Annotated in this window: 51 protein-coding genes and 4 pseudogenes (1 of these 55 only partly in view); 21 read left to right on the forward strand and 34 right to left on the reverse strand. The window is 62.9% G+C overall.

Annotated elements, in window-relative coordinates:
• Positions 1–195: 195 nt before the first annotated feature.
• Together E4Q23_RS15215 and E4Q23_RS15220 are read right to left on the reverse strand one after the other, a co-directional pair.
• A pseudogene (locus tag E4Q23_RS15215) lies at positions 196–1333 on the reverse strand (PilT/PilU family type 4a pilus ATPase).
• A gap of 27 nt (positions 1334–1360) precedes the next feature.
• On the reverse strand, positions 1361–2407 hold the full coding sequence (locus tag E4Q23_RS15220) for a type IV pilus twitching motility protein PilT (RefSeq protein ID WP_169067424.1): 1047 nt from the start codon (positions 2405–2407) through the stop codon (positions 1361–1363).
• Between the two features lie 69 nt (positions 2408–2476).
• Here E4Q23_RS15220 and E4Q23_RS15225 point away from each other — a divergent pair, with 69 nt between their 5' ends.
• The 4 genes from E4Q23_RS15225 to E4Q23_RS15240 are packed head-to-tail and all read left to right on the forward strand — an operon-like array spanning position 2477 to position 4811.
• Positions 2477–3166 carry a YggS family pyridoxal phosphate-dependent enzyme gene (locus E4Q23_RS15225; RefSeq protein WP_169067425.1) on the forward strand — a complete coding sequence of 230 codons (690 nt, stop codon included), beginning with the start codon at positions 2477–2479 and terminating at the stop codon, positions 3164–3166.
• Entirely contained in the window at positions 3163–3978 is an 816-nt protein-coding gene (gene proC, locus E4Q23_RS15230; protein ID WP_169067426.1) for a pyrroline-5-carboxylate reductase, read from the forward strand. Before E4Q23_RS15225 ends, proC begins: the two co-directional genes overlap by 4 nt.
• Entirely contained in the window at positions 3978–4517 is a 540-nt protein-coding gene (locus E4Q23_RS15235) for a YggT family protein (protein ID WP_169067427.1), read from the forward strand. The genes proC and E4Q23_RS15235 overlap by 1 nt, the downstream gene beginning before the upstream one ends.
• Positions 4518–4520: 3 nt before the next feature.
• The gene (locus E4Q23_RS15240; RefSeq protein ID WP_169067428.1) at positions 4521–4811 is read left to right on the forward strand and encodes a DUF167 family protein; all 291 of its coding nucleotides are present in this window, start codon (positions 4521–4523) and stop codon (positions 4809–4811) included.
• Positions 4812–4978: 167 nt separating this feature from the next.
• Here the strand turns inward: E4Q23_RS15240 and E4Q23_RS15245 are convergent, their stop codons facing one another.
• From E4Q23_RS15245 to E4Q23_RS15265, 5 genes are all read right to left on the reverse strand, one after another.
• On the reverse strand, positions 4979–6232 hold the full coding sequence (locus tag E4Q23_RS15245; RefSeq protein ID WP_169067429.1) for a dihydroorotase: 1254 nt from the start codon (positions 6230–6232) through the stop codon (positions 4979–4981).
• A 3-nt stretch (positions 6233–6235) separates the two neighbouring features.
• The gene (locus E4Q23_RS15250) at positions 6236–7195 is read right to left on the reverse strand and encodes an aspartate carbamoyltransferase catalytic subunit (protein WP_169067430.1); all 960 of its coding nucleotides are present in this window, start codon (positions 7193–7195) and stop codon (positions 6236–6238) included.
• A complete protein-coding gene (pyrR, locus tag E4Q23_RS15255) occupies positions 7188–7694 on the reverse strand; it encodes a bifunctional pyr operon transcriptional regulator/uracil phosphoribosyltransferase PyrR (RefSeq protein ID WP_211203779.1) in 507 nt (168 codons plus the stop codon). The genes E4Q23_RS15250 and pyrR overlap by 8 nt, the downstream gene beginning before the upstream one ends.
• 80 nt (positions 7695–7774) lie before the next feature.
• A complete protein-coding gene (gene ruvX / locus E4Q23_RS15260) occupies positions 7775–8218 on the reverse strand; it encodes a Holliday junction resolvase RuvX (RefSeq protein WP_169067431.1) in 444 nt (147 codons plus the stop codon).
• Positions 8211–8771, reverse strand: coding sequence for a YqgE/AlgH family protein (locus E4Q23_RS15265; protein ID WP_169067432.1), 561 nt, complete (start codon positions 8769–8771; stop codon positions 8211–8213). The genes ruvX and E4Q23_RS15265 overlap by 8 nt, the downstream gene beginning before the upstream one ends.
• A 44-nt stretch (positions 8772–8815) precedes the next feature.
• On the opposite strand from E4Q23_RS15265, the gene E4Q23_RS15270 reads away from it, so the two are divergent.
• On the forward strand, positions 8816–10267 hold the full coding sequence (locus E4Q23_RS15270) for a cryptochrome/photolyase family protein (protein ID WP_169067433.1): 1452 nt from the start codon (positions 8816–8818) through the stop codon (positions 10265–10267).
• Here the strand turns inward: E4Q23_RS15270 and E4Q23_RS15275 are convergent.
• The 6 genes from E4Q23_RS15275 to E4Q23_RS15300 all read right to left on the reverse strand — a co-directional run bounded on the left by E4Q23_RS15275 (position 10245) and on the right by E4Q23_RS15300 (position 19505).
• Positions 10245–15644, reverse strand: coding sequence for an Hpt domain-containing protein (locus E4Q23_RS15275; RefSeq protein WP_169067434.1), 5400 nt, complete (start codon positions 15642–15644; stop codon positions 10245–10247). The genes E4Q23_RS15270 and E4Q23_RS15275 overlap by 23 nt on opposite strands.
• 40 nt (positions 15645–15684) lie before the next feature.
• Positions 15685–17856, reverse strand: coding sequence for a methyl-accepting chemotaxis protein (locus tag E4Q23_RS15280; RefSeq protein WP_169067435.1), 2172 nt, complete (start codon positions 17854–17856; stop codon positions 15685–15687).
• A gap of 73 nt (positions 17857–17929) precedes the next feature.
• The gene (locus tag E4Q23_RS15285; RefSeq protein WP_169067436.1) at positions 17930–18439 is read right to left on the reverse strand and encodes a chemotaxis protein CheW; all 510 of its coding nucleotides are present in this window, start codon (positions 18437–18439) and stop codon (positions 17930–17932) included.
• A gap of 14 nt (positions 18440–18453) precedes the next feature.
• Positions 18454–18816 carry a response regulator transcription factor gene (locus E4Q23_RS15290; RefSeq protein WP_169067437.1) on the reverse strand — a complete coding sequence of 121 codons (363 nt, stop codon included), beginning with the start codon at positions 18814–18816 and terminating at the stop codon, positions 18454–18456.
• 14 nt (positions 18817–18830) lie between these two features.
• The gene (locus tag E4Q23_RS15295; RefSeq protein ID WP_211203784.1) at positions 18831–19190 is read right to left on the reverse strand and encodes a response regulator; all 360 of its coding nucleotides are present in this window, start codon (positions 19188–19190) and stop codon (positions 18831–18833) included.
• Between the two features lie 126 nt (positions 19191–19316).
• Positions 19317–19505: a rubredoxin gene (locus E4Q23_RS15300; protein ID WP_169067439.1), complete on the reverse strand. Its 189-nt coding sequence runs from the start codon at positions 19503–19505 to the stop codon at positions 19317–19319.
• Between the two features lie 120 nt (positions 19506–19625).
• Here E4Q23_RS15300 and thiD point away from each other — a divergent pair, with 120 nt between their 5' ends.
• The 3 genes from thiD to hemL are packed head-to-tail and all read left to right on the forward strand — an operon-like array spanning position 19626 to position 22426.
• Positions 19626–20480 (forward strand): bifunctional hydroxymethylpyrimidine kinase/phosphomethylpyrimidine kinase, encoded by an 855-nt coding sequence (thiD, locus tag E4Q23_RS15305; protein ID WP_169067440.1) that lies wholly within the window; start codon positions 19626–19628, stop codon positions 20478–20480.
• Between the two features lie 16 nt (positions 20481–20496).
• A complete protein-coding gene (gene thiE, locus E4Q23_RS15310) occupies positions 20497–21174 on the forward strand; it encodes a thiamine phosphate synthase (RefSeq protein WP_169067479.1) in 678 nt (225 codons plus the stop codon).
• Positions 21146–22426, forward strand: a complete 1281-nt coding sequence (gene hemL, locus E4Q23_RS15315) for a glutamate-1-semialdehyde 2,1-aminomutase (protein ID WP_169067441.1) — start codon at positions 21146–21148, stop codon at positions 22424–22426. The genes thiE and hemL overlap by 29 nt, the downstream gene beginning before the upstream one ends.
• Positions 22427–22477: 51 nt before the next feature.
• Here hemL and E4Q23_RS15320 read toward each other — a convergent pair whose 3' ends face one another.
• Complete coding sequence (locus E4Q23_RS15320; RefSeq protein ID WP_169067442.1) at positions 22478–23863, reverse strand: CorA family divalent cation transporter; 1386 nt, start codon at positions 23861–23863, stop codon at positions 22478–22480.
• 378 nt (positions 23864–24241) lie between these two features.
• On the opposite strand from E4Q23_RS15320, the pseudogene E4Q23_RS15325 reads away from it, so the two are divergent.
• Positions 24242–26147 (forward strand): annotated as a pseudogene (locus E4Q23_RS15325) (potassium transporter Kup).
• 248 nt (positions 26148–26395) lie between these two features.
• Positions 26396–27721, forward strand: coding sequence for a hypothetical protein (locus tag E4Q23_RS15330; protein WP_169067443.1), 1326 nt, complete (start codon positions 26396–26398; stop codon positions 27719–27721).
• A 70-nt stretch (positions 27722–27791) separates the two neighbouring features.
• Here E4Q23_RS15330 and E4Q23_RS15335 read toward each other — a convergent pair whose 3' ends face one another.
• A complete protein-coding gene (locus E4Q23_RS15335; protein WP_169067444.1) occupies positions 27792–28523 on the reverse strand; it encodes a YebC/PmpR family DNA-binding transcriptional regulator in 732 nt (243 codons plus the stop codon).
• Positions 28524–28663: 140 nt separating this feature from the next.
• On the opposite strand from E4Q23_RS15335, the gene E4Q23_RS15340 reads away from it, so the two are divergent.
• Positions 28664–30190 carry a helicase HerA-like domain-containing protein gene (locus E4Q23_RS15340; protein WP_169067445.1) on the forward strand — a complete coding sequence of 509 codons (1527 nt, stop codon included), beginning with the start codon at positions 28664–28666 and terminating at the stop codon, positions 30188–30190.
• A gap of 12 nt (positions 30191–30202) precedes the next feature.
• On the opposite strand, the gene E4Q23_RS15345 is transcribed toward E4Q23_RS15340, so the two are convergent.
• A complete protein-coding gene (locus tag E4Q23_RS15345) occupies positions 30203–31000 on the reverse strand; it encodes a PhzF family phenazine biosynthesis protein (protein ID WP_169067446.1) in 798 nt (265 codons plus the stop codon).
• A gap of 211 nt (positions 31001–31211) precedes the next feature.
• On the opposite strand from E4Q23_RS15345, the gene nusG reads away from it, so the two are divergent.
• Positions 31212–31730: a transcription termination/antitermination protein NusG gene (gene nusG, locus E4Q23_RS15350; RefSeq protein ID WP_169067447.1), complete on the forward strand. Its 519-nt coding sequence runs from the start codon at positions 31212–31214 to the stop codon at positions 31728–31730.
• Between the two features lie 499 nt (positions 31731–32229).
• On the forward strand, positions 32230–32523 hold the full coding sequence (locus E4Q23_RS15355) for a hypothetical protein (RefSeq protein ID WP_169067448.1): 294 nt from the start codon (positions 32230–32232) through the stop codon (positions 32521–32523).
• Between the two features lie 9 nt (positions 32524–32532).
• Here the strand turns inward: E4Q23_RS15355 and E4Q23_RS15360 are convergent, their stop codons facing one another.
• The 7 genes from E4Q23_RS15360 to E4Q23_RS15390 form a co-directional block, all read right to left on the reverse strand.
• Positions 32533–33066, reverse strand: a complete 534-nt coding sequence (locus E4Q23_RS15360; protein ID WP_248595486.1) for a DUF2062 domain-containing protein — start codon at positions 33064–33066, stop codon at positions 32533–32535.
• Positions 33050–33973: a universal stress protein gene (locus E4Q23_RS15365; protein ID WP_169067449.1), complete on the reverse strand. Its 924-nt coding sequence runs from the start codon at positions 33971–33973 to the stop codon at positions 33050–33052. Before E4Q23_RS15365 ends, E4Q23_RS15360 begins: the two co-directional genes overlap by 17 nt.
• 93 nt (positions 33974–34066) lie before the next feature.
• Positions 34067–36148: a cation-translocating P-type ATPase gene (locus E4Q23_RS15370; protein ID WP_169067450.1), complete on the reverse strand. Its 2082-nt coding sequence runs from the start codon at positions 36146–36148 to the stop codon at positions 34067–34069.
• Positions 36149–36298: 150 nt separating this feature from the next.
• On the reverse strand, positions 36299–37183 hold the full coding sequence (gene htpX, locus E4Q23_RS15375; RefSeq protein WP_169067451.1) for a protease HtpX: 885 nt from the start codon (positions 37181–37183) through the stop codon (positions 36299–36301).
• Positions 37184–37216: 33 nt separating this feature from the next.
• The gene (locus tag E4Q23_RS15380; RefSeq protein WP_169067452.1) at positions 37217–37792 is read right to left on the reverse strand and encodes a YqaA family protein; all 576 of its coding nucleotides are present in this window, start codon (positions 37790–37792) and stop codon (positions 37217–37219) included.
• A gap of 354 nt (positions 37793–38146) precedes the next feature.
• Entirely contained in the window at positions 38147–40039 is a 1893-nt protein-coding gene (locus E4Q23_RS15385) for a DUF4914 family protein (protein WP_169067453.1), read from the reverse strand.
• Positions 40040–40160: 121 nt separating this feature from the next.
• Positions 40161–40517 (reverse strand): HPF/RaiA family ribosome-associated protein, encoded by a 357-nt coding sequence (locus tag E4Q23_RS15390; protein ID WP_169067454.1) that lies wholly within the window; start codon positions 40515–40517, stop codon positions 40161–40163.
• Positions 40518–40634: 117 nt separating this feature from the next.
• On the opposite strand from E4Q23_RS15390, the gene nhaR reads away from it, so the two are divergent.
• Positions 40635–41546: a transcriptional activator NhaR gene (gene nhaR / locus E4Q23_RS15395; RefSeq protein ID WP_169067455.1), complete on the forward strand. Its 912-nt coding sequence runs from the start codon at positions 40635–40637 to the stop codon at positions 41544–41546.
• A gap of 51 nt (positions 41547–41597) precedes the next feature.
• On the opposite strand, the gene E4Q23_RS15400 is transcribed toward nhaR, so the two are convergent.
• The 7 genes and pseudogenes from E4Q23_RS15400 to E4Q23_RS23310 form a co-directional block, all read right to left on the reverse strand.
• Positions 41598–41951, reverse strand: coding sequence for a Na+/H+ antiporter subunit G (locus E4Q23_RS15400; protein ID WP_169067456.1), 354 nt, complete (start codon positions 41949–41951; stop codon positions 41598–41600).
• Positions 41948–42217, reverse strand: a complete 270-nt coding sequence (locus E4Q23_RS15405) for a K+/H+ antiporter subunit F (protein ID WP_169067457.1) — start codon at positions 42215–42217, stop codon at positions 41948–41950. The genes E4Q23_RS15400 and E4Q23_RS15405 overlap by 4 nt, the downstream gene beginning before the upstream one ends.
• Positions 42211–42702, reverse strand: a complete 492-nt coding sequence (locus E4Q23_RS15410) for a Na+/H+ antiporter subunit E (RefSeq protein WP_169067458.1) — start codon at positions 42700–42702, stop codon at positions 42211–42213. The genes E4Q23_RS15405 and E4Q23_RS15410 overlap by 7 nt, the downstream gene beginning before the upstream one ends.
• Entirely contained in the window at positions 42699–44216 is a 1518-nt protein-coding gene (locus tag E4Q23_RS15415) for a monovalent cation/H+ antiporter subunit D (protein WP_169067459.1), read from the reverse strand. Before E4Q23_RS15415 ends, E4Q23_RS15410 begins: the two co-directional genes overlap by 4 nt.
• Positions 44213–44539, reverse strand: coding sequence for a Na+/H+ antiporter subunit C (locus tag E4Q23_RS15420; RefSeq protein WP_169067460.1), 327 nt, complete (start codon positions 44537–44539; stop codon positions 44213–44215). The genes E4Q23_RS15415 and E4Q23_RS15420 overlap by 4 nt, the downstream gene beginning before the upstream one ends.
• Positions 44539–47332, reverse strand: a pseudogene (locus E4Q23_RS15425) (monovalent cation/H+ antiporter subunit A). The gene E4Q23_RS15420 and the pseudogene E4Q23_RS15425 overlap by 1 nt, the downstream one beginning before the upstream one ends.
• A gap of 222 nt (positions 47333–47554) precedes the next feature.
• Complete coding sequence (locus E4Q23_RS23310) at positions 47555–47749, reverse strand: hypothetical protein (protein ID WP_211203786.1); 195 nt, start codon at positions 47747–47749, stop codon at positions 47555–47557.
• A gap of 58 nt (positions 47750–47807) precedes the next feature.
• Between E4Q23_RS23310 and phoU the strand changes: the two genes are divergently transcribed.
• The 3 genes from phoU to phoR all read left to right on the forward strand — a co-directional run bounded on the left by phoU (position 47808) and on the right by phoR (position 50682).
• Positions 47808–48404, forward strand: coding sequence for a phosphate signaling complex protein PhoU (gene phoU, locus E4Q23_RS15430; protein ID WP_336511708.1), 597 nt, complete (start codon positions 47808–47810; stop codon positions 48402–48404).
• A 5-nt stretch (positions 48405–48409) separates the two neighbouring features.
• Positions 48410–49144: a phosphate regulon transcriptional regulator PhoB gene (phoB, locus tag E4Q23_RS15435; RefSeq protein WP_211203780.1), complete on the forward strand. Its 735-nt coding sequence runs from the start codon at positions 48410–48412 to the stop codon at positions 49142–49144.
• Positions 49145–49371: 227 nt separating this feature from the next.
• A complete protein-coding gene (phoR, locus tag E4Q23_RS15440) occupies positions 49372–50682 on the forward strand; it encodes a phosphate regulon sensor histidine kinase PhoR (RefSeq protein ID WP_169067461.1) in 1311 nt (436 codons plus the stop codon).
• 63 nt (positions 50683–50745) lie between these two features.
• Here the strand turns inward: phoR and E4Q23_RS15445 are convergent, their stop codons facing one another.
• Positions 50746–51942: a hypothetical protein gene (locus E4Q23_RS15445; protein WP_169067462.1), complete on the reverse strand. Its 1197-nt coding sequence runs from the start codon at positions 51940–51942 to the stop codon at positions 50746–50748.
• A gap of 120 nt (positions 51943–52062) precedes the next feature.
• Between E4Q23_RS15445 and E4Q23_RS15450 the strand changes: the two genes are divergently transcribed.
• From E4Q23_RS15450 to E4Q23_RS15460, 3 genes and pseudogenes are all read left to right on the forward strand, one after another.
• On the forward strand, positions 52063–52545 hold the full coding sequence (locus tag E4Q23_RS15450) for an ecotin (RefSeq protein ID WP_169067463.1): 483 nt from the start codon (positions 52063–52065) through the stop codon (positions 52543–52545).
• 83 nt (positions 52546–52628) lie between these two features.
• Complete coding sequence (locus E4Q23_RS15455) at positions 52629–53066, forward strand: antitoxin Xre-like helix-turn-helix domain-containing protein (RefSeq protein ID WP_169067464.1); 438 nt, start codon at positions 52629–52631, stop codon at positions 53064–53066.
• A pseudogene (locus E4Q23_RS15460) lies at positions 53066–53771 on the forward strand (RES family NAD+ phosphorylase). The gene E4Q23_RS15455 and the pseudogene E4Q23_RS15460 overlap by 1 nt, the downstream one beginning before the upstream one ends.
• Here E4Q23_RS15460 and galU read toward each other — a convergent pair.
• From galU to E4Q23_RS15475, 3 genes are all read right to left on the reverse strand, one after another.
• Positions 53768–54673 carry a UTP--glucose-1-phosphate uridylyltransferase GalU gene (gene galU, locus E4Q23_RS15465; protein ID WP_423753349.1) on the reverse strand — a complete coding sequence of 302 codons (906 nt, stop codon included), beginning with the start codon at positions 54671–54673 and terminating at the stop codon, positions 53768–53770. The pseudogene E4Q23_RS15460 and the gene galU overlap by 4 nt on opposite strands.
• 30 nt (positions 54674–54703) lie before the next feature.
• Positions 54704–55021 carry a hypothetical protein gene (locus E4Q23_RS15470; RefSeq protein ID WP_169067466.1) on the reverse strand — a complete coding sequence of 106 codons (318 nt, stop codon included), beginning with the start codon at positions 55019–55021 and terminating at the stop codon, positions 54704–54706.
• Between the two features lie 88 nt (positions 55022–55109).
• A complete protein-coding gene (locus E4Q23_RS15475) occupies positions 55110–55931 on the reverse strand; it encodes a class I SAM-dependent methyltransferase (RefSeq protein ID WP_169067467.1) in 822 nt (273 codons plus the stop codon).
• Positions 55932–56127: 196 nt separating this feature from the next.
• On the opposite strand from E4Q23_RS15475, the gene ylqF reads away from it, so the two are divergent.
• On the forward strand, positions 56128–56496 hold the beginning of the coding sequence (gene ylqF, locus E4Q23_RS15480) for a ribosome biogenesis GTPase YlqF (RefSeq protein WP_169067468.1). 588 nt of this gene lie beyond the right edge of the window; the window shows 369 of its 957 coding nt (coding positions 1–369); it begins with the start codon at positions 56128–56130; its stop codon lies off the right edge, out of view.

A 56496-nucleotide genomic window follows, 5' to 3' on the forward strand; every position in this document is an offset into this window, starting at 1 on the left:
CGGGAGAAGGGGCAGGGGAAGAGGGAAACGGTCATGACTTTCATGATTTGGGGTGTCTCCACGTGTCATGACCGTTAATGTGAAAGTCGCGCAAGCGACTCACGAAGCTCCCTTCTCCCTCGCGGGAGAAGGGTCGGGGAAGAGGGAAAACGGTCATGACTTTCATGATCTGAGGTGTATGCATTGTCATGACCGTTAGACGATATCCAGATGGCCGATGCCGGCGGTGAGGTCGCGGTCTTGCGATTCCTTGCCGTGCAACTTGATCTGCAGGCGTAGATCGTTGAGCGAGTCCGCGTTGCGCAAGGCGTCCTGATAGTTGATCTGACCGCCTTCGTAGAGATCGAACAGCGCCTGGTCGAAGGTCTGCATGCCCAGTTCGCGCGAGCGCTTCATGACCTCCTTGATCTCGTGCACCTGTCCCTTGAAGATCAGGTCGGAGATCAACGGCGAGTTCAGCAGCACCTCGATTGCTGGTACTCGTCCCTTGCCGTCCTTCTTCGGCAGCAGGCGCTGCGAGACCAGCGCACGCAGATTCAGGGAAAGGTCCATCAACAACTGGTGACGGCGCTCTTCGGGGAAAAAGTTGATGATCCGGTCGAGCGCCTGATTACTGCTGTTGGCATGTAGCGTGGCCAGGCAGAGGTGCCCGGTCTCAGCGAAAGCAACGGCGTAGTTCATGGTCTCCCGGTCTCTGATTTCGCCCATCATGATCACGTTCGGTGCCTGCCGCAGGGTGTTCTTCAGCGCCACTTCCCAGGAGTCGGTGTCAACGCCGATTTCGCGTTGCGTGACGATGCACTTCTTGTGCTCGTGCACAAACTCGATCGGGTCTTCTATGGTGATGATATGGCCATAGCTATTGCAGTTACGGTGATCAAGTAGTGCGGCCAGTGACGTGGTTTTTCCCGTGCCGGTGCCGCCGATGAAGATGACCAGGCCGCGGCTGGTCAGTGAGATGTCCTTGAGGACCGCTGGCAAGGCCAGTTCGTCCAGGGTTGGCACCACCAGGTTGATCGTCCGGCAGACCACCGCGACGCGCCCCTGTTGCACCAGCGCATTGACGCGAAAGCGACCGATGCCCGATGGTGAAATGGCGAAGTTGCATTCCTTTTTTTTCTTCAAACTCGGTCGCTTGACGGTCGTTCATGATCGAGCGTGCAAGCTCGGCAGAGTGCTGCGGCAGTAGCGGCTGGTTGGATACCGGCATGACCTTGCCGTCGATCTTGATCGCCGGCGGGAAATGGGCGGTGATGAACAGGTCGGAACCGTTCTTCTGCGTCATTAGCCGCAGCAGTTCGTGCATGAACTTCAGCGCTTGGTCGTGCTCCATGCTTTCTCTCCTGCTCGCGAAGCGGGTCTAGACGTTGGCGAAGGTGTCTTTGTTGGCGGCCTTGCTCTTGGCTTCCACTGCCGAAACGATATTGCGCCGGACGAGTTCGACCAGGTTCTGGTCAAGCGTTTGCATACCATGTTGCTGACCGGTCTGTAGTGCCGAGTACATCTGCGCCACCTTGTTCTCGCGGATCAGGTTGCGGATTGCCGGCGTGCCGAGCATGATCTCGTGCGCGGCGACTCGCCCCTGGCCATCCTTGCTCTTCAGTAGCGTTTGCGAAATCACCGCGCGTAGCGACTCGGAAAGCATCGAGCGAACCATTTCCTTCTCGGCAGCCGGGAAGACGTCGACGATACGGTCGATGGTCTTGGCCGCGCTCGATGTGTGCAGTGTGGCGAATACCAGGTGTCCGGTTTCGGCGCCGGAGAGTGCCAGGCGGATGGTTTCCAGATCGCGCATTTCGCCAACCAGGATGACGTCCGGGTCCTCGCGCAGCGCCGAGCGCAGCGCATTCTGGAATGACAGCGTATGCGGTCCGACTTCGCGCTGGTTGATCAGGCACTTCTTCGACTGGTGAACGAACTCGATGGGATCCTCGACGGTCAGGATGTGGCCGTACATGTTCTCATTGACATGATTGACCATCGCCGCCAGGGTGGTTGATTTGCCTGAGCCGGTAGGGCCGGTGACCAGCACGATGCCACGGGGAAACTCGGAGATGCTCTGGAAGATCTTTGGACAGTTGAGTTCTTCGAGGGTCAGCACTTTCGACGGAATCGTCCGGAAGACGGCACTGGCGCCGCGGTTCTGTACGAAGGCGTTGACGCGAAAACGTGCCAGATTCGGGATTTCGAAGGAAAAGTCGCATTCCAGCGTCTCTTCGTACTGTTTGCGCTGGCCGTCGCTCATGATGTCGTACACCCTGGCGTGGACGTCCTTGTGCTCCATCGCCGGCAGGTTGATGCGGCGCACATCGCCATTGACCCGGATCATTGGCGGCAGGCCCGATGACAGGTGCAGGTCGGAAGCCTTGTTCTTGACACTGAAGGCCAGTAGTTCGGTGATGTCCATCCGGTTCGGTCCTCGGGCGGTGGGCGGGGCGCGGTGCTATACTCGCGGTAACCTGCGTAGCTCCCGATTATGACCTTACTCTCCGCCAAGCTGCAAGCCGTTCTCGCGCGAATCGCCAGCGCCGCGCGGCAGTACGGACGTGACCCTGGCGATGTTCGCCTGCTCGCGGTCAGCAAGACCTGGCCTGCTGCGTGCGTTTGTGAGGCGGCACTTGCCGGGCAGGCTGCTTTTGGTGAGAGCTTTGTCCGGGAAGGTCTCGAGAAAGTGGGGGCACTAGCTTCCCTGGGGCTGGACTGGCATTTTATCGGTGCCGTGCAGAGTAACAAGACCCGTTTGCTTGCCGAGAATTTCAACTGGGTGCATTCTATCGACCGCTTGCGAATTGCCGAACGTCTTTCCGAACAAAGGCCTGCGTCACTGCCGCCGCTGTCGGTCTGTCTGCAGGTGAATGTCAGTGGCGAGGCCAGCAAGGGCGGGGTTTCGCCTGCCGCAGCCTTGGCCTTGGCGCAGGCGGTTGGCGTGCTGCCAAACTTGCGCTTGCGTGGGCTGATGACCGTTCCTGCGCGCAGTGACGTCTTTCTGGAACAGCGCCGTCCGTTTCGCATGCTGCGTGAACTGTCCGAACAACTGCAAGCCGGCGGGCTGGCGCTGGATACGCTTTCGATGGGTATGTCGCACGATCTGGAAGCGGCGATCGCCGAGGGAGCAACCTTGGTGCGTGTGGGTACCGCGATTTTTGGTGAGAGACACAAAGCATGAGAATTACTTTCCTGGGTGGCGGCAATATGGCCAACGCCTTGATCGGTGGCTTGGTGAAAACCGGGTTCTCGGCCGCCGATATCGCCGTTATCGAGGTCGGTGCGCAGGGGCGCGCCAAGCTGCGCCTGATGTACGGAATACGTTGTTACGAGGCACCAACAGCCGCTGCGCTCGACTGCGATGCGCTGCTGCTATCGGTCAAGCCGCAGCAAATGCACGCTGCCTGTGCGACGCTCCCCAAGCGCCTCAAGCAGCAATTGATTATCAGCATTGCTGCCGGCTTGCGCCTGGCAGACATTGCTCGCTGGCTCGGCGGCTATAGCAAGATCGTGCGCGCGATGCCCAATACCCCGGCACTGATCGGTGCCGGCATCACCGGCCTGTGCGCGCTGCCGGCGGTCTCGATGGCCGAGCGGTTGGGTGCCGAGCGCATCCTGCAAGCCGTCGGCAGTACGCTGTGGGTGGCCGATGAGGAGCAAATGGACGCCGTTACCGCGGTTTCTGGCAGCGGGCCGGCGTACGTCTTCCTGTTCATCGAGACCTTGCAGCAGGCCGCGACGGAACTCGGTCTGACGCCAGTCCAGGCGCGCCAGTTGGCCATCGAAACGGTACTCGGTGCGGCCAAGCTGGCGGTGCAGTCAGATGAAGCCGCCGCCGTGCTACGTGAGCGTGTCACCTCGAAAGGCGGAACGACCGAAGCCGCCCTGCAAGTGATGGAAGACCGCGGCGTCAGGGAAGGCTTCATCGCTGGCGTGCAGGCGGCCAACGCGCGCAGTCGTGAACTGGGCGTGCTGCTGGGAAAGGATAGTTGATGGCGGGGCAGGCGGTTTTGTTTCTGTTGCAGGTGGTCACCGGTGTGCTGAGCGTTGCGCTGCTGTTGCGCTTTTACATGCAGGCTTTTCGGGTGTCGTTCAACAATCAGGTCGGCACTTTCGTTGTCGACCTGACCAACTGGCTGGTCAAGCCTCTGCGCAAAGCGCTGCCCGGCCTGTGGGGACTCGATCTGGCGAGCCTTTTGCCGGCGTATCTGCTGCAGCTTGTTCTTGTCGTCGCCGTCGTTTCACTACAGGGCGGGAGCGAAGCCCGGTCAGCGCTGGACCTGCTGCCGATTCTGCTCTGGCAGGGCGTGCTGGCTACCCTGCGCATGAGTATCTATCTGCTGATTGGTGCCCTGCTGGTACAGGCCGTATTGTCGTGGGTCAGTCCGTATTCGCCTCTGAGCCAGCCTGTCGGGCAGCTGACCAGGCCTTTTCTCGAGCCTATTCAGCGTTTCGTTCCGCGCATCGGGGTGGTCGACCTGTCGCCCTTGATCGCCATCGTCCTGGCGCAGCTAGTGCTGATGTTTCTCTAGTCGGTGGCCGACTGGCTACGCGAGAGCGGCGCTACGCTGACCCTCAATGTCCATGTTCAGCCGGCAGCAAAGCGTAGCGAAATCATTGGCCTGCACGGGGACGCGCTGAAAGTCCGCTTGGCGGCGCCTGCGATCGACGGTCGCGCGAATGCCGCGCTGCTCGAATTTTTAGCGCAGCGGCTGGGGCTGGCCAAGTCGCTGGTCGAGCTGAAGAGTGGCCACAACTCGCGTCGCAAGGTCTTGATGTTGCGCGGCGTGTCGGCGGACACGCTACGGCGGCTTCTCGGGCAGTGAGCGGCGCTTAAGGCGATTTCTGTCAAAAAACCTACCATCCTGCTTGTCTTTTCGCCCGTCTTCTGTGTTGCGACAGCAGTTACATAGTTCGACTATGCGCCTGTTGTCGCGCCTTGAAGCCGACCGAAAATCCGGCGCAATCTGGTATGTTCTTTTCCGGCAATCGCCTAAGCCTCGAAAACGATGCGTCCGCCGACCAGCGTCATGCGCACTCTGCCGCTCATTTCGTAACCCAGGTAGGGGCTGTTCTTGCCCTGGCTGCGCAAGGCCTCGGGGCTAACGCGCCAAGCTTCGTCAGGGTCGAAGATGCAGATGTCGGCGCGACTGCCGACGCTCAGCGAACCGCCGTCGATGCCGAGGATTTCGGCCGGATCGCAGGTGATGCGGGCCAGCGCTTCGGCCAATGGGAGCTGCACCTGTTGCGCCCACAGCAGTGTCAGTGGCAGCAAGAGCTCCAGGCCGGTGGCCCCGGGTGTGGCCTCGGCGAATGGCAGTTGCTTGCCATCTGCATCGACCGGGGTGTGGTCCGAACAGATGGCCGCGAGGCCCTCCCGAACGGCGGCGCGGAGCGCGTCACGGTCGCTCTGTGCGCGCAGCGGCGGGTCGAAGCGAGCGTTGCTGTCGAAGTAGCCGATGTCCATTTCCGAAAGATGCAGGTGGTGGATCGACACGTCGCAGCTGACCGGCAGCTGCGAACGCTTTGCTGCCCGGACCAGTTCGACGCCGGCAGCCGAGGACAAACGCGAAAGATGCAGGCGGACCCCGGTTTCGGAAGCCAGTTGCAGCGCCGTGGCGATGGCCACGGTTTCCGCCGACACGGGTATCCCGGTCAGCCCCAGCCGTGACGCGACTTCGCCATCGTGGGCAACGCCATCACGGGCGAGAAACTGGTCTTGCGGTCGCAGGCGCAGCGCGTACGAAAAAGTGGCCGCGTACTGCATGGCACGCAGCAGCAATTGCGTGTCAATCGGCTGGTTGGCCTGCGAGAAGCCAATGCAGCCGGCACGCGCGAGGCCGTTCATTTCTGCAAGCCGCTGGCCTGCCAGGGCCTGCGTCAAGGCGCCGATCGGATAGACGCGCGCCAAACCAAGCGTTTCGCTGCGTCGTACCAGGCGTTCGATGAGCCCCGGCTCGTCGAGCGGTGGCTTGGTGTCCGGCGGGCAGGCCAGCGAGGTGACGCCGCCAGCGACGGCGGCGGCGAGTTCGGGTTCGATGCCGCCCAGCCTGGTCGACAGATCGACCAGGCCAGGGCAGACGATCAGTCCGCTGGCGTCGACGCTGCGGTCCGCCGAGAAGCCGGCGGGCGGCTGGCCGATGGCGGCAATGCGTGCGTCGCTGACGAACAGGTCGAGCGGCTCATCGAGGCCGTTCCTGGGATCGATCAGCCGCGCATTTCGGATGTGGAGGTTTTGCCTGTTCATCGTTCAGTTCCCTGCCAGAATGCCCAGTACGGCCATGCGCACGGCGATTCCGAAGGTCACCTGCGGCAGGATTACCGCCTGTGGTCCATCGGCGACGTCGGAGTCGATTTCCACGCCCCGGTTCATCGGCCCCGGGTGCATGACGATGGCGTCCGGTTTGGCGAGTGCGAGGATCGCTGGCGTCAGTCCGTAACAGCTGAAGTACTCGCGGGCGGAAGGCAGCAGCGCACCGTTCATGCGTTCGTTTTGCAGACGCAGCATGATCACCACATCACAATCACGCACCCCTTCACGCAGGTCATGGCAGACGCGCACACCCATTCTTTCGATCGCGGCGGGCAGCAAGGTTTTCGGTCCCACGGCACGTACTTCGGCGGCGCCGAGCGTGGTCAGCGCGTTGATGTCCGAGCGTGCGACCCTGGAGTGCAGGATGTCGCCGACTACCGCGACTACCAGATTGCTGAAATCCTTCTTGTAGTGGCGAATGGTGTACATGTCGAGCAGACCCTGCGTCGGGTGGGCGTGTCGTCCGTCGCCGGCATTGACCACGTGCACGTCGTTTCGTCCGAGGCGGCGCAGATGCTCCGTGATCAGGTGCGGGGCGCCACTGGCCGCATGCCGTACGACAAACATGTCAGCATGCATGGCGATCAGGTTGTCGACGGTGTCGAGCAGGGTTTCACCCTTGGCGGTCGACGAGCGCGTCACGTCGAGGTTGATGACGTCCGCGGAGAGGCGTTTGGCGGCAATTTCGAAAGTGGTCCGCGTGCGCGTGGAATTCTCGAAAAAGACGTTGAAGACGCTCTTGCCACGCAACAAGGGTACCTTCTTGACGTCACGATCCGAGACTTCGATGAAGCTCGACGCAGTATCGAGGATCTGATGAATCAGTTCACGCGGTAAACCCTCGATGGACAGCAGGTGCGTCAGCTCACCATTGGCGTTGAGTTGTGGGTTATGCATTGCCGGCGAGACTCCACTGCAGCTGAGCGTCGGCATCCGCAGAGAGCAGCAGCTCCTGCGTCGGGTCGAGATCGACCTGCCAGGTGCAGAAGTCGGCGCAAATAGGTAGCTGACGCTGGCCGCGATCGGCCAGTACGGCGAGCTGGATACTCGCCGGTCGACCGTAGTCAAACAGTTCGTTGATTGCCGCCCGTGTCGTGCGTCCGGTGTATAGCACGTCGTCGACCAGGATCAGCGGCCGGCCTTCGACATCAAAGGGGATCGACGTCGGCCGGACGCGTGGATGCAGGCCTTTCTCGCCGTAATCATCGCGGTAGAAGGAGACATCGATCAGGCCGATCTCGTTGTTCAGTTCGAGCAGATCACGCAGCCGTCGGGCAACCCACACGCCGCCGCTGTGAATGCCGACCAGGACCGTGTCCGGTCGCAGCCGGGGGCGGATAAGTTCAGCGAGTTCTCGGCATTGCACGTCGGCGTCGGGGAGTTCAATGGCTGGCATCTGTTTGCTCGTCAGGGGCTGGTGAAGGCATGTAGGGGTGTCGGAAAAGGCGTGTTTTGGCGCCTACGGAGACTGCTGCATCAGGGGCTCGCACCGCTGTCGAAATAGTCCTGCAAGATCAACTGGGCGGCGACGGCATCAAGATGCTTGCCGGCCTTGCGCGAGTTGTGCCCGGCCGAACGGAGGCTTTCCTGGGCGGCGACCGATGAAAGCCGTTCGTCGGCGTAGTCGACGCTGAGCCCGAAGCGGCCGCGCAGCTGATTGGCGAAACGTTCGCAGCGAGCGGTCATGGCGTGTTCGTCGCCGTCGAGCGACAGGGGTCGTCCGACGACCAGGGAGCGCGGCTGCCATTCCTGGATCAGGGTGGCGATGGCGGCGAAGCGCGGTGCGTTCGCCTCGCCGTGAATGGTGGTCAGTGCGTGCGCTTGCCGTACTTGCCACTCGCCCGTCGCGACCCCAATCCGTTTTTCTCCAAAGTCGAAAGCGAGCACGGCGCCAGTCGCCTGGCCGCTGCTCTCAGGCATGACCGACTTGGTCGGCAAGGTTGGTAAGGCTGACCCCCAACAGGTCCAGTGCCGAGGCAAGGCGTTCCTCGTAGGGCAAGTCGAAGAGAATCGGCAGCTCGGCAGCGACGGTCAGCCACGCGTTCTGGGCCAGTTCGTGTTCGAGTTGGCCGGCAGACCAGCCGGAGTAGCCGAGGGTGACCATCAAGTCCTGCGGTTGGCCTTTCTCGGCGACCGATTGCAGTATGTCGCGCGAACTGGTGAGGCCGACCTGCTCGTTGATCACCAGCGTCGATTGCCATTGGCCGAGCGGTCGGTGCAGGACGAAGCCACGATCGGTCTGTACCGGCCCCCCGAAAAGAACCGGCAGCTGGGCAAAGCCTTCGCTCGCCAGCGGGACGTCGATTTTGCCGAGCAGCGTTCCCAGACTCATGTCGATCGGTCGATTGACGATCACACCCAGCGCTCCACGCGCATTGTGTTCGGCAATGTAGACCAAGGTCCTGGCAAAATACGGATCTGCCATGGCCGGCATGGCAATGAGAAAATGGTCGGTGAGGTTGATGCTTTTCATGGTCTTATTTTAATCGGCGGCGGCGGCGGACACAAAGGTAATCCATGCTCGATTCCATTCTGGTCTGGTTTCGGCGCGATCTGCGTGACATTGATCACGTTGCGCTTGGCGAAGCCCTGCGGCGAGGAAGGCGCGTCCATTGCGCGTTTCTCTTCGATCGCGAAATTCTCGATTCCCTGGTCAGGCGCACCGACCGACGCGTCGAGTTTATTCGTGAATCCTTGCTTGAGCTCGACGCCGCTCTGCGCCGGCGCGGCGGCGGCTTGCTGGTACGCCATGGCTGGGCTGTTGAGGAGATCCCCCGGCTGGCTGGCGAGCTCGGCGTCGCCGCGGTTTTTGCCAATCGTGATTACGAGCCGCAAGCCAAGCGCCGCGATGCCGCGGTAAGCGCTGCCTTGAACGCCAGCGGTATCGCCTTCGAGTCTTTCAAGGACCAGGCGGTGCTTGACGGCGACGAAGTGCTGACCCAGGCTGGGCGACCGTTTACGGTGTTTACCCCGTACAAGAAAGCCTGGCTGAAGCGCCTGACCGAGGACGACGTGCAGCCCGGCGAGGGCGGTGCCGGGACCTTGGTCAGGCCGCCCAATGTGCAGCGGCTGCCTGCGTTGGCGGAACTCGGTTTTGCCGCCACCGACCTGCGCGCCTTGGGCTTTGTTCCGGGGATGTCGGGCGCGCGGCAATTGCTGGCCGATTTTCTCGGGCGAATTTCTGGCTACCGGCAGCAGCGCGACTTTCCGGCTGTGAAAGGGGTGTCCTACCTCTCGGTCCACCTGCGTTTCGGGACCCTCTCGATTCGCGAGCTGGTCGCCGAAGCGATTGCCGCGGGCGCCTTGCGGCCCGGCCATGAGGGCGCTGCGACCTGGCTTTCGGAGCTTGTCTGGCGCGACTTCTACTTCATGATTCTCGATCGCTTCCCGCAGGTTGCCGAGCGTGCATTCAAACCGGCCTACGAGGCCATCACCTGGGAGCAAGGGCCGCCTGCCGAGCAGGCCTTCGCCGCCTGGTGCGCCGGCCGTACCGGCTATCCGCTAGTCGATGCCGCGATGCGCCAGCTCAATGGCACGGGCTACATGCACAATCGCCTGCGCATGCTGACCGCTTCATTTCTGAGCAAGGATTTGGGTGTCGACTGGCGGCGCGGTGAGGCTTATTTTGCCGCCCAGCTGAATGATTTCGATCTCGCCGCCAACAACGGCGGCTGGCAATGGGCGGCCTCGAGTGGCTGCGATGCACAACCCTATTTCCGGATCTTCAATCCATTGCTGCAGTCGGAGCGCTTTGACCCCGCCGGCAAGTTCATTCGCCGCTACCTGCCGGAACTGGCTGCCGTCCCCGACCGCTTCATCCACGCGCCATGGCGGATGAGCCTGTCTGAGCAGGTTGCTTGCGGAGTGCGTGTCGGACGCGATACGCCGGCACCGCTGGTCGACCATCAGCAGGCCAGGCAGTTGACCCTGCAGCGCTACGCGGTCGTCAAGGGCCTCGCTGCTCCCTGACGTGTGCGGCTACCAGGCGCAGCAGCTCCTCTTCCTGATAAGGCTTGCCCAGGTAGTGATTGACGCCCAGTTCGAAGGCGTAGTGACGGTGCTTTTCGGCCGTCCGCGAGGTGATCATGACAATCGGGACGCCCCGCAAGCGCTCGTCGGCACGCACGTTGCGCGTCAACTCGAAGCCGTCCATGCGTGGCATTTCGATGTCCACCAGCAGCACATCGGGGACGATCGCCACCAGTTGTTCGAGGGCATCGACGCCATCCTTGGCGGTCATCACCTGGTAGCCTTCACGGGCCAGCAGGCGGCTGCTGATCTTGCGCACGGTCAGCGAGTCGTCGACGATCATCACCGTCGGCAGGGTGGCGGCGACACTGCCGGTACTCGCCGCATGGCGTAGCGTCGGTAGCGGCGAAACGGGGATCGCCGTACGCGGGCGACTGGCCAGCGCAACCGGATTCAGGATCAGTAGCACCTGGCCATTGCCAAGCACCGTCGCTCCCGACACGCCGATGACCCGCGCCAGCTGTGGTCCGATATTCTTGACCACCACTTCCTGATTGCCCAGTACTTCGTCGACTTGTAGCGCTACGCGGCGGGTGCCGCTGCGCAGCAGCAGGACCCAGTACTGGCTATGCCGTTCGGGCAGCGCTTGTGGCTCGCCGAGGAGGTGTGGCAGATAGTGGAAGGGATAGGGATTACCGCTCCACAGCGCGGCATTGGCCTCGCGAATACGTGTCAACCCCTTTTCCCTGAGGTCGAGTACCTGCTCGATCATTGCCGCCGGAATTGCATACTCGCGCTGGCCGGAGCGCACCAGCAAGGCCTTGGTGACCGCCAGCGTCAGTGGCAGATAAAGGCGGAAGGTCGTCCCCTGGTCGGGCGTGGACAGGACTTCAATGCGGCCGCCAAGGCTGACGACGGCACTCTTCAAGACATCCATGCCGATGCCGCGCCCGGCCAGGCGCGAGATGCCGCTGGCCGTCGAGATGCCTGGTGCAAAGATCATCTCCACGATCTGCGCTTCGTCCGCGGCCTGCTCCTCGTTGAGCAGGCCAGCGGCCAGGCCGCGCTCGCGCAAGCGCTGCAGGTCGAGTCCGGCGCCGTCATCGGCAAAGGCGACAATGACCTCGTTTCCTTCCTGCGTCAGCTTCAGAGACAGTTCGCCGATTTCCGGCTTGCCCTTGGCCAGACGCTGCGGCGTATTTTCAAGGCCGTGGGCGATGGCGTTGCGCAGCATGTGTTCGAGCGGCGCCAGCATCTTGTCGAGGACCGTGCGGTCGAGCTGCAACTGGCCACCACTGATTTCCAGATTGGCGCGCTTGCCGAGTTCCTTGCCGGCCTGGCGGACAATTCGGTACAGGCGATCGGCAATACTGCTGAATGGCACCATGCGCACCGACATCAGCTCTTGCTGGAGTTCGCGGTTCAGACGCGATTGTGCGAGGATGGCCGCATTGGCGTCGTCGAGGTTTTTCAACAGATTCTGTTGCACGGTGGCGACGTCGTTGACCGATTCGGCCATCATCCGGGTCAGTTCCTGAAAACGCGTGAAGCGGTCGAATTCGAGCGGGTCGAAATCGATCGGGCGGCGTTCATCGGCCAGCGCCGTGCGTGACTGCATCTGCAATTCGGCCTGCAGTTCGATATCCCGCAATTGCCGGCGCAGACGGATCACGTTTTCGGTGAGGTCGAGCAGGGAGCCTTTGATGGCCCGCATTTCGCCTTCGATCCGCGACCGCGCAATCGAGAGTTCGCCGGCTTCATTGACCAGGCGATCGATCAGGTCGGCGCGCACGCGCAGCAAGGCACGCTGTTCGCCGCCATCGCTTTCGCCTTCCTGCTGTTGCTCGGGCGCTTCCGCAGGCGCATCGTGGTCGGCAGCCGTCCACGCCAACTCGGCGTCCGAGGCAATTTTTCCGACGGCCTCGTCGGGGACGTCGACCGGGGCGTCGCCGAGCTCGCCACGTTGCAGCCGTTCGACAATCTGGACGATGACGTCGAAAGCGTTGTCGATGTCGTCGATCAGTTCGAGCGGCGAATTTTCCGCCTGCTGCGCTTCCGCCATGCGCGTTTCGATGGCATGCGTCAGCTCGCCAAGGTTCATCGCGCCGGCCATGCGTGCGCTACCCTTGAGGGTGTGGAACAGGCGCGCCAGACGCCGCAGGGCGTCGCTGTCGGAAGGCTTGCTGCGCCAGGCGCGCAATTGCGTGGCAATGCTCTGGGTGAGATCGAGCGCCTCTTCCAGAAATAGCGGCAGGAGCTGCTCGTCGAGCTCATCCTGCATTTCCGGGACCTCGAGTCCGCTTCCGCTCAGCGCTGCCGCTGACGGTTGCGTTGCCGTGACCGGCGCCAGCTGTGGTCCGGCCGTTGCTGATACCCGCTCGTGGACCTCCAGTACTTCACCATCCAGGGCTGCGGCGCTGGTTTCACCGCCTTCGCTGTCTCCGCTGCCGGCGTCGCCTCCCTCCTCGGCAAGCGCTGCCCGTTTTTCGACGGACAGCTCCAGGTACAGCGCTGCAAGCGCATCGATCAGTACCGGTGCTGCTTCGGGCTCGTGGAAGCCGGCGACGTCCGTCAGCATCAGGGCCAGTCCGGCGATTGCCTGACGGATCGTTTCCAGCGCTCCGACACTGTCCGGATTGGCCGCCTGGTTGCGCCGCGACACGGCGTGTTCGAGGGCCATGCTCAGGTGATTCACTGGCTCGATACCTACCGTTCCGGCGATGCCGGCCAGCGTATGAGCGGCACGGTACATCTCGTGCGTGGTGGGTGCCAGTGGGTCGCTTTCGAGAACCGTGAACTCATGCTGCAGCGTTGCCAGGTGAGCTCCCGCCTCTTCGTTGAAAATCTCGGCGAGCGCCGAGGTGATGGTCAGCCTCTGGCGTAGGCTGCGTTCATCGCCGGCGCGATCATTGGGTTCTGCCGCTGCTTCCGGCAAAGGCGTTTCGATGGCGCTGCTGTCCTCGCTGGCGCGCAGCAGCGACGCGGCCAGGGCCATCATTGCCGTGGCATCGGGCGCCTGAACCTTGCCGGTCTTCAGATGTTCGACCCAGATGACAAAGACGCTGTAGCCCTGGCCGAGTAGGTCGACGAGCGCTGGCGTGACTTCGTGCTCCTGGCGCAGCCACAGGTTGAGAACCTGTTCGACCGACCACGCCGCTTCACCGAAATCCCTGAGTCCAACCATCCGGCCACTGCCTTTGAGTGTATGCACTGCACGGCGGATGGCGGTCAGCAACTCCGTCTCGTGCGGCTGCGTCTTCAGCAACTGGAAGTTGTGGTCGATGCTGGCCAGTACCTCTTCCGCCTCGGCAAGGAAAATTTCCAGGATTTCGGCGTCTAACTCCTCGTTAGTGGCCTGTGAGAGCTGGATCGTTTCAGCCGAGGGGAGTGGTGTCTCGGTGGTTTGCGGCTTGAGCGCGGCCATTGTCGCGTCGAGCTGTGCGCCGGCGTCGCCAGCGGCGGCCAGCACCGACAGCAGTTGCTTGATCTGTGGTCCGCCGTCCTTGTCGCCTACTAGATCGCTGTCTTTTTGCAGGGCCGCGAGATGTTTGGCGACTTGCTTGCGCAGCTGGGCATCGTCTGGTTGTTCCTTGAGCGCTTGCAGCAAGGCGTGCGCGTCGAGTTTTTGCTGCTCGAGTTCCTTTTCGACCGTCGCTGCGGGTTCCTCGACGAGTACCTCGCGGCCAGTGCTGGACTCCATCTTTCTGACGAAGGCATCGAAGTCCGTCGCACCGTGCTGCAGGGCGTCGACGAAAAAGCCAAGCAGCGACAGTTTTTCCGCCAGTTGCTCGAAGTCGGTCTCCAGCGGCACATAGTCTGCTGCGGAGAAAGCCTTGATGTCGGCGGCGCACTTTTTCAGCACCACAACCGCCGTCTCGTGGCGCATCATGGTCAGCGCACCGATGACCTGTCGCATCGGCGTTTCCAGGCCTGCAAGATCGGCGCCTTTGTCGACGTCCCGGAAGAAACCGTCGAGTACCTGTTCGACGTGCGTCAGGTTGTTCTGGATCTCCCGGGCCACCTGGCTGATCAACAGCTTTTCCTGCGCCTGGCGAGACATTTCGTCGAGTGATGGCAGTTCCGATTCCGGTGACAGTGGCTTTCCGGAAAGGCAGCCATGAATCCGATCGACCATTACATTGACCTGGTGCGTGAAGCTGCCGTCCAGGTACTGGATGTTTCCCTGCGCATTCAGCGCCAGCAGGATGGCCGTAGCCGTTTCCATGGCCAGCGCTTCGCTGTGCTTTATCGGCGCCTTGAGCAGGAATTCGGCCACCTCTCCGATGGCCTGAACCAGGCGGCAAAAGTCGGCCTGGCCAAGTTCTTCGACCACCGCTGCCAAGGCCGTGGCGTTGCTGCGGAACGTCGGCAGTGCCTGCGTGCTGCCGGCACAAAACTTGTTCCAGGACTCTTCTGTGCCGGCGATCGCTTCACGCAAGCGACGGCGGACGGATTCCTCAGCGACCGCTGTTTCGGGCGCCGCACCGGGCAGCAGCGCGGCCAACTGGTAGGCTTCCTGGACGCGGTTGACGGCGCGCTGCTTGCTGACCGCGTTGCCGACCAGATACAGCGCGTCGCGCATCAGACGTTCGGCGACATTGCTCGAACCTTCGAGCAGTCGCCGAATCTGCAGGTCGATGCGCGTGCAAAGTTGCCTGGCATCGGCATCCGCTGGCAGCGCCCGTTCGGCCAGCGCGGTCAGGAAGGCGGTGGCTACCCACCAGAAAGCACGGGCGGAGGGTAGTTCCTGGAGGGCATCGATGCGTTTGACGGCGTTGAGCATTTCCGGCACGCCGGCACCGCTCTGCGGCGCACGCAACCACGACAGCAGGCCGCGCTGGAAGTAAGCGCGCTGCTGCCGCAGGCGACTGTGAAACTCGCCGCCGCCAATTTTCGGGCTACTGCCGTTACGACGGGGGGGGCGTACGCGCAGGTCGGGGAAGAAGAGATCGGTCGCCAGAACACGTTCTTGTCCGCGCGCCGCCTGCAGTTCTCGATACACGGGTAGCAGGCGAAGGGCTTGGTTTGGCTGGCCGCCGATCAGGTCATCGAGGTAGTGACGAAGGCTGGCCATTGCGCGTCGTGCCAGCTCGATGTGGGTTGCGCTGCACGGCTGCTCCTGACGTTCGACCGCCTCGAGGAGGGCTTCCAGCGCTTCCGTAAACTGGGTGACGCCGTCGAGACCGACGATGGTCAGCGCGCCCTGCACCTGGTGCAGGTGGGTACGACAGAATCTGACCTGGCCGAGGTCGGCGTTGGCGACGGCCACGCTTGCCGCAAGCTCATGCAGTGCCTTGTCGGCACGCTCCAGCGCGAGGTCGATCTCGCTCTTGACCCAGGTCAGCGGGCCGATATCGAAGTCCGTCTGGGCATTCATCCGGGAAGGGTTCTCCACTCCAGTCTATAGCCGCGGGCGTTCAAGTAACTTTGAAACCGGCAACCGAGCCTTTCAGTTCTGTCGCCAGACCGGCCAGCTCGCCAATTGCCGTCGCCGTTTTTTGTGTGCCGGCCGTCGTTTGCCCGGTGACCAGCAGGATGTCCTGCATTTTGCGGGCCACTTTGGTGGCCAATTCCGATTGCTGACGGGTGGCGCCGGCGATGGTTTCGATCAAGGCCGTGAGCTCGCTCGAAACTTCACCGATCTTGGCCAGGGCCTGACCTGCGGCGTCCGACAGTCGCGCGCCGTCGACCACGCCGCGGGTCGATTCCTCCATCGCCGAGACGGTGTCCTGAGTGTCGGTCTGAATGGTCCTGACGATCGCACCTATCTGCTTGGTCGCTTCGCCCGAACGTTCGGCGAGGCGCTGCACCTCTTCGGCAACGACCGTGAAGCCGCGCCCGGCTTCACCAGCTGAGGCCGCCTGGATGGCGGCGTTGAGCGCCAGGACGTTGGTCTGCTCGGTGATGTCCGAGATCAGTTCGACGATTTCACCGATTTCCTGGGACGACTCGCCGAGACGCTTGATCCGCTTCGAGGTTTCCTGAATCTGGTCGCGGATCTTGTTCATTCCCTTGATCGAGTCCTCGACCGCCTTGGTGCCTTTGGCGGCCGCCGCCAAGGACTGCCGGGCGACGGTAGCCGACTGCTTGGCATCGCCGGAGACGTTGGTCATTGACGTTGACATGCTCAGCACCGACTGACCGGCCGATTTGATTTCGGTGGTCTGCCGCTCGGCAGCGGCGAGCAGCTCGGCAGAGGTCTGTTGCGCCATTCCGGTGGCGTCGGTGACGCGGCTGGCAGCATCGTTGATGCGGCCGACGAGGACGCGCAGCTCTTCAATGGTGTAGTTGATGGAGTCGGCGATGGCGCCGGTGATGTCCTCGGAGACGGTCGCGGTGACTGTCAGGTCGCCGTCGGCGAGGTCGCCGAGCTCGTTCATCAGGCGCAGGATGGCGCCTTGATTCTGGCGGTTCACCGCCTCGGTTTCCTGGCGGCTGCGTTCGGCGGTCTCCGCCTGTCGCTTGCTCTCCGTAAGATAGCTCCTGGCCAACAGGAACAGCAGGCCGATGGCAAGCACGATCAGGCCGGCGAGAGCGAAGCCGTAACCGGTGCGCTTCATGACGTTGGCTTGGTAAGCCTGGGCCAGCTGCTCAGTGGCATGAAGCAGCTCCTCGCTGTCACGAAAGATCTGCGAACCTGCCTGCTTGGCAATTACCAGGCGCTGCAGATTGCCGAGAATGCCGCCAACGGCAGTCCGGTATTCGCTGAAACTGGTATCGAGTTCGCCGAGCTTCTGCTTGGTATCGGCGTCGGTGGTGGCACTGATGCGCAGCACCTCGCTGCCTTTGCTCAAGGCATTGATGTGGTCACGAAAGGTGTTCGTGTCCTTGCCCAGGAGAAAGGCGACCTCCGCGTCGATGGCGTCGCCGACGAGCAGTGCATTGGCGTTCTTGGCAATCCTCTGAGTAAGCATCACCAGCTGGTTGGCGACGGCTATGTCGCGGATGCCGGCACTGTTCTGCAGCTTGAGTGCGGCGATCTGCTCCGAGCGGTCGAGGAGTTGCGGGTTCTTGTCGTTGATCGAGGCGACGTCCTTGCCGAGCGAGATCAGGTTTTTCTCCATCTCCAGCAGGCGGCCGGCATTGGTGTCGGTCTTCTTCCAGGCCTCGGTCAGGAACAGCAACTGCGGGTGCACGCTTGCCGGCGATGCGGGCACCAGTGTAGCGCCCAGTTCGCCACCATTGATCAGTCGGTCGAGGCTGGTCACGAAACTGTCGCGCGAATCCCTGAGTTGCTTGAAAGCCGCCGCATCGCCAAGCAAAGCCAGGCTGGATGCCTTGGCCAGTCGCTGCGAGAGCATGCCCATGTCAGCGGCAGTGGCGATGTAGGCGGTGCCGTAGGTTGACTGTCGGTCGTCACGATAAACCACGGCGGCAATGATCAGCATCACCAGCAGCAGCGTGCCGCCAAGAATTTGTAGTTGTTTGGCAACCGGGTAGCGGCCGAGGACAGGCAGCGGAAATGGGGTCTTCCCTTGATCGCCGCTCGTCGGCTGGTGTGCATCCATCACCGTGCGAGCATCCAGGGTCTCGCCGGCCGGGTCTGTCGTACCGGACAAGAAACTCGGCAGCTTGGACTTCAACGTCATATTGCTTCTCCGGTTACACGGTGGCTACGGTGTGACTGATGGTAGCCGAGGAGAGTTTATTCATGGATGTGGCTCACACGCCAATGTCCATGAACGCCTCGTCGGCCAGCAGTTCCCGCACCTTGAGTTTCTTCCAGCGCCGCCCTTCGTTGTCGCTGTATGACTCCTGTGCCCAGGCCGGCGCTGCCGGATCGGACGCTTCGAGGTGCAAGGCTTCGACGTTACGTAGGCCGATCATGCGCGTGACCAGCAAGGCGGCGTTGCTGCCGTGGCGGGTGCCGATCAACAACAGGCGCGAACTCGCATTCTGCGGCGTCGCTTCCTTGCCAAGAAAGGCTGACAGATCGACTGCCGAGTAGAGGTTGCCGCGGATATTGGCGACGCCGGCGAACCACGGCTGGGTCAAGGGAACGCTCGTCAGCGGGGTCAGCGGAACGATTTCGCCGGAGTCGGTCAGGTCCAGGAGCCAGTAGTCCGAACCCGCCTGAATACCCAACAAGCCGGCGGAACTCTGATTGCCCATGCCGGCGAGCCGTGCCGCCAGGTAAGACTGAAAATCGTGCAGGCTGATCTTTTTGGTCATGCGCTTGCTGGCAGTCAGAGTGCTGCAATTTTGGCCAGCAGCTCGGGGCCGTTGACGGGTTTGACCAGGTAATCCTGCGCGCCCTGGCGCAAGCCCCAGATCTTGTCGGTTTCCTGCCCTTTGGTGGTGCACACGATGACGGGGATGTTGCGAGTCGCCTCGTCACGTGTCAAGGTGCGGGTTGCCTGGTAGCCATTCAGGCCTGGCATGACCACGTCCATCAGGATCAGGTCCGGCAATTCGCTTTTCGCCTTGGCGATTCCCTCTTCGCCACTGTTGGCGGTAATGACCTCATAACCGCTGCTGGTCAGTAGTGCTTTCATGACATGGCGCTCGGTAGGCGAATCGTCAACGACGAGAATTTTCTTGATGGTCATGGCGTTGGGCTTCCTCAGGCTGACGGCGGTGCAAAAGTGGCGACCGCTTGCAGGAGGCTGTCTTTGGTGAATGGCTTGGTCAGATACTGGTCCGAGCCGACCATGCGGCCGCGCGCACGGTCGAACAAGCCATCCTTCGATGACAGCATGATCACTGGCGTGGAGCGGAAACGCTGGTTCTTCTTGATCAGCGCACAGGTCTGGTAGCCGTCGAGTCGCGGCATTACGATGTCACAGAAAATGACTTCTGGCTGATGGTCCGCGATTTTTGCCAAGGCATCGAAACCGTCCTCTGCCAGCAGCACCCGGCAGCCGGCCTGGACAAGGAAAATTTCCGCGCTACGGCGTATGGTATTGCTGTCGTCAATGACCATGACCTTGACGCCGCGCAGGCTTGCCGCTTCAGCCAATTGTCTCCTCCAGGGTGCGTCAGGTTTTTATCTTGAGGACGTCGCTGTTCGGACGTCATCTCCTGCTGACATTACTATAACGCATTGTCTTCAAATCTCGACCATTTCGAAGTCTTCCTTGCGCGCACCGCACTCTGGACAGGTCCAGTTGATGGGAACATCCTGCCAGCGAGTGCCAGGGGCGAGGCCTTCGTCGGGCAGGCCGGCTGCTTCGTCATAAATGAAGCCGCAGGTGAGGCACATCCAGGTGAGGTAGTGGTGGTCGTTTGCTGTGTTCATGGCTACCGTCAGTTTTCGGTTAGAATCGGCGAAAAACCCGTAGATTCTAGCCAAACCCCTCTCTTGCTGCCAAGGTTTTCTTTTCGACAGAAAATCTTCGCTTACCGCGGTTGCTTATTGATGACCACCTATCCTGTGCACATGCCGCCACCGATCGTGTTGAGTTTCGCGGCCAGCGACCCCTCTGGCGGCGCCGGCTTGCAGGCCGACCTGATGACTGCCTCGGCGCTCGGCTGTCACGCTTTATCGGTGATCACGGCGTTGACGGTTCAGGACTCTCTCGGAGTCGCCAGTATTTTCGCCATCGCTGCCGACTGGGTCGAACGTCAGGCGCGGACCCTGCTGGAGGACATGCCGGTAGCAGCGTTCAAGATCGGACTCCTGGGCAGTGCCGAGAACATGCACGTCATCGCCGAAATTCTCGCCGATTACCCGCATGTGCCGGTGGTTCTCGACCCGGTACTGGCCTCCGGGCGCGGCGACGAACTGGCCGATGACGAAATGATTGCCACGCTGCGCGAGGTCTTGCTGCCGCGGACCACGATCCTGACGCCGAATTCGCTGGAAGCGCGTCGCCTCGCTGACGAGGCGGAAGAAGGGGAGGGCATGGATGCGCCCCGGGCCCTAGATGACTGCGCGCAGCGCTTGCTTTCCTTCGGTTGCCAGTACGTGTTATTGACTGGAACGCATGACAATACGCCACGCGTTGTCAATAGCCTCTACGGCCGCGAGAGCGGGCTGTTGCGCAGCGACGTCTGGGACCGCCTGCCCGGCAGCTATCACGGTTCGGGTTGTACGCTGGCCTCGGCGATAGCCGCTCATCTCGCCAGTGGCCTGCCGGTGAGCGAGGCGGTGCAGGCGGCGCAGGCGTACACCTGGCAAGCACTGGCGGCCGGTTTTCGTGCGGGCATGGGCCAGTACCTGCCGGATCGCTTCTTCCGCTTGCGCGCTGGCAGCGGAGCTCTCCTTGTCTGACACGATTTGCTCGCTCATGCAGCAACGGAAGCAGGATCCCCAGCAGCCGCTGCGCGGCCTCTACGCGATCACCCCTGATTGCCTGGCCGCGACCGTCCTGCTGGAGCGGGTTCGGGAGGCCTTGCAGGGCGGCGCGGCCTTTGTCCAGTATCGCGACAAGGGCGGTGACGCGGCTCGCCGGGCGGAGACCGCGCGCGCTTTGCTCGTGCTTTGCCGGCAGTTCGGCGCCCGTTTGCTGATCAACGACGACCTGGCGCTGGCGCTGGCGGTAGGCGCCGACGGGCTGCACCTGGGCGCCGCCGATGGCCAGCTGTCGGCCGCGCGCGAGGCGCTTGGCGGCGCTCGTCTGCTCGGCGCTTCGTGCTACAACGACTTCGAGCGCGCCCGCGCTGCCGCGGCGGCTGGCGCGGACTACCTGGCCTTTGGCGCCATGCACCCCTCGTCCAGCAAGCCGCTGGCGGTGCGTGCCTCGCCGTCGCTGATTACTCGCTGTTGCGCCGAATTGCAGCTGCCGGCCTGTGCCATTGGCGGTATAACCGTCGAGAATGCCGCGCCGCTGCTGGCTGCCGGTGCCGATCTGCTGGCGGTGATCAGTGATCTCTTCGAGGCCCCCGACGTGGCGTCGCGCGCCGCCGCTTATCAACAACTATTCGAGGAAAATGCTCTTGATCTCCCAAAATCAACAACTCTTTGAGCGTGCCCAGAAGCACATACCGGGTGGCGTGAACTCGCCGGTGCGTGCTTTTCGTTCGGTCGGCGGGACGCCGCGCTTCTTCGTTGCCGGCTCCGGCGCCCATGTCACCGATGCCGACGGTCAGCGCTACATCGACTATGTCGGCTCCTGGGGGCCGTTGATTCTCGGGCACGCGCATGCGGGCGTGCTGGCGGCGGTTCAGGAAGCGACGCTGCGCGGGCTGTCTTTCGGCGCGCCGACCGAAAGCGAGGTCGATATGGCCGATCTGTTGTGTGAGTTGCTGCCTTCGCTGGAAATGGTGCGCCTGGTCAGTTCCGGGACCGAGGCAACGATGAGCGCCATCCGCCTGGCGCGCGGCCATACCGGGCGTGACCTGCTGATCAAGTTCGAGGGCTGCTACCACGGCCATTCCGACAGTCTGCTGGTCAAGGCCGGTTCGGGGATGCTGACGCTCGGCAATCCGAGTTCCGCAGGCGTGCCTGCTGACCTTGCCCGGCAAACCCTGGTTCTCGACTACAACGATAGCGCCGGGCTCGAAGCGGCGTTTGCCGAGCACGGCGCGAAGATCGCGGCGGTAATCGTCGAAGCGGTCGCCGGAAACATGAACCTGGTCATGCCGCGGCCGGAATTTCTGCAGACGATGCGCAACTTGTGCAGCGAGCACGGCGCAGTGCTGATTTTCGACGAGGTGATGACCGGTTTCCGGGTCGGCCTCAAGGGCGCGCAGGGGCTGTACGGCATCACGCCGGACCTGACCACGCTTGGCAAAGTGATCGGCGGCGGCCTGCCGGTGGGTGCCTTCGGCGGTCGTCGGGAAATCATGGCCCAGGTGGCGCCCCTTGGTCCGGTCTATCAGGCGGGCACCCTGTCCGGAAATCCGGTGGCTGTGGCGGCGGGCCTGGCGACTCTGAAGCGCGTCCGCGCGAGCGGTTTCTACGAGCAATTGACGCAGCGTACCCGGCAGCTGACCGATGGCTTGCGAGCTGCGGCAGCCAAAAACGGCGTCCCGTTTTCAGCGCAGGCAGTGGGCGGCATGTTCGGACTCTACTTCCGTTCCGAGTGTCCGCAGACCTACGCCGAAGTGATGAGTTGCGATGTGCATGCCTTCAACCGCTTCTTTCACGGTATGCTCGACGCCGGCCACTACTTCGCTCCCGCCGCTTACGAAGCCGGTTTCGTTTCGGCAGCGCATGAGGAGGCCGATATTGCGGCGACTGTCGCTGCTGCCGAAGCGCTGTTCAAGGCCTGGTGATGGGGATGGTGTTTGGCCGCCTGGTGCAGCGTGGGCAGGGCAGCCCTGTATTCAGGCGGTCCTGCGGTTGGCGGCGCGGTTGCTCTTGAGTCTGCGCTTCTCAAAATATTTCAGCCCGAAATACATGCAGCTGCCGATGCCCACCATGCCGACGAGCAGTGCCGAATAGGCGATCGGCCAGGGAATGCCCTCGGTCACCATCGTGAACTCCGACATGCCACCCATGCCGGCCAGGACGTTGATCGGCATGAAGATGACGCTGAGAATCGTCAGCCGCTTGATGTCCTTGTTCTGGTTGATGTTGATCGCGCTGTCGGTGGCATCCATCAGGAAGTTGATCTTGTTGAACAGGAAGGCGGTGTGGCCGTCGAGCGACTCGATGTCGCGCAGGATTTCCTTTCCGTCGGTCAGTTGCGCGTCGGAAAGGAAGCGGCCGCGCAGCAGGAACGACAGGGCGCGGCGGGTATCGAGCACGTTGCGCCGGGTGCGTCCGTTGATGTCCTCGGCCTCGGAAATGGCCGCCAGGATCTGCGTTGCTTCCTGGTCGGTGACGTGTGAACGGAGCACCTGCCTGCCGACCCGCTCGAGTTCCGCGTACACATCCTCCAGCGCATTCGCCGAGTACTCCACGTCAGCGGCGTAGAGGTCGAGCAGGACGTCCTTGCCGTCGGTCACATAGCCGGGCCGCGTGCGCGCGCGCGCGCGCTGCAGGCGGAACACCGGCAATTCCTCGGTGCGGATGGTGAACAGGATGTCGTTCTGCAGAATCAGGGCCACCGGGACGTTGCGCGACTCTTCCCTGGTATCGAGCAGAAAGTCCGAATGCAGGTGAATATGTCCTTCTTCATCGACGTAGAAACGGGCGCTGGCTTCCAGATCGGTGAGGCTGCCGGGGTCGGGCAAGTCGACTTCGAAGCGGCGGCCAATCCAGTTGCGGATTTTCTTCGTGGGCGCGATCAGGTCCACCCAGATCGGGTGCACGCCCTGCAGGTCTTCGGGGCGGGTAATGGCGATCTGACGCAGGTGGCCGGCGTGCAGTTCGAAAGCAGTGACCGCCGTTTTCTCGTTGCGGTAATGGCTGTCGTCGATCAACTCTTCGAGGATATCGTCGGAAAGTATGGCCAGGATCGGATCGGCGCCTTCCTTGACTTCTTCCCAGACCACCAGGCGCTCGTTGGGCTCCAGCGCTTCAATGATATAGGCAACTTCTTTCGGCGGCATCAGCCTGAGCTTCTGGCGCAGTTCGCGGCGATACTGTTGCTGGATCTCGGCGCTGGCTTCGTCGAGCGCCAGGCTGTCCTGGTCGCGCAACAAGGGCTCGACGAGTTCCTCGACGCGCTTTTGCAGCGAGAGCAGCGAACGCACCTCGTCGAGATGAACGTCGGCGAGTCCTTTTTCCAGCGCTTCGGGCGCCAGCCGCTTGTTTTCGTCGCTCAAGGTTGTGCCTCGCCGATGTGAATGCCGCACTATAAGGGGCGGGAGTTTAGCATTCCCGGAAGGGCAGGATGTTCGCGTTCGGGCGCTTTTTTTCGCAATCGAAACAAGTTGAAATCCTTGTCCCGCGAGCACTGTGGCAGCGCTGCCTTTTGTGCTGCGATGGCCTCTTTTCTGTTCTTGCGATCGCCTTGCATTCGTCCTAAAATCGCCCCCTTCTTTGCTTCTTTGCTTCCTCCTTGTGGCGGTTGACGAGAGACTCAGGGAGCGCCTTGCCAAATGGGGATCCGTGACCGGCTGCAGCCGCCTGCCCGCCCCGCCCTCAGGTCGCGGAAGACCCGCGGCAATCGTAGCAGCGTTAGCAGCATTCACGGAGAGGCGATGAGCGCCGAGAACGTAACACACGGCAACAGCCCGGGCTTGGCAGGGACCGCCCTGGCGGCGATGGGCGTCGTCTTTGGCGACATCGGCACGAGTCCGCTGTACACCATGAAGGAAGTCTTTGGCGGTCACCATCCGCTGCCGATCGATAGCGACAGCGTGCTGGGAATTCTCTCGCTCGTTTTCTGGGCGCTGACGATCACCGTTTCGCTCAAATACGTGCTGTTCATCATGCGTGCCGACAACAAGGGCGAGGGCGGCATCATGGCCCTCACGGCCTTGGCCCTGCGCACCGCGAATGCCTCGCCGCGCGTCTTGTGGATGTTGTCGGCCCTGGGCATCTTCGGCGCCGCGCTGTTTTACGGCGATGCCGTGATCACCCCGGCGATGTCGGTCCTCGCGGCAGTCGAAGGTCTCGAAGTCGTGGCGCCGCAGTTGGAGGCCTACGTCTTGCCGATCACCGTCGCCATTCTGGTCCTGCTCTTCGTATTTCAACGCCACGGCACGGCTGCCGTCGGCGCGTTGTTTGGCCCGCTGATGTTGTTCTGGTTTGCCACCCTCGGCGCACTTGGCTTGTGGAACGTGATCCAGCATCCGCACGTGTTGCTGGCGATCAATCCCTGGTATGCGCTGAGTTTCATTGTCGAACATCAGGGGTTGGCCTTCCTGGCGCTGGGTTCGGTGGTACTGGCGATCACTGGCGGCGAAGCGCTTTACGCCGACATGGGCCATTTCGGACGGCGGTCGATCAAGTGGGCGTGGTTCGCCTGCGTCTTTCCGCTGCTGTACCTCAACTATCTTGGCCAGGGAGCCTTGATTCTTGCCGACTCGACGGCGGTCGAAAACCCCTTCTTCCTGATGGCGCCCAGTGAGCTGCTGCGCGTACCGCTGGTCTTGCTGGCCACCGTGGCCACCGTGATCGCTTCGCAGGCGGTAATTTCCGGAGCCTTTTCGCTGACCAGCCAGGCCATGCAGTTGGGGTATTGTCCGCGCATCCGCGTCAAGTTCACGTCCGAACGCGAGAAGGGCCAGATCTACGTTCCGAACATCAACTGGCTGCTCCTGGCTGCAGTGATCGTCGTCGTCCTCGGCTTCCGCTCGTCGTCGAACCTGGCTTCGGCCTACGGCATTGCGGTCACCCTGACGATGATGATCGATACCCTGCTCGCCTTCGTCGTGGTGCGCGCACTGTGGCACTGGAGCTGGCCGCGCGCCGCGCTGTTCCTGGTTTTTTTTCGTAGTCGTCGACATTGCCTTCTTCTCGGCCAACGTGATCAAGATCCTTGACGGCGGCTGGTTCCCGCTGGCTCTCGGTCTGTCGGTCTTTGTCCTGCTGTCGACCTGGAAGCTCGGGCGCCGGCTGCTGTACGAAAAGCTCGAACAAGACACGATACCGCTCGACGCGTTCATCACGAGCCTCGAAGCCGGAGGACCGCACCGCGTCGACGGCACCGGCGTCTTCCTCACCGCCAACCCTGACGGCGTGCCGCGGGCCTTGCTCCATAACCTTTATCACAACAAGGTCCTGCACCAGTGCGTGGTGTTGCTGCACGTCGACGTCGAGGACGTCCCACGCATCGCCGAACCCGAGCGCGTGCGCGTCGAAGCATTCCCCGCCGGTTTTTACCGGGTGTTCGTCCGCTATGGCTTCAAGGACGAAGCGGACCTGCCGCAGGCGTTGGAACTGTGCGCCGGCCACGGCCTGTCGTTCGAGATGATGGAGACCTCGTTCTTTCTTGGCCGCGAGACGATCGTCACCATACCGATTGCTAGACGCTCGCGTATGGCCCTCTGGCGGCAGGTCCTGTACACTTGGATGTTCCGCAACGCCGACCCGGCGACTGCCTTCTTCAAGATCCCGCCGAACCGGGTGGTCGAGCTGGGTGCGCAGGTCGAGCTGTCGTAGCCCTTGCTTAACGGCTCGCGACTGCGTAGGCGATTGCCAGAAAAGAACGTACCAGATTGCGCCGGATTTTCGGTCGGCTTCAAGGCGCGACAACAGGCGCATAGTCGAACTATGTAACTGTTGTCGTAACACAGAAGACGGGCGAAAAGACAAGCAAGACGGTATGTTCTTTGACAGAAATCGCCTTAGTTTCCAGGGATCGACGAGGCTTCCGTCCACCGCTGCATGGCCGATCATCGGAGAACGAAATGAGCGTCCGACGACACCTCATCACCGCGCTCCTCCTTGGCTCCCTGACGGCCGCTGTGCCCGCCGGGGAACTGCCCTCGGCGCCCGACGAACTGGGCAGCATTCGTCGTAACGAGCGCGGCCAGCTGGAGGTGTTAAAGCCGCCCGGAGAGACTGCACCGGGCGCCGCCCGTAATGCCGATCGACAGGCTGGGCCTGGCCAGCCGCTGCAGCAGCAGCGAATCCCTGCGACGACGAGCGGCCGGACCATCGTCGTCGGGCCGCAGGAGTCGGTGCGCAGCATCCAGGAAGCGGCGCGCATCGCGCGTGACGGCGACACCATCGAAATTCGTTCCGGCGAGTACCGGCAGCAGGCGGTCGTCTGGACGCAAGCCCGGCTCACCATCCGGGGGGTCGGCAAGCGTCCGCGGCTGATTGCCGACGGCGATCATGCCGAGGGCAAGGCCTTGTGGGTGGTGCGCAACGCGAACATGCTGATCGAGAACCTCGAGTTCAGGGGCGTGCGCGTCGCCAACGGTAACGGCGCCGGCATTCGCTTCGAAAAAGGCCACTTGAAAGTCGTTCGCTGTGCGTTCTTCGACAACGAGACGGGAATCCTGACCAGCAATTTCGCGGACGCCGTGCTCGAAGTAGAGGATAGCGAGTTCGGCGAGGCACCAAGGCACGCCGGTGCCTTGCACCACCTGCTTTACGTTGGCAAGATTGCCCGACTGAGCGTCCAGGGAAGTCGCTTTCAGCAGGGCTTTCGCGGTCACCTGCTCAAATCGCGGGCGCGTGAAAGTGCCATCCTTTACAACCTGCTGGTCGACGGCCCCGACGGCAGTGCTTCGTACGAACTCGAGTTCCCGAACGGCGGTCTGGCCTGGGTGATCGGCAACGTCATCAGCCAGAGCGACAATACCGAAAACCCGGAGCTGGTTTCCTACGGCGCCGAAGGTCAGCACTGGCCCGATAATGCGCTCTATCTGGCGCACAACACGCTCTTCGACTCCTTGCTCGCTGGCCACTACCTGCGCGTCTGGACCGACAGGATGCCGCCCGAAACGGAAGTCTGGGCGGTCAACAACCTGCTCGTCGGCCGGGGTGTTTTCGCGCCGCAAGCCCGCGGTCGCTTCGAGGGCAATCGCAGCATCGATCGCTCACTGCTGGTCGATGTCGATGGCCTGCCGTTCCGGCTGCCGAATAACTCGCCCTTGCGTGGCACGGCCACCTCGCCAGGCTTTGTTCGTGAGCGGAGTCTGGCCCCCAGCGCCGAATTCAAACTGCCCGCCGGAACCCACCCACTGCCCGTTGGCAGCCCCTTGACAGCGGGTGCCTTGCAGTAGGCCGCTCCAGCCACTCCAGCCACCCCCCCCGCAATGGCGCGTCAGCAAGTGCGCTCGCTACTCCGTCTGCTCACTCGCCGTCGTCCATGACCACGTTGGTATAGACCTCCTGGACGTCATCGAGTACGTCGAGCGCGTCAATAAGTTTCTGCATGCGCTGCGCGTCGTCGCCGGTGAGGGGCGTCTCGTTTTCCGCCTTCATGGTCACGCCGCCGTACTCGGACTGGAAACCGGCGGCTTCGAGCGCGTCCTTGACCACAAAATACGCTCCCGGCGCAGTGATCACTTCCATCGAGCCGTCGTCATTGCTGAGCACGTCGTCTGCACCAGCTTCGATGGCCGCGTCCATCAGTGCTGCTTCGTCGGTCCCGGGGGCGAACAGCAACTGCCCGCAGTGGGTGAACTGAAAAGCGACACAGCCATCGGTGCCGAGATTGCCACCGTATTTGTTGAAGGCGTGGCGAACGTCGGCGACGGTGCGCGTCTTGTTGTCGGTCAGGCAATCGACGATGACCGCGGCGCCGCCGATGCCGTAGCCTTCATAGCGAATCTCGACGTAATCGACGCCTTCAAGCTCGCCGGTGCCTTTCTTGATCGCGTTGTCGATCTTGTCCTTGGGCATGTTGACGCCTTTGGCCTTGTCGATCGCCACCCGCAGGCGTGGGTTGAAGGCCGCATCGCCACCGCCCATCTTGGCCGACACCGTGATTTCCGCAGCGATCTTGGAAAAGGATGCGCTGCGTCTTTCATCCTGGCGACCTTTGCGGTGCTGGATGTTTGCCCATTTCGAATGTCCTGCCATGCTGACCTCTACTGATCGCGATCTTGCTGCCGGCGTTGCCGGGGCAACAAACCGGGCCGCAAATGGTTGATAATCAAGCTCGGCATTTTAGCATCTCTCGAATTGTCATCCCGCCCAGTCCCCATTTTTCGGAGTCGCCCATGAGCAAACCCCTCGTTATCGCCAGGCACGAAGGCACAGAGCTGGCCTTGTTGCCGGCGTTGGCCAACCGCCACGGACTGATCACCGGCGCCACGGGTACCGGCAAGACCGTGACCCTGCAGGTTCTCGCCGAGCGCTTTTCCGAGATCGGCGTGCCGGTGTTCATGGCCGATGTGAAAGGTGATCTCTCGGGTCTGGCGGCAGCAGGCAGCGTCTCGCCGAAGATGCAGACGCGCCTCGACGCGCTGGGCGTCAAGGAGCACACGCCGGCAAAATGCCCGGTTGCCTTCTGGGACGTTTTCGGCGAGCAGGGGCACCCCGTGCGGGCGACCATTTCGGACATGGGGCCGGTTCTGCTGGCGCGTCTGCTGACTCTCAACGACACCCAGACCGGCGTCCTGCAACTGGTGTTCAGGATTGCTGATGACAATGGATTGCTGCTCCTCGACCTCAAGGATCTGCGCGCCATGCTGCAGCATGTCGGCGAGAACGCCAAGAGCTTCAGCAGCGAATACGGCAATGTCTCGGCGGCGTCGATCGGCGCCATCCAGCGCGGCCTGCTTAACCTCGGCGACCAGGGCGGCGACGTTTTCTTCGGCGAGCCGATGCTCGACATCGCCGACCTGATGCAGACCGACCAGGGCAGGGGGGTGGTCAACATCCTCGCTGCCGACAAGCTGATGGCCTCGCCGCGGCTGTACTCGACTTTCCTGCTCTGGCTGCTGGCCGAGCTTTTCGAGCAACTGCCCGAAGTCGGCGACGTCGAAAAACCGAAACTGGTTTTCTTCTTCGACGAGGCGCACCTGCTGTTCAGCGAAGCGCCGGCTGCCTTGCTGGAAAAGATCGAACAGGTCGTGCGACTGATCCGCTCGAAAGGCGTCGGCGTCTATTTCGTGACCCAGAATCCGCTTGATATTCCCGATAGCGTGCTTGGTCAGCTCGGCAACCGCGTCCAGCACGCGCTGCGCGCTTTCACTCCGCGCGACCAGAAAGCCGTCCGCGCGGCCGCGCAGACGCTGCGCGCCAATCCGCGTTTCGACGCCGAGACGGCGATCAGCGAACTCGGCGTCGGTGAAGCGCTGCTCTCCTTTCTCGACGAGCAAGGCCGACCAAATGTCGTCGAACGCGCCTTCGTCCTGCCTCCCACATCGCGGATGGGGCCGCAGACTGCCGAGGAGCGGCAGGCAGTGATCAAGGCCTCGACGATTTACGGACACTACGAGGCAGCGGTCGATCGCGAGTCGGCCTACGAGTTGCTCAGGGAAGCGCAGGACGCCGACCCGCAAGCTGCCGGTAAGCAGCCCGCGGCCAGCGCGCCGCAGCCAGACGCTTCGAGCGGCGGCTGGCTTGGCGGTCTCGCTGACCTCTTCACTGGCGGTTCGAGCGGCGGGCGCTCACGCGGCGGCGATTCGGTCGCCACCACGGCGGCCAAGAGCGCGGCGCGGGCGATTGGCTCGCAAGTGGGCAATCAGCTTATTCGTGGCCTGCTGGGTTCGTTGCTTGGCGGCAACTCGCGCCGGCGCTGAGCGGCGCAGTGCCTAGGTCGCGAAGCGTAGTTCGCATTCCATCACCGTGATCGCCGACCCCGAGAGCACGACGCGCTCGCCTTGCAGCGTGCAGCCGAGATTGCCGCCGCGTTTCGAGACCTGCCGTGCGCTGAAGTTTGTCCTGGCGCCATTCTCGCCGAGCCTGGCGGCCCAGTAGGGCGTCAGAATGCAGTGCGCCGAGCCGGTGACCGGGTCTTCGGGGATGCCGTACTTGGGCGCAAAGAAGCGGCTGACGAAGTCGACGGCGTCGCCCGGGGCGCTGACGATAACCCCGCGCAAGTCTAGCGTACTCAGCCAGCCGTGGTTCGGCGTGATCGCGCGCACTTCGGCTTCGCTGGCGAACACCGCCAGGTAGTCATCGGCGGCCAGCACTTCGAGCGGCTGCCGGCCGAGGCCGGCGACCAGGGCCTCGGGAGCCGCGCAAGCGCTTGCCGGGATGGCTGGAAAGTCCATTGCCAATTGCGCGCCCTGGCGTTGTACCCGCAGATCGCCGCTACGGGTGGAGAAGGTGATCACTGGCTGCGCATAGCCGAGATGTTCGAAAAGCACATGCGCCGCAGCCAACGTCGCGTGACCGCAAAGATCGACTTCGGCCACCGGCGTGAACCAGCGCAGTTCGAAGCCTTCGCCGGCCGGGACGAAGAAAGCGGTTTCAGCGAGATTGTTCTCCTCGGCGATGGCCTGCATCAGCGCGTCGTCGAGCCAGCGTTCAAGCCCACACACGGCCGCCGGGTTACCCTCGAAAACGCGGCTGGCGAAGGCGTCTACCTGGTATTGCTTGAGTCTCATCGCTTGCTCCTCATGGGGTGATGGCAGCAACTCGTCGCCCACCGTCAAGGCGAGGCGGCGAAGCCGACGCGGCAATCCAGAGCTTAATCCTTTTCCATGGTCACTGCGGCGATTGACGACGCCCGCAGGATCCGGGGATACTCGCCTGGCCGACCGCAATTCCTGTCGTCCACCGCCGCTGCCCGCTGCGAGCAACCTGCCTTTGTCGCCCATGGCTGCCAACCTGCCTCCAGTCACTCCGTGGTACGTCTGCCTCACCAAGCCTCGCCGCGAGGCGCTGGCTGTGCGCAAGCTCGAAGAACAAGGCTATGAGGTTTTCCTGCCCATGCTTACCCACTGGGAAAAGACCAGGGCCGGCTGGGCGAAGCGACAGCAAGTGATGTTCCCGCGCTACGGCTTCGTGCGTTGCGCTCGCCCCGAACAGAGCATCGGCCCGATTCGCAGCACGCCCGGCGTTAGCGGACTGGTCAGTTTTGGTGTACTCCCCGCGATCCTGGATGATGGGACGCTGGCTGCAATTCGCTCACTGGCTGAACGCCAGGCCAGGAAAGTGGAGGAGAAAGTGAACCCCTTCCAGGCCGGCGACAGCGTCGAGGTCGCTGCCGGTCCCCTCAAAGGCATGTCTGGCATTGTCTCAGCTGTTGCCGAAGAGCGGGTCACCATCATGCTCGGTCTGCTCGGTCGCGAAAAGCCGGTTGCCGTGCCGGTAGGGCAAGTAACGCTGGCGTAACGAAGCGCTGATTGCCCGTAAATCGAGTTCCTACAAGGCCTCTCCTTCGCCCCTGAACATCACACCGCCCCCTTCAGGCGTATTGGCGTTTGTGACGCCCTCAAGGGTACGCTTCGCCGGGCTTCTCCCGCCCTTGACTGCGCCCTCCGCGCCGGTAACACCGCTGCTCCGGGTTGCCGGGCACCTCGGTTGGCGGCGACGGCCGGCGGCCGGTTCCGAACGTAACGAGAAAGAGCCGCTTTCCGGCAGGCGGAACAATGAGCGATACTGACGCTGATCAAAGACCTTTCTCGCGAGCCAGCACTCAAGCCAACACTGTGAGCCGGCCGCCCGGAGCGCTGCTGCTCGATGCTGGATTTGCCGGTGGCCGCCGTGCGCCTGCCGGAAGCGGTGCAGGCGCAACTCAAAGCGAGTGGTGTCGCGCACCCGGTGACCGCGGTTCTGCTCAACTTCCCGGCTTACGATACCTTAGGCGATTTCTGTCAAAGAACCTTCCATCTTGCTTGCCTTTTCGGTGCTCGCCGCAGCACTGGTCGCCTGTGCGGCGGGGTGGGGCGGGTGGCGGGCCCCGGGCATCCAGCCGGGAGATGTGCTGATCTGGCTAGAGCGGGCGGCGGCGCTGCGCCTCGTTCCCATGCCGCGTCCCTGGCGATCGGAAAGCCTGTTTACAGCTGCGCCCGCGGCGACCTCTCAAATTCGTCGCCTGGAGGAAGCGCTGCGCACCTGGCCGATGGCGGGAGGCTTGTGGTTGCTTGTGCTCATCGCCATGGCGGCGGCGTTGCTGGCGGCGTGATTCGGTCGCTCAGGATCGCGGCCGGCGCCGGCGCTTGCGCATGACGTACCAGTACCAGCCGACACTGGTCAGGATGTAGCTGGCGAGGCCGATCAGGCTGGCGGTAATGGCCAGGCCGACGACCAGCGGTGCCCCGAGGGCCGTGATGCGCCGCCAGGTGTCGGTGTTCGCTTCTACCGGGGCGGTGCTCGCGGCTGGCACACGCGGGTCAAGTTTTTCACCCGTGACCCAGGCGCCGATCTTGTAGGCGGCGAAATAGACCGGGGCAAAGGTGATCGGGTTGGTGACCAGGGTACTCGCCGCGGCGGCCGGCAGATTTGCACGCAGTATCACGGCGGCGGCAGCGGCGAACGGGATTTGTGCAATCGGGATCAGCAGTCCGAAAAAGACGCCTATCCCGACCCCGAGCGCCACCCCGCGGCGGGACCAGTGCCAGAGTTTGGGGTGGCCGAGGTAGGGTGCCAGCCAGCGCAGCCAGCGATTACTGCCAATCTGCTCGCGGGTCGGGATCAGCGCGCGCCAGCGTTCAAGCATCGCTGGCATGACCCTGAGGCGTCCCGATATCGCTGGTCACCAACACATCGCATTGCGATTCGGCCAGCACGTGCTTGGTGACGCTCCCCAGCAACAGCTCTTCGGCTTTGTGCTGGCCGTGCTTGCCAATGATGACCAGGTCGCAGGCCTGTTCCTGCTCCAGTGCAGCGATCAGTTGCGCGGGGTCGCCGTGCCGAACCAGCGGTGCATATTCGCCGGACGCCAGTCCGGCGCTGGCGGCGAGTTGATGGAGTTGTTGCCGCCGTTCCCGGCGCGCCGTCTGTATGTAGCCATGGATGACAGCATCCTCGACGCCGGCAATGCGCAGTTTGCCCGCGTAGGGCAGTTCGAAGGCATGCAGCAGCACGATTTCGGCTGTGGGGGCCAGTTGCCGGCCGAGGCGGATGGCCTGTGCGGACGTCGGCGAGAAGTCCACCGGAATCAGCAGGCAGCGGTAGGATTCGTGTGGTGGCTGCTTGACCACCAGCACCGGTCGTTGGAGCGACTTGCGCAGCAGGCGCGAGGCGGTGGATCCGAGCAGGGCATGGCGCAGGAAAGACTCGCCGCGCGCACCGACGACCAGCAGGTCGGCATCGAGCGCATCGGCCTCATCGGCGATGAACTTCAGGGGGGCTCCGGAAACGATGCGGGCATCGGCTGCCACGCCGCGGTTGTGCGCCGGGTTGGATAGTAGACGCTGCAGCGTTTCGCGCGCATCGTCGGCCAGTCGCTGCTTGATTTCGCGGGTGTCGGCGCCAAGCAGATCCGACAGGCTATCCAGAGCGTCGAGTTCCGTTGCATGCATTACCGTATAGCGCGCATGGGTGTCGGCGGCGATATAAAAGCCACGATCCACCGCATGGCGGGCGGGTGCCGACAGGTCGGTGGCGGCAAGTATCCGGGTGATGGGTTTCATGGTGCTGTCTCCTTTGTGCCAATGAACTTGGCAATTGTGGCGCTGGCGTAGTCAAGCGAACGGGGCAGTGGGCGCTGATGGCTCCGGACCCCTTCACATGCTGCGCACCTGCAAGTGCCGCAACACCGCTTTTTCCGCTTCGACGGCGAGGAACTTGCCTGCGCCGAGAGCGAGGATGAACAGCCAGGACGCCGCATCCAGCGGAGCGGTGTGGAACATCTGCTGCAGCGGTGGGGCGTAGGTGAACAGCAACTGGAAAACGATCAGGATCGCGCTGACCCAGAGGGCCACCGGGTTTCCGGTGAGGATATCGCGGTTGAGAGCCGAGGCGGTGAAGTGGCGGACGTTGAAAAGGTAACCAACGCCCCGATGAGCAGCATATTCACCGCCGCCGTACGCGCCGCCTCGATACTGTTTCTGGTCTGCGTTAAGCCCCAGTTGCCGGCCGATGGCTGCCGCGGTGACTGCGTGGTCCCCGGTGATCATCTTGACGCGCAGGCCGGCGCGCTGGCATTCGGCGACGGCGGCGATCGCTTCCTCACGCGGAGGATCGATCAGGCCAAGCAGACCGAGCAAGGTAAAACGCGGACGGATGTCGTCCATCGCCAGGGCCGTCGTCTCGGCCGGCATTTGGCAACGGGCCAGCGCGAGCACGCGCTGTCCGGCGCCGGCCGAAGCATGCATCCGTCCTTCCCATGCGTCGCGGTCAAGCGCCTGACCGCTGCCCTCCTGGGTGCACAAGTCGGGCACCCGCTCTGGCGCGCCCTTGAGCAGCACAGTGGTGTGTCCGGCGTGGTCGTGGTGCAGCGTGGCCATGAAGCGGTGTTCCGACTCGAAGGGGATCTCGTCCACCCGAGGGTGGGCCGTAGCGAACTGCACGGGGTCGAGCCCGGCCTTGCGCGCCAGCGTCAGCAGTGCGCCTTCGGTGGGGTCGCCGACGAGTTGCCAGCCGCTGCCGGCGCTGTGCTTGAGATGGGCGTCGTTGCACAGCAAGGCGCAGCGGGCCAGTTCCTGCAGGGCCTCGTCGCGCTGCGCGTCGACGGTAGCGCCGTCGCGGCGGAAACCTCCTTCGGGCGCGTAGCCGGCGCCGCTCACTTCCAGGGTATGCGTGGGCAGCATGACGCACACCGCGGTCATCTCGTTCTTGGTCAGCGTGCCGGTCTTGTCCGAGCAGATGACGGTGACCGAACCGAGGGTCTCGACCGCCGGCAGGCGCCGGACGATGGCGTTCTGGCGGGCCATGACGCGGGTGCCGATGGCCAGGACGATGGTCACGATCGCCGGCAGACCTTCGGGGATCGCTGCCACCGCCAGGCCGATGACGGCGAGAAAAATCTCCAGCACGGGCATCTCGTGTACCAGATGGCCGTACAGGAAAGTGATCAGTCCGACCGCCAGGATGAACAAGGTGATCTGGCGGGCGAACTGGTCGAGCCGGCGGGTGAGCGGCGTCGCCAGGGTACGCGTAGCCCCGACGAGGAGCCCGATGCGTCCGATCTCGGTCGCCTGTCCGGTGCCGATGACAAGGCCCTGTCCCTGGCCAAAGCTGACCACCGTTCCGGAAAACGCCAGGCACAGGCGATCACCGATCGCGGCGTCGCTGGCCACGGCTTGCGTGCGCTTCTCGGCAGGTAGCGATTCACCGGTCAAGGCGGCTTCGTTGATACGCAAACTCTTCACCCGCAGCAGGCGCAGGTCGGCCGGAACGCGGGCGCCGGATTCGAGAAAGACGATATCCCCGGGAACCAGCAGTGACGCCTCAATTTCGTGCCGCTCTCCGTCGCGCAGGACGGTGGCACGACTGGCCAGCATCGCGCTCACCGCTTCCAGCGCCTTTTCCGCCTTGCCTTCCTGAATGAAACCGATAATGGCGTTGATCAGCACCACGCCGACGATCACTCCGGCATCGATATAGTCTCCGAGCGCGAAGGTGACGCTGCCGGCGACCAGCAGCACGTAGATCAAGGGGTTGTGGAACTGCAGCGCAAAGCGCAGAAAGGGTCCGCGCCGCTTGGGTGGCGGTAGGCTGTTGAGCCCATATCGTTCGAGTCGCTCGCTGGCATCTTGCTGGCCAAGACCACTGGCAGCAGCGACCGACAGCTGGTGCAAGGCGTCGGCGACAGGCAGCGAGTGCCAGTCTGGAGCGTTTTCGGGTGCGGTATGCGGACTGGACATGAATCACCTCAAGCGAAATGCGCCGGATTGCCAGGATGCTTCGGACTACAAGCTCAACTCACCCGGTGAGTTTCCTGCGGGAATTCATCTTCCTAGAGCCGGGGTAAAAGCACGATTGAAACGAAGGAAGTACGCTGTTCGCGAGTGGCTTCATCGTTGCCCCGCACTGTTGCGCAGCGCCGCGATACGTTCCGTCAGCGGCGGGTGGGTCATGAACAGGCGCTTGATGCCGCCGCCATCACCACCGCTGATACCGAAGGCCGCCATTTTTTCCGGCAGGGGTGCGGGATGCTGCGCGTTCAGACGTTCCAGCGCGGCGATCATGTGCTGTCGCCCGGCGAGGGTGGCGCCGCCCTGGTCGGCGCGGAATTCGCGCTGGCGCGAGAACCACATGACGATGATCGAGGCGAGAACGCCGAGCACCAGCTCGGCGACGATCATGGTGACGAAGAAAGCCGGCCCCTGGCCGCGCTCGGTCTTGAACACGATGCGATCGACCAGGTGGCCGATGACGCGCGACAGGAACATGACGAAGGTGTTCACCACGCCCTGGATCAGCGCCAGCGTCACCATGTCGCCGTTGGCGACGTGGGCGATTTCGTGACCGATGACGGCTTCCGCTTCGCGCTTCGACATCTGCCGCAAGAGGCCGCTGGAAACCGCGACCAGGGAGCTGTTTCTGCTCATGCCGGTGGCGAAGGCGTTGACCTCGGGGGTGTCAAAAATGCCCACCTCGGGCATCTTGATGCCGGCTTTGGCCGAGTACTTGCGCACCGTGTCCAGCAGCCAGGATTCGGTCGAGTTGGTCGGCGATTCGATCACCTGCACGCCCATCGCCCTCTTCGCCGACCACTTGGAGATGGCCAGCGAGATGAAGGAACCGCCGAAACCCATGACTGCGGCAAAGATCAGCAGCGAGGTGAGATTCAGGCCGTTGGCGTTGAGGTAGGGCTCGACGCCCAGGAGGCGCATGCTGACCGACAACACCAGCACGATGGCCATGTTGGTGGCCAGGAAGAGGAAGATGCGTTTCATGGGTGCTCCTTGAGGTTCGTGCTCATGGTCGTTTCAGCGATACACCAGAAAGGACAGCGCCAGCAGTGCAACGGTTGCCCAACCCAGGCGGTCCATATAGCGGTGCAGGACCGCTTCCATGCGCGCGCCGCCCCAGGCCATCAGCGCGGCGACGAGGAAGAAACGCGCACCGCGCCCGATCAGCGAAGCGATGGTGAAAGGCAACAGGGCCATCGACAGGGTGCCGGCGGCGATGGTGAACACCTTGTAGGGAATCGGCGAGAAGCCGGCGATGAACACCGCCCAGAAGCCCCAGCGTTCGAACCACTCGACTGCCGTCTGATAGGCCTGCCAGTAACGGCTTTCCTGCAACCAGGGCAGTAGCGCGTCGATGGCGAAGTAGCCGATGCCATAGCCGAGGAGGCCTCCCGCCACCGAGGTCAGCGTGGTCAGGAGGGCGAGACGCCACGCCCGCTGCGGTTGTGCGAGGCACATCGGCGCCAGCATCACGTCCGGCGGGATCGGGAAAAACGAGGACTCCGCAAAGCTCATGCCGCCCAGGTACCAGGGTGCGTGCGGATGCCGGGACCAGATCATGGCCCGACGATAGAGGGATGAAAACAGTTTCATTGGCGGATCTCGTGGGATTGGAAAGTTCGGCAGGGTTCGAGCATCGTCGCGACGACAAGCGCATTTTGTACCGTGTGGCGGCTGCCGATCAGCGAAATAGGGATGTCCATCATTCTGCCGTCCTTTGTTGCTGCTGTGGGGTATTCTCACCACGAGGATCGCCGCAGAAACCGCGGCTGCTGATGGCTGTTCATGAAACACGGCAGGTGCAGAAAGCTGGGTTCCACGAACAGATTGAAGAGGGAGACGAACAGCAACTTTGCGGCTGCCTGGCTCAGGGCTTTCGGCCGCAAGCCAAGCATTTCCCCGTCGTCAGGGGTGACTCCACGCGGCTACAGGAGTCTGGTTCCTGCTTTAGTCTTCATCGTCCAGCACCGCAATCGGCAGCAGAGCCATGTATTCCTCGACCGAACCACCAGCCAGGCAACATTCGATAATCTTGCGGCCCAGGGGGTTGAGATCAGCTTCCAGGAACTGCTTCAGTTCGCTCTGGAAGAACTCGGTCAGCTGCAGTGCGCCGACGTCATAGGCGGCCTTGCCGACCTCCGGCTGGCTTTCGACGCGCAGGAAAATCCCGGGAATCGTCTGCCCCTCGACGACCACGCTTTTCATCGCGAAGCCGAGCAATGGACAGCGCGAGGGAGTGACCTGCTGTGACGAGAAACGTGCGCCACCTCGGCGAGCGAGATATTCGCGGGCGATCCATTGCGGCATGAAGCCGGTCTCCCACGCGCCGACGTGCTGGTTCGGGCACAGGATGTACTTCATGCGCGGCGTGGCGACGATCTGATCGAGCAGCAGGTTGGCCTGATCGACCATGCGCCCGGTAGCAAACGGCCAGTAGGAACCGACGCCTTCCGAGGTCATGCCTTCGGTCGCCACGATGCTTGGATTGGCATGTCCACGCGGCGCCACCAGCCGCCACAGCCAGGCCAGCGCGGGCGGCAGCAGATGGAAGAGACCGACGATACCGTAGGTCGGCTGGTCGGCCGTGTTCGGTGGGCAACGCACGCCGAAGCTGCGGATGTCCACACTCACGGCGCCCTGATAGACGCCGGGCACCGCCTTGCGCGGGACGACGACGCGCGGGTTGGGGCACGGTTTGCCGGGCTCGTCCTCGATGTGCTCCCAGATCAGTGCGGTGCCGCCAGGGTGGGCATCGATGTTGAGAAACAACAGCGGCTCGGTTGGATGGATGGTCATCTTCTCGAGGTTGGGGTCGGTCCCGTAGTGGGTAATGTGATTGACGCGAACGAACCAGCCCTGTTCGGCATCGATCAAGGCCAGACGCCCGTCGTTCTTGCCCAGCGAGGGGTGGCACAAGGCCATGTCGTCGGTCACCGCACGCAACTCGCAGTTGTGCGGCAGCACCAGGGTGCGGCGTTCGCCCGACAGCACATTGGTACCGAGCAGCAGAGCCCCGTCCTTCTGGCGATGGACCTGCTCGAGTATTTCGCTCTTGCCGCCACCACTGGCTCCTTCGTGCATGATGCACAGCTTGTTTGCATAGGGTGTGATGACCTGCACGGTGGCGCAGTGTGCCGTCAGCCAGTGCTCGCGTTCGCCCAGGGCGAGCAGGACGCCGTAGATGCCTTTCTTGGCACTCGGGCCGGGATAAAGGTTGTAGCTGAACAATTCGTGCCGGCCAGGACGGCGGTTGTGCACCACCATCTGTTTGCCTTTGAAATGGGTATGGCGAAACGGTGGCGCAACGAAGATCACGGCCTTCGGGTCGAAGTCCGGCGACAGGGTTTTTTCGTCGAGGATCCCCTGTAGCAAGGCCAGCCCGAGCGCGAAGAAACCGGCGTTGGCTGGCGCCACCACCAGGGCATCCATGCCCATTCCGGGAACCCCTGCTATGAAGGGAAACACTGCCAGCTCCTGGGTTTTCAGCCAGGCGAAGGTTTCGGCGCGCAGAGGCTCGAAGGACTCGCCGTACTGATCCTCGAAGCGGGGTTTGTCGGTGGGCAGGTCGTCGGCGATGACCATGCAATCCGGATCCCGGCGGCGCATGTAGGGCTCGACGTAATTGGCGGCGATGCCGTTCTTGACCCGGCACACATTTGCTTCCAGCACCCGACCGCGGCCAGGCACTTCGTAAGCCACCTCATGGATGCCATTCACGGCGTCACAGGTTGCCAGCTCGTACAACTGTTGCCACGTACTGGCCAGGGTGTATTTCGGACATGCGTCGAGAATTTCCTGCACCGACAAGGGGATCTGGAAGCTCAGTTTAACTTTGCTCATAGAAATCTACTCCAGCAAAAACAATCCAATAAATGCAATGGCCTGGTGGGGCCTTGTGCGGTGTTCGCCGCACGACGATCGCCGCGGAAATCGCGGCTACTGATTGCTGTGACAGGACAACTCATGGCGATTCTTCGGGGGGCGCTTGTTGTCGCGCACATGCCATCATGGGGAAATCGCGTTGCCGCGCCAGGTGGCGATCAAGCGCCCGGCCGATGCGTTCGGCGGCGCGGTCGATGGCAACGTCGAGGTCGCCCTGGATATCCTCGACGGTCAGGGTCGGAGCGCCCTTGAGGCGTACTTCGATGCGGCAACACTTGTCTTCGTCCCCGCGCAGGCCATTGACATCGGAAAGGCGCACCACGATGTGCGTGACGACGTCCCGGCCATTATTGAGAGCGTGTGCGAGGCGCGAGCTGATGTGCTGGCGCAGCCCGTCGGTCAGCGGGAAGTCCGGAGCTTGGATCTTCAGGTTCATGGCATTCCTCGGGCGCGATTGGACGACAACAGGCGTATTATTCGCGCGTTGATTGTTCGATACAAACAGGCATAAATATGCGATATGATCGAATAAATCGAACGATTGGAGGGCGCTATGCTGAACTACAAGCACTTGCATTACTTCGCCAGTATCGCCAGCTCGGGCGGCGTCACCCGCGCCGCGGAGCGCCTGCATCTGACGCCGCAGACGCTCTCCGGGCAGGTCGCGCAGTTCGAGGAACGGCTCGGCGTGGCGCTGTTCCGACGCGTTGGGCGCCGATTGGAACTGACCAAGGCGGGAAGGTTGGCGTTCTCCTATGCCGAGGAAATCTTCCAGACCGGGGCCGAACTGGAAGACTTGCTGAAGAATGGCGCCGAGGAGCGTTTCATCACCTTCCGCGTCGGCATCGCCGACGTGGTGCCGAAATTCATCGCCTATCGCCTGTTGGCGCCGGTGCTGGGACTTCCCACGGCGGTGCGTCTGGTCTGTCAGGAGGACCGGCTAGAGCGCCTGCTGGCGGATCTGGCGATCCACCGTCTCGACATGGTGCTGGCCGACCGCCCCATGCCAGCGGGCACGGTGATCAAGGGCTACAGCCATCCGCTCGGTGAATCGGGGGTCGCTTTCATGGCCGCGCCGGCGTTGGCGGCGCGACTGACGGGCGGCTTCCCGAATTGCCTGGATGGCGCGCCCCTGCTGTTGCCCGGGCGCGATAGCGCACTGCACCGTACCCTGCCGCGCTGGCTGGAACGGCAGGGGAAGCGCGTGCGCATCGTCGGCGAATTCGACGACAGCGCCTTGATGAAGGTTTTCGGCGAAGCCGGTGCCGGGATGTTTGTCACACCGACCGCCAGCGTGCCCGACGTGATGGCGCACTACAAGCTCGTCAAACTAGGCGAAACGGAGGAGGTTCGTGAGCAATTCTTCCTCATTTCAGCCGAGCGGCGGCTGACTCATCCCGCTGCGCAGGCGGTCAGCGAGAATGCGCACAGCGGAGTGTTTACTTCGCCGCTCCCTGCCCGGTGAACAGGGTGGCGCAGGATCCGTGATCGCTCGCTACGCGGGCGGGGATTTCTTTCAGTGCTGTCCCGGCCGCTGCTCGCTTGTCGGTGCTGGCTGCTCGGAATTGCGTCCGCTCGATCTGCGGTGCAGCGCCGCTTTGGCCAGCAGGTAGGCCGTAACCGGCGCGGTGATGAACAGAAAGAACAGGGGCGCCAATTCGTGCAGGCTGATGCCTTCGCTGTCCTGTACCGAAAAGAATATCGCCGATGCGAGTAGGGTTGCGCCGACGCCCATGGTCGTGGCCTTGGTCGGGCCGTGCAGACGCATGAAAAAATCGGGCAGTCGGGCGAGACCTACGGAGCCGAGGAGGACGAAGAGCGCGCCGAGAACGATCAGTGCCGAGATGATGAATTCGGTGGCGGTGCTCATTCGCTGATGTCTCCGCGCAAGAGATATTTGCACAGCGCGACGGTGCCAACAAAGCCAAGCAGCGCGAGCAGCAGTGCCACCTCGAAGTAGGCGGTACTGTTTTTGCTGATGCCGTAGAGCACGAGGAGCGCTATGGTGTTGATGCCGAGGGTGTCGAGAGCCAGGATGCGATCAGTCGTATCGGGTCCGACGAGCAGGCGATAAATGTTCAGCGCCAGGGCCACGGCAATCAGGACGAAAGCGATTTCGATGGCGGCATTCAGCATGCAAAAATCTCCTTCAATGCCTGTTCGTAGCGCTCCTTGATCTCGTCTATCAGGGCCTGCGGATCGGGCGCATCGAGGGCGTGCACGAGTAGCACCCAGCGCTGCTGGTCGACGTGGATGGACACCGTTCCCGGGGTCAGGGATACGACGCTGCCAAGCAGGGTGGCGATGAACGGGTCGCGCAGATCGAGTGGAATTTCGACGAACGCCGGTGACAAACGGTGCAAGGGGCCGATGATCTGGCGTGCAACGCGCCAGTTGGCAGTGACGATGTCGAGTGCGAAGACGCCCATGAAACGCAGTGCTCGCCAGGGACGGACGAGGGGCGGGGGGGCTGGCCAGAAATCGCGGCTCAGCAAGGGGATGGCGATCGCCAGCACGGCGCCGAGGACGAGCTGACCGAGCGAAGCGGCGTTGGTGATCACCGCCCACAGCACAAAGACCATTAGCGACACGCGCGGCAGTGGCAGGACGGCGCGCATCATGGTCGTGCCTCGTCGCCGGTGCTCATCGCGCCTGCTCCGAGAACGCCCGTCACATAGGCGCCTGGTGCATGCAATTGTGCGGCCGTGCGCGTGGCGTAGTCGGACAGGGGGCGTGCGCCGATCGCCAGCAGCGGGCCGGCGGCGATCAGCAACACCGTCGCCGTCGCCCGTTGCCAGCCGACGGGCTGGCCTGGCATGGGTGTTCCCGCCGCCTTGTGCTTCCAGATCAAAGCGCAGCCGTCACGTGCCAGTGCGGCCATGACGATGAAACCCGAGATCAGCACTACCACCCAGATCGCCGGTCCGGCTGCGACTTCCCGGGTGCTCGTCAACAGCATCAGCTTGCCGACGAAGCCCGAGAACGGTGGCAGGGAAGCGGCCGTGGTCGCGGCGAGCAGGAAGGCAATTTTCAGCCAGGTGGCAGGCAGTGGCGGGCCGGCCATGAACTGGTCGGCGGCCTTGCCGCGCTGCTCGGCGATCAGGCCGGCAAGCAGGAAGAAAGCAGCGCCGGCAAGGGTCGATTGCAGCAGGTAGTAGAGCGCTGCGGCGGTGACTTCGCTGTTGGCCTGCGCGGGAGTCACCAGCAGGGTGCCGGCCGACAGCAGGACCAGCCAGGCGACGAGTGCGTGCAGGCGGCTTGCCGCCAGCGCACCGAGGGCGGCGAAGGCGACGGTGGCCAGGGCCAGGATGGTCAGCCAGTTGTCGAGCAGGTCGGGCATCGCCGGTTCCAGGGCGATCACCTGTACGCGCAGGATGGCGACGATGCCGACCTTGGTCATGATCGCAAAGAGCGCGGCCACTGGTGCGCCGGCGGCGCTGTAGGTATGTGGTAGCCAAAACGATAGCGGCAACAGCCCGGCTTTCAGCGCGAAGACCGTAATCAGCAGGGCGAACGCCAGCCTGGCGAGTGCGCGATCGTAGCCGGGCAGCGTCAGAACGCGTGCCACATCGGCCAGGTTGAGAGTGCCCAGGGTACCGTAGATCAATCCCAACGCGATCAGGAAAAGCGCCGAGCCGACCAGGTTGAGCACCACGTAGCTGATGCCGGCGCGCGTTCGCGTCAGCCCGCCGCCGTGCGCCAGCAGTACGTAGGAGGCGAGCAGCATGATTTCGAAGAAGACGAAGAGATTGAACAGGTCGCCGGTAAGGAAGGCGCCGAGCAGGCCGAGCAGTTGAAACTGGAACAGGGGGTGGAAATGAATCCCCTCCTCGTCAAAGCCGGCGCTGGCATAAAGCAGCACCAGGAAGCCGAGGACGGCGGTAAGCAGGGTCATTGCCGCAGCCAGCCGATCGACGACCAGCACGATGCCGAAAGGCGCCGGCCAGTCTCCCAGCGCGTAGACTCGCAGCAGGCCATCGTCGGCGAGCAGTGTCAGCCAGCCGGTAACCAGGACCAGCAGAGCGGTGGCCAGCAAGCCAACGGCGCGCTGGAACGAGGCGCGACCGGAAGCCATCTGCAGCAGGGCGGCAGCCAGGGGAATCAGAAGCGGCAGGATCGGCGCGTTGGCGTTCATGGTTCCCTATGGGCGTCGACGTGGTCGGTGCCCGATTCGGACAAGGCGCGCAAGGCAAGGATCGCCAGATAAGCGGTCATCCCGAAACCGATGACGATGGCCGTCAGCACCAGTGCCTGCGGCAGGGGATCGGCATAGCTGGCACCGGCACGAATCAGCGGCGGTGCATCAATGCGCAGGCGGCCGCTGGCGAAGAGAAAGAGGTTCACGGCGTAGGAGAGGAGAGTCAGGCCGAGCAGGACCGGGAAAGTGCGCGAGCGCAGGATCAGGAAAACGCCACAGGCCGTCAGCACCCCGATGGCAATCGACAGCAGGACTTCCATCAGCTGACCACTCCCTGATTGTGCGCGCGTTTGGAAAGCCGGCCAAGTCCGGAGAGAACGGTCACCACGACGGTGACCACCACCACGAATACCCCGAGATCGAAGATCATTGCCGAAGCCAGTTCGAACTCGCCGATCAGCGGCAGCGAGACATGGCCGTGCGCGGTGGTCAGGAAAGGTCGACCGAAGAGCCAGCTCGCCATCCCTACGCCGACCGCCAGCAGCAGTCCTAGCGACAGCAAGCCGGCCGAATTTCGTGGCAGGCGCTGCTGCGCGAAGAGGTTGCCATTGGCCAGGTATTGCATGACCAGCGCGACGCTGGTGATCAGGCCGGCGACGAAGCCCCCTCCGGGCAGATTGTGACCGCGCAGAAAGATGTACACGGAAACGGTCAGCGTCAAGGGCAGCAAGGGGGCGCATGAGCATCGAGAGGAATAGCGGGTGGGCCTCGCTCGACCACGGGCGACCATCGCTATCATGGCCAGGCGCGGTCAGGATCAGTCGGTCGAGCAATGCGTGCGAAGCCAGGGCGACCATGGCCAGGACGGTGATTTCGCCAAGGGTGTCGAAACCGCGGAAATCTACCAGGATGACATTGACGACGTTGCTGCCGCCGCCGCCGGGAACCGCTTCGCGAAGATAGAAACCGGAGATCGTTGCGAAGGGCGCGGCGAGCATCTTCAGGGTGATCAGCATCATGCCGCCGCCGGCGAAGATGGCCAGGAGCAGGTCGCGTCCCAGGCGACTGGCGCTGCTTCGCGGCGCTTCGCGTGCGGGAAGATAATAGAGCACCAGCAGCATCAGGATGATGGTCCCGGTTTCCACGGCCAGTTGGGTTAGCGCCAGGTCGGGTGCCGACAGGCGCACGAAGATCAGCGCCACGATCAGACCGACGACGCCGACCAGAATTACCGCCAGCAAGCGTTTCCGATACAGGAGCGTGCCGCCTACGCTGCCCAGCACGAGCGTGAACAGGGCAATGTAGGCGGCTTCGCCGGCCGGCTGAACGGCTAGCCGGACCGTCGCCGCTGGACCCGAGAAGAAGGCCCAGCCGCCGAGCACCAGGATAAAGCTGAACAGCAGCGCGTTATAGCGCTGCAGCGAGGCATTGTCGAGCACCGCCACGACACGTCGGGCAGCGGCAGCGAGCAATCGGTAGGCGCGCTCGAAGGCCGTGCGCGGTCGCAGGGGGGGCAGTTGTGCCTGCCAGGCGAAGAGCGGACCGCGCAGGGCGTAGATGAAAATGCCACCCGCCAGGGCCAGCAGGCTCATCATCAAGGGTCGATTGAATCCGTGCCACAGCGCCAGTTTGAATGCCGGGAGGGGGGTTTGCAGCGCGGCTGCCGCGGCGACTTCGAGCAGCGGCGCAACGGTCCATGCCGGGAAGATGCCGACCAGCAGACAAAGCAGGACCAGTAGCTCTATCGGCGCGCGCATCCAGCGCGGCGGCTCGTGCGGCTGGCGCGGCAGGTCGATCGGCTCGCCGTTGAAGAACACGTCGTGAACAAAGCGCAGGGAGTAGGCGACGGCGAGCATGCCGGCGATCGTGGCGACCAGCGGCAGGAGCCAGTCGATGGCTTCGAATTGCGGGTGCGCGACGGTTTCGGCAAAGAACATCTCCTTGCTCAGGAAGCCGTTCAGCAGCGGTACGCCGGCCATCGAACTGGCGGCGATGATCGCCAGGCTGGCAGTGATCGGCATGCGTTTGAACATGCCATTGACCCGGCGCATGTCGCGCGTGCCGCATTCGTGGTCGATGACCCCGGCGGCCATGAACAGCGAGGCCTTGAAGATGGCGTGGTTGATGATGTGAAAGACGCCGGCGACGATCGACAGCGGCGTATCAAGGCCGAAGAGCAGGGTGATCAGGCCCAGATGGCTGATCGTCGAGTAGGCGAGCAGGCCTTTGATGTCGTGTCGAAAAAGAGCCGTTGCCGCGGAGTAAACCAGGGTCACCGCGCCGGTGCCGCTGACCAGCCAGAACCAGGCGTCGGTGCCGCCGAGCGCCGGGTGCAGGCGGGCGAGCAGGAAGACGCCGGCCTTGACCATGGTCGCCGAATGCAGGTAGGCCGATACCGGCGTCGGCGCCGACATCGCGTTCGGTAGCCAGAAGTGGAAGGGGAATTGTGCCGATTTGGTAAACGCGCCGAGCAGGACCAGGATCAGCGTCGGTGCGTAAAGGGCGTGCGCTCGAATCTGGTCGCCGGCTGCCAGAATCACCGAAAGCTCGTAGCTGCCGGCGATATGACCGAGCAGGAGGATGCCGGCGAGCAATGCCAGTCCGCCGCCGCCAGTGACTGCCAGGGCCATGCGGGCACCGATTCGCGATTCATACTTGTCGTGGTTATAGGCGACCAGCAGGAACGACGAGAGGCTGGTGATTTCCCAGAAAACCAGCAGCAGGAGCAGGTTTTCGGATAGCACGACGCCGAGCATCGCCGCCATGAACAGCAGCAGAATCGAATAGAAGCGGCCCATGCGGTCGCTTCCCGGCAGATAGTAGAAGGCGTAGAGCACGACCAGCAAGCCGATGCCGCAGATCAGCACGCTGAACAGCAGCCCGAGACCATCCATGCGCAGGCTGATGTTCAGGCCGTAGGCCGGTAGCCAGGACAAGCGCGCGAGTTGCGTTTCGCCGGCGAAAACGGCGGGCGCCAACTGCAGCACCAGCGCCAGACAGCTGCCGATCACCGCCGCTGCGGCCAGGGTTGCGGCAACGCGCCCGAAGCGCTGCAGCAGCAGCGGCAGCAGGAACGCGGCGAAGGCCGTACCGGGAATTGCCAGGAGCAGCAGGTTCGAATTCACAAAGGTCGATCCAGGAGTCAATTGTCCGGGGGTGACTAAGAGGTGCCGAAGGTGCGACTATTACAGAAACGGCAGTCGTGCGCTTGTTTCATCTTGGGGCTTTGTCGTCCGCCAGCGTCGCAGCTTGCGGCGGGGCTCAGCTCTCCGCCGTTTCGCCAGACAGCGACCGATACTGCGGAGGTCCGGCATTGCGAAGATCCTTTTCCCGGATTATAACCGTCCGCAAAGTTGGCGGCCGACTTTGCCAAACCAGGAAGGCAGGAAGGCAAAGCGGGTCTGGGCGGGCGGCGTCATCGCGCCGAAACATTGGCCGCGTAGCCTGCCAGCTCTCCTTGTCAACGTAAACAAGAGTGCAAACCAATGAGCGATCATCTCAGCAAGCAATTCGATCTTGAACTGGAACATATTCGGACTCGCATCCTGAAGATGGGGGGGGCTGGTCGAAAGTCAGCTGCAGACGGCGATCGACGCCTTCAGCAGTGGTGATCTCGAGGCCATGCAGCAGGTCGTCGAACGTGACCGCGAAGTGGACGCCTACGAGGTCGGCATTGACGAGGACTGCACTCTGCTGATTGCCCGACGGCAGCCGACCGCGCGCGATCTTCGCCTGGTGATGGCCGTTTCGCGTATCGTCACCGACCTTGAGCGCATCGGCGACAAGGCGGCGAAGATTGCCAACAAGTCGCGCAAGCTGCACGCGGTTGCTATCCAGCGCATCCCACGCTTGTCCGAAATCCAGCATTGCGCACGGCTGGCCATCGAGATGTTGCAGAGTGCGCTCGACTCGCTGGCGCGCATGGATATCGATACGGCCCGCCAGGCCATCGGCGCTGACAAGGCGATCGACGCCGCCTTCGACGCCATCCTGCGGCAATTGATTACCTTCATGATGGAAGATCCGCGAACGATCAGCGAAGCGCTGGACATCATCTGGGTCGTGAAGGCCATCGAACGTGTCGGTGATCATGCGTCGAACATCGCCGAGAATGTCATCTACATCGTCAGCGGCGAGGATGTTCGGCACACCGGCGCTGCGCGCATGAAAACGGACGAGGCGTGACGACCTTGGAGACCAGCACCCTGGCGCGCGTTCTCGTCGTCGAGGACGACAAGGGTATTCAGGAACTGCTGCGCTTCGCACTGCTGCGCGGCGCTTACCAGCCGATTTGCGCCGACAGCGCCGAGCACGCCGAAACCCTCCTGCGCGAGACGCTGCCGGATATTGCCCTGATCGACTGGATGCTGCCCGGCCAGTCCGGTCTGGCGCTGACCAGTAAGCTGCGCAAGGAGCCACGCACACGCAGCCTGCCCATCATCCTGCTGACCGCTCGCGGCGAAGAGGGGGACCGCATTGCCGGGCTCGAAGGCGGCGCTGACGACTATGTCGTCAAACCCTTCAGCCCGAAAGAACTCCTGGCGCGGATACAGGCAGTGCTGCGGCGTTGCTCGCCAGAGCATGGCAAGGGTACACTCAGCGCTGGACCGATCACGCTCGATACGGTCAGTCACGAAGCCAGCGTCGAGGGACAGCGGATTACCCTGACGCCGACGGAGTTCCGCTTGCTGCGCTTTCTGATGGCCAGCCCCGGGCGTGTCTATTCGCGTCAGCAACTGCTCGACAACGTCTGGGGGGATCATGTCTTCATCGAAGACCGCACGGTCGATATTCACATCCGGCGCCTGCGCGTCGCTCTAGGCGTAGCCGCCGAACATATGGTCGAAACCGTGCGTGGCGCCGGCTACAAGCTGGGTGCCCGGCCCGGAGCCAAGGATCATGACCATCCGAGTCCCCCCCGGTGATGAAAGCGATGATCGTCTCCCCTCTACCCGGTCTTTCTTCCTCCGTCGCGAGAAGCGAGATTCGTGAGTCGCTTGCGCGACTTTCACATTAACGGTCATGACACGTCGAGACACCCCAAATCATGAAAGTCATGACCGTTTCCCTCTTCCCCCTGCCCCTTCTCCCGCGAGGGAGAAGGGAGTTTCGTGAGTCGCATGCGCGACTTTCACATTAAGCTTCTGGCCGCGTGAGCCGCTCTGCTGTGTGGTCTGCGAAGCTTCTGCTGCGCGGCCTCCTGCCGGTTGGCTGCTTCGCTCTGCTGGCCTGGTTGAGTGATGGGCCGGCCTGGGTCTGGGCCGTGGCTGCACTCGCTTGTACGCTGCTCGTTTTCGTGCACGCCCGGCAGTTGGCGGCGCTGGCCGCATGGCTCGACGCTCCGGAGAGCCGTCGAATCCCCAAGGCCGGCGGTGCCTGGGGAGAAATCCTGCGCCAGCTTGCGGACAAACTGGCTGAGGAAACGCGCGGCCGCGAGGAAGTCGAGGCGAGATTGCTATCGTTCAGGGGAGCAATGGACGCCGTCCCCGATGGGTTGGTGATTCTCGACGCCGACCATCGTATCCAGTGGAGTAATCGCGCCGCGGGCGCGCATCTGGGAATCCGCCTGCCGCGCGACAGCGGCGTGATCATCGAGCATCTGGTCCGCACGCCAGGTTTCGCCGAGTACCTGGCCAGTCCCGATGTGCATAGCCCCTTCGCTCTGCAGACGCCGGCGGTGCGAACGCGCATCTACACCATCCGGGTTGTTCCACTCGGTGACGCCAACAAGCTGCTGGTCAGCCTGGACGTGACCGATGCCCGGCGCGTCGAATCGATGCGCAGCACCTTTGTTGCCAATGTCTCTCACGAACTGCGCACGCCCCTGACCGTGGTCAGTGGCTTTCTGGAGTATTTTACCGACGATGGGGCGCTGGACGCCGAGCAGCGCAGGCAATTCGCGCGGCGGATGAGTGAGCAGACGGCGCGTATGTTGACTCTCGTCGATGACCTGCTGACGCTGTCGCGGCTGGAAGCAGAGGACGCGCCAGCGAGTGAAGAGGCGGTCGATATGGCTGAGCTGCTACTGCAACTGCGCGCCGAAGGGGAAAGTCTCAGCGACGGCCGGCATCGCCTCGAGGTGATTTGCCAGGGGCCGGCCTTGCGTGGTAATCGCAAGGAGCTACACAGCGCCTTTGGCAATCTGGTGTCGAATGCCATCCGCTACACGCCAGCAGGCGGCGAGATTGTCATCGAGTGGGCGGTGCGCGACGGGGCAGGCGTTTTTTCGGTTCGCGATTCCGGTGTCGGTGTCGCCGCTGAACATTTGCCACGCCTGACGGAGCGCTTTTACCGCGTCGACCGCGGCCGTTCGCGTGACACCGGCGGTACCGGTCTCGGCCTGGCGATCGTCAAGCACATTCTCTTGCGTCATCAGGCGAGCTTGAGCATCGAGTCGGAAGTCGGCGCAGGCAGCACCTTTAGTGCGCTCTTTCCGGACTGGCGTTTGCCACCGCGGACGTGAGCTCCGGCGCGAAAGGATGTCCTTCCCATGCGCGCGGCGCATCGGTGTGCCTGGATTTCGGGACTAGCCGCCGCCTGGGAAATCGGCGGGCAATGGTTGCACCGGGTAGTGATCGTCGTCGATAGGCTTGTTGCCGGGAATTTCGGGCGCCAGCATCTCCGCTCCGAATGGCTTGAGTTCGCCTCCCGTGCTGGCGAGACCGCGCTCGATCTGCTCAGCAATGTGGTAAATGCCGGCCAGCACACCGCTCGCCGGATCCTCCACCAGTTGCCGCCACATTTCCTCCTGCGCCACATCCAGGGTCTCGCGTAGCTGCGCTTCCAGCGCCGGCTTTTCCTGAGCGTGCGCGATGGCACCGAAACCGGCTGCTCCCAGCGAGACGACGATTCCGGCGACGCCACCAAGGGCGGCCGCGGCAGCGCTGGCGCCGCTTTTGATCGCCAACTGGTCCATGAGACTTTCTGCGGTGCGTTCGGCGATTGGCGACAGCCGCGCGTCCGACGGCCCGGCACCGAAGCCGGCACGCCGCTCGCGCAGGTGCTCCAGCAAGCTTGCATAGGCCGGCAGGGCGGCAATGGGGTCGCTGTAAACCAGGCCATAGAGCGAAGCGTTCTGCGCGCCAGGTGTCGCGGCAGCAATCGCCGGAATGGCCTGCAGCCGGTGCTCGAATTGGGCCGTCGGTACGTCGTGGCGTCGCCGGATACCCTGCAATTGTTCGGCCAGCAGCTTGACATACAGGCTCGTCGCTTGTTCGCTGACCGCGTTGGGGTCCACTTCCTCCGCCGCTGGTTCGAGGACGCGCTCCTGGTACTCTTCCTGCAGATAGGTGGCCAGGCGTCGTACGGCCGGATCGTCCCCCGCTTCGTTCCCCTCCCCATCCCCCATCTTGTACCAGGCCACTTTGATCGACAGCCATTGCTGGGTCCAATAGCCCGTATACCAGGGGATGAAATCTTCCTCGCCGAGTTCGCGCACTCGGCGCATCCATCCGTCCATGAGTCCGTGCGCGTAGTTTTCAGCTGCTTCTTGTGCGGCCAGCGACGCGCTGGCAATGTCCTGATCGACCTGCTGCCAGGTCGTTGCAGATACGTGGACGGTAGAATCTCGTTCAGGCGAACGTTCGGGAGCCGCACATCCGGCCAGGGACAGCAGCAGTGCGACGACCAGGGCATGGGTCGCCAGGAGCCGGGTCCTGTAGTATGAAGTGTGCACCTTGTCCTTGATCACCCTTTTGCGCGCTGCGGGACGGGGGGCTTTCACAGCGCTCGTCGCTGCTGCAATTATAGTCGGCCAACAAGCTTGCCCCGGCGCCGGGATTCCCGCGGACGGGGAAGCAGTGGCCGTCCGGCTGTCACCTAAGGTTTACTCCGAGGAGAGAATGTGAACACGCTTCGTTTACTGGCCGTGCTGTGCCTGTTTTTCGTTGTGCCCAATGTTCAGGCTGTGGACAACCTGAAAGCGTTTCCCGCGGCTGAGCAGGGAATGGCTCGCCATGTCCTGCAGCTCCCGCAGCAGGAACAGGCAGAGGAAGCCGACTTGAAGGTCGAACTGGTCGTCGGCAAAATGGCCGAGGTCGACGCGGGGAATCGCTATTTCTTCAGCGGTCGGATTTCCACGGAAACGATCAGCGGCTGGGGATTCCCGCGCTACATCGTCAGCCAGCTTGGGCCGCTGGCAGGCACTTTGATGGCGATCAATGCGGACGCGCCGAAAGTCCGGCGCTTTATCGGCCTCGGTGGCGAACCCTATCTCATCCGTTACAACAGTCGCTTGCCGATCGTGGTTTACGCGCCCGAAGGCGTCGAAGTCCGCTATCGACTATGGCGAGCCAGCCCCGAGTCGGCGGCAATCGACAGGGGCTGAGCAGCTGCAGTGCACAAGTGATCGTCCAAGCGGCTTGTAATTCCTTTTCCGGAGTGTAAACTTCCCTGAAAAGGAGAGTTACGATGAGTCTTGCCTATGCTTATCCCGCCAGCCGCTTCGAGCCGGCGATTCTCGTCGATCTGAACCTCCGCTCGGAACGGCAGCGTTTGTCGAAGTCGGCTCTGCAGGGCTTCTTCAGGTTGGCCGAAGCCTGGAAGCTGCGTGACGACGATGCCCGTGAGTTGCTCGGTGGTCTATCGAGCAGTGCTTTCTACGAGTGGAAAAAGAACCCGGCGCGCTTGCTCGAAGTCGACCGCATCACCCGTATTTCCTACCTGATCGGCATCTACAAGGCCTTGCACATTCTTTACGGCGATCTGCTTGCCGACGAATGGCTGAGTCTGCCCAACCGAAACCGGATCTTTGCCGGCCGCACGCCTCTGGCTTATATGCTTGGCGGTGGCCTGTTGGCCATGCAGACCGTCCGCAAACTGCTCGAAGCGCGTCGTGGTGGAGTCTGATGCTGCCCACGCCGGCAGTCGTCCTTGTGCGCCAGCTCGACACCGTGCGGCTGATTCCGTCCCGCTTCGCCGACCGGGAGGACTCGGTGCTGAGCACCCTTGCAGAAAATACCGACCATCTGCGCGATCTCTTCGATCTGGACAACGCCACCAATGAGCGCTTGCTCGCCGAGCAGGGTGGTATGCCGGGGAATAGGTGTTGATGAGCTGGTTTTCGGCGTGCCGAACTTCCGGATCATCAACGCCGCGTTCGCCTATCCGCGTCCCGAAGGCAGCCGCTTCAATGACGGTGATCGCGGCGCCTGGTATTGCGCTTTCGAGTTGGCAACGGCGATGGCCGAAATCATCTTCCACAAGACGGTCGAGTATCAGGAAATCGACCGTTTCTACGATAGCGTTTGCTATCAGGCGCTGCTGGCGGATTTCAGCGGCCAGTTCCATGAACTGCGCGATGCGGGTCATGGCGGGACATTTGTCGCCTGTCTCGACCCGAGCAGTTACCTGGTTTCTCAGCAATTGGCAGCGCAGCTGCTCGACGCCGGTTCGCTGGGCATCGTCTATCCGAGCGTCCGGCGCGCAGGGGGAAGCAACCTGGCGTGCTTCCGGCCAGCGCTGGTCGGTAATCTACGCCGTGGAGCCGCCTACCGATTGACCTGGAGTGGCTCGCCGCAGCCCGTCGTCGAGCCGATTTCCGCTGGCGCCTAGCGCTCTTTTGCTGCCGCGTGTCGGCTCTGCAGCCACGCCGAGAAGTCGGCGCCGAGTTCGGGGTGTGTTTCGCCGAGTACGACGCTGGCTTGCATCAGGCCCAACTTGCTGCCGCAGTCGTAACGTGTGCCGTGGTAGCGATAGGCGAGTACCTGTTCGGTGCTGAGCAGCGCGGCGATGCCATCGGTGAGCTGGATTTCGCCACCGGCGCCGCGTGGCTGTTGGCGAATCAGGTCAAAAATCGCCGGGGTCAGGACGTAGCGGCCGGCTACCGCCAGATTGGAAGGGGCGACGTTCGGTTGCGGCTTTTCTACCAGGCCGCTGATTCCGACCAGATCGGGCCCCTGTGGCTGGCCCTTGACGATTCCGTAGCGCTGCGTCTGGTTTCTCGGCACCTCCTGAACGGCCAGGATGCTGCACTGGTGCTCGGCGAACAGTTCGATCATTTGTTGCATGATCGGTGGGTCGCCAATCATCAGGTCGTCGGCGAGCAGGACGGCAAAGGGTTCGCCGCGCACCAGACGCTCGGCGCAGAGCACTGCATGGCCGAGACCCAGCGCGCGTGGTTGGCGCACGTAGACGCAGTCCATGTCGTCGGGCTTGATCGAGTGCACCAGCGCCATCAGCTCGTCCTTGCCGCCGCTGGCAAGTTCTGCTTCCAGCTCGTAGGCGGTGTCGAAGTGGTCTTCGATGGCCCGTTTGTTGCGGCCGGTGACGAAGATCATCTCGCGAATTCCGGCCGCGTAGGCCTCTTCCACCGCGTACTGGATCAGCGGCTTGTCAACGACGGCCAGCATTTCCTTGGGACTGGCCTTGGTGGCTGGCAGGAAGCGTGTGCCAAGGCCGGCGACCGGGAAGACTGCTTTTTGAACACGTAAGTCGTGGTTTTTGATATTCATCATGGTTTCCAGTTTGAATGGGTGGCGGCCTGTTCAGGCAATGCGCTCGGTGCTCCACGCCATGCCGCCGAGAACGGCCAGTGCCGAAACGATCATCAGCAGCGCGCAGATCGCGAAGTAGAGCCGTGGACGATCCTCGTGGTCGGCGATTGCCAGGATGTGCAGCGCCCCCCAGGTGACGGCCAGCCCAACGAGCAGGGGAATGCCGAGCACCTGCCATTCGATGCTGTTCAGCGACCACATGCGGCTCTCGTGCCAGGGCACGGCAAGAAAGACGCCAAATGTCCAGAACAAGGCGAGGCTGCCGCAGGCGACGAGGGCTGCGACGGCGCGGGTGATCCATTTTTCCATGCAAGTTCCTTGCTGACTATGCTGAATATTCTTACGATTCGTCGAGGTGGCAGCGGTCTTGACATTCCCGCGAGTGGCCAATTAGTGGTCAATAAATGAAGCGCTCGCGCAGCTCGTCGAGGTTCAGTTCGTGCAGGATCTGTTCGAGTCGCGTGGCGGCGTTGCCGCGCGCCTGGCCGGTATGCCTGGCGATGATCAACTCGTTCTTCAGTGAGTGTTCCCAGCCGACGAGTTCGGTCACCGTTAGCTGATAGCCACGCGCTTCGAGTTGCAGGCAACGCAGGGCGTTGGTCAGCTGGCTACCGAATTCGCGGGTGTGGATCGGATGGCGCCAGATCTCCGACAGCGCTGTCTTGGTGAAGGACTCGTTCTTCTTGCTGCGCAGCTGCGCGGCGATTTCCGCCTGACAGCAGGGGACGAGAACGATGAACTGCGCCTGCTTCTCGAACGCGAAGCGAATGGCATCGTCGGTGGCGGTGTCGCAGGCGTGCAGCGCGGTGACGATGTCGACTCGTTCGGGCAAGGCCGGCGAGTCGATAGCATTCTCGACGCACAGGTTGAGGAAGGACATGCGCGTGAAGCCGAGTCGTCGAGCCAGCTGGCGTGAGCGATCAACCAGTTCCGGACGCGCTTCGACGCCGTAGATGTGACCGTCGTCCCTGGCCTTGAAAAATAGATCGTAGAGGATGAAGCCGAGATAGGATTTGCCGGCGCCATGATCGGCCAGGGTCAGGCGGCTGTCGGTGGCGACGAGTTCGGAAAGCAGTGGCTCGATGAAGTGGAACAGGTGGTGGACCTGCTTGAGTTTGCGCCGGCTGTCCTGGTTGAGCTTGCCGTCGCGGGTCAGGAGGTGCAGTTCCTTGAGCAGTTCGATCGACTGCCCGGGCCTGATTTCGGGGATCGGCGGCACGTTTGTCCTGAGGCTTGATTGACGAGAGACGTGCATTCTAGCGCCTTCGACACGGCTGTGGATGTGGCGGAAGTGGCGGCGGGCGACAGCTGCAGCAAGCAGGGTGCCAGAAGGGGGTAGAAGGGTACTCGAAGCGCGGCAATAGTGGCCAAGCGGTGGGATAATGGCCGCTTCTTCACTCAGTCTTTGGATTTTCATGACCATCCAGTGGTTTCCCGGACACATGAACTCGGCACGCAAAAAAGCGGCCGAGACGATGGCGTCGATCGACGTGGTCATCGAGTTGCTTGACGCACGCATGCCTGAGGCGAGTACCAATCCGCTGGTCCGCGAACTTCGCCTGCAGCGTCAGCGCCCGTGCCTGAAGGTCCTCAACAAGGCTGATCTGGCTGACCCCGCCGCGACGCGGGCGTGGATCGATCACTACAATCGGCAGCAGGGTGTGCGCGCGGTCGCGCTGTCTTGCCGCAAGCCTGGCGACGCGACGCGCCTGCCGATGCTGTGCCAGACGCTGGCGCCGCACCGCAACGACAACGTCAAGCCGCTACGCATGCTGATCATGGGC

The sequence above is a fragment of the Candidatus Accumulibacter phosphatis genome (assembly GCF_012939955.1).
GTDB lineage: Bacteria > Pseudomonadota > Gammaproteobacteria > Burkholderiales > Rhodocyclaceae > Accumulibacter > Accumulibacter delftensis.

Excerpts from the sequence above, each read along its gene's own strand:
- E4Q23_RS15220 (WP_169067424.1), bottom strand. The coding sequence starts at position 2,407 with ATGGACATCACCGAACTACTGGCCTTCAGTGTCAAGAACAAGGCTTCC.
- E4Q23_RS15225 (WP_169067425.1), top strand. The coding sequence starts at position 2,477 with ATGACCTTACTCTCCGCCAAGCTGCAAGCCGTTCTCGCGCGAATCGCC.
- proC (WP_169067426.1), top strand. The coding sequence starts at position 3,163 with ATGAGAATTACTTTCCTGGGTGGCGGCAATATGGCCAACGCCTTGATC.
- E4Q23_RS15235 (WP_169067427.1), top strand. The coding sequence starts at position 3,978 with ATGGCGGGGCAGGCGGTTTTGTTTCTGTTGCAGGTGGTCACCGGTGTG.
- E4Q23_RS15245 (WP_169067429.1), bottom strand. The coding sequence starts at position 6,232 with ATGAACAGGCAAAACCTCCACATCCGAAATGCGCGGCTGATCGATCCC.
- E4Q23_RS15250 (WP_169067430.1), bottom strand. The coding sequence starts at position 7,195 with ATGCATAACCCACAACTCAACGCCAATGGTGAGCTGACGCACCTGCTG.
- pyrR (WP_211203779.1), bottom strand. The coding sequence starts at position 7,694 with ATGCCAGCCATTGAACTCCCCGACGCCGACGTGCAATGCCGAGAACTC.
- ruvX (WP_169067431.1), bottom strand. The coding sequence starts at position 8,218 with ATGCCTGAGAGCAGCGGCCAGGCGACTGGCGCCGTGCTCGCTTTCGAC.
- E4Q23_RS15265 (WP_169067432.1), bottom strand. The coding sequence starts at position 8,771 with ATGAAAAGCATCAACCTCACCGACCATTTTCTCATTGCCATGCCGGCC.
- E4Q23_RS15270 (WP_169067433.1), top strand. The coding sequence starts at position 8,816 with ATGCTCGATTCCATTCTGGTCTGGTTTCGGCGCGATCTGCGTGACATT.
- E4Q23_RS15275 (WP_169067434.1), bottom strand. The coding sequence starts at position 15,644 with ATGAATGCCCAGACGGACTTCGATATCGGCCCGCTGACCTGGGTCAAG.
- E4Q23_RS15280 (WP_169067435.1), bottom strand. The coding sequence starts at position 17,856 with ATGACGTTGAAGTCCAAGCTGCCGAGTTTCTTGTCCGGTACGACAGAC.
- E4Q23_RS15285 (WP_169067436.1), bottom strand. The coding sequence starts at position 18,439 with ATGACCAAAAAGATCAGCCTGCACGATTTTCAGTCTTACCTGGCGGCA.
- E4Q23_RS15290 (WP_169067437.1), bottom strand. The coding sequence starts at position 18,816 with ATGACCATCAAGAAAATTCTCGTCGTTGACGATTCGCCTACCGAGCGC.
- E4Q23_RS15295 (WP_211203784.1), bottom strand. The coding sequence starts at position 19,190 with ATGGTCATTGACGACAGCAATACCATACGCCGTAGCGCGGAAATTTTC.
- E4Q23_RS15300 (WP_169067439.1), bottom strand. The coding sequence starts at position 19,505 with ATGAACACAGCAAACGACCACCACTACCTCACCTGGATGTGCCTCACC.
- thiD (WP_169067440.1), top strand. The coding sequence starts at position 19,626 with ATGACCACCTATCCTGTGCACATGCCGCCACCGATCGTGTTGAGTTTC.
- thiE (WP_169067479.1), top strand. The coding sequence starts at position 20,497 with ATGCAGCAACGGAAGCAGGATCCCCAGCAGCCGCTGCGCGGCCTCTAC.
- E4Q23_RS15330 (WP_169067443.1), top strand. The coding sequence starts at position 26,396 with ATGAGCGTCCGACGACACCTCATCACCGCGCTCCTCCTTGGCTCCCTG.
- E4Q23_RS15335 (WP_169067444.1), bottom strand. The coding sequence starts at position 28,523 with ATGGCAGGACATTCGAAATGGGCAAACATCCAGCACCGCAAAGGTCGC.
- E4Q23_RS15340 (WP_169067445.1), top strand. The coding sequence starts at position 28,664 with ATGAGCAAACCCCTCGTTATCGCCAGGCACGAAGGCACAGAGCTGGCC.
- E4Q23_RS15345 (WP_169067446.1), bottom strand. The coding sequence starts at position 31,000 with ATGAGACTCAAGCAATACCAGGTAGACGCCTTCGCCAGCCGCGTTTTC.
- nusG (WP_169067447.1), top strand. The coding sequence starts at position 31,212 with ATGGCTGCCAACCTGCCTCCAGTCACTCCGTGGTACGTCTGCCTCACC.
- E4Q23_RS15360 (WP_248595486.1), bottom strand. The coding sequence starts at position 33,066 with ATGCCAGCGATGCTTGAACGCTGGCGCGCGCTGATCCCGACCCGCGAG.
- E4Q23_RS15365 (WP_169067449.1), bottom strand. The coding sequence starts at position 33,973 with ATGAAACCCATCACCCGGATACTTGCCGCCACCGACCTGTCGGCACCC.
- E4Q23_RS15370 (WP_169067450.1), bottom strand. The coding sequence starts at position 36,148 with ATGTCCAGTCCGCATACCGCACCCGAAAACGCTCCAGACTGGCACTCG.
- htpX (WP_169067451.1), bottom strand. The coding sequence starts at position 37,183 with ATGAAACGCATCTTCCTCTTCCTGGCCACCAACATGGCCATCGTGCTG.
- E4Q23_RS15380 (WP_169067452.1), bottom strand. The coding sequence starts at position 37,792 with ATGAAACTGTTTTCATCCCTCTATCGTCGGGCCATGATCTGGTCCCGG.
- E4Q23_RS15385 (WP_169067453.1), bottom strand. The coding sequence starts at position 40,039 with ATGAGCAAAGTTAAACTGAGCTTCCAGATCCCCTTGTCGGTGCAGGAA.
- E4Q23_RS15390 (WP_169067454.1), bottom strand. The coding sequence starts at position 40,517 with ATGAACCTGAAGATCCAAGCTCCGGACTTCCCGCTGACCGACGGGCTG.
- nhaR (WP_169067455.1), top strand. The coding sequence starts at position 40,635 with ATGCTGAACTACAAGCACTTGCATTACTTCGCCAGTATCGCCAGCTCG.
- E4Q23_RS15400 (WP_169067456.1), bottom strand. The coding sequence starts at position 41,951 with ATGAGCACCGCCACCGAATTCATCATCTCGGCACTGATCGTTCTCGGC.
- E4Q23_RS15405 (WP_169067457.1), bottom strand. The coding sequence starts at position 42,217 with ATGCTGAATGCCGCCATCGAAATCGCTTTCGTCCTGATTGCCGTGGCC.
- E4Q23_RS15410 (WP_169067458.1), bottom strand. The coding sequence starts at position 42,702 with ATGATGCGCGCCGTCCTGCCACTGCCGCGCGTGTCGCTAATGGTCTTT.
- E4Q23_RS15415 (WP_169067459.1), bottom strand. The coding sequence starts at position 44,216 with ATGAACGCCAACGCGCCGATCCTGCCGCTTCTGATTCCCCTGGCTGCC.
- E4Q23_RS15420 (WP_169067460.1), bottom strand. The coding sequence starts at position 44,539 with ATGGAAGTCCTGCTGTCGATTGCCATCGGGGTGCTGACGGCCTGTGGC.
- E4Q23_RS23310 (WP_211203786.1), bottom strand. The coding sequence starts at position 47,749 with ATGTTCCAGTTCAAGATCGAATTGCTTGCTGAGATGATCGCTCATTGG.
- E4Q23_RS15455 (WP_169067464.1), top strand. The coding sequence starts at position 52,629 with ATGAGTCTTGCCTATGCTTATCCCGCCAGCCGCTTCGAGCCGGCGATT.
- galU (WP_423753349.1), bottom strand. The coding sequence starts at position 54,673 with ATGATGAATATCAAAAACCACGACTTACGTGTTCAAAAAGCAGTCTTC.
- E4Q23_RS15470 (WP_169067466.1), bottom strand. The coding sequence starts at position 55,021 with ATGGAAAAATGGATCACCCGCGCCGTCGCAGCCCTCGTCGCCTGCGGC.